This window comes from Roseobacter cerasinus, from assembly GCF_009811755.1.
GTDB lineage: Bacteria > Pseudomonadota > Alphaproteobacteria > Rhodobacterales > Rhodobacteraceae > Roseobacter > Roseobacter cerasinus.
On the sequence record NZ_BLIV01000012.1, the window covers coordinates 1 to 57020 of the forward strand.

General features: G+C 59.5%; 53 protein-coding genes, 2 tRNA genes and 4 pseudogenes (1 of these 59 running past the window's edge). 27 read left to right on the plus strand and 32 right to left on the minus strand.

The genetic code is table 11. From position 1 onward, the window contains the following. The first annotated feature begins 468 nt into the window (after positions 1-468). Positions 469-1473 (plus strand): type IV secretory system conjugative DNA transfer family protein, encoded by a 1005-nt coding sequence (locus So717_RS20885; RefSeq protein WP_159980976.1) that lies wholly within the window; start codon positions 469-471, stop codon positions 1471-1473. Positions 1474-1510: 37 nt separating this feature from the next. On the opposite strand, the gene So717_RS20890 is transcribed toward So717_RS20885, so the two are convergent. Then, positions 1511-1693 (minus strand): hypothetical protein, encoded by a 183-nt coding sequence (locus tag So717_RS20890; protein WP_159980978.1) that lies wholly within the window; start codon positions 1691-1693, stop codon positions 1511-1513. Between the two features lie 250 nt (positions 1694-1943). On the opposite strand from So717_RS20890, the gene So717_RS20895 reads away from it, so the two are divergent. From So717_RS20895 to So717_RS20910, 4 genes are all read left to right on the plus strand, one after another. Next, positions 1944-2306: a hypothetical protein gene (locus tag So717_RS20895; protein WP_159980980.1), complete on the plus strand. Its 363-nt coding sequence runs from the start codon at positions 1944-1946 to the stop codon at positions 2304-2306. Positions 2307-2836: 530 nt separating this feature from the next. After that, a complete protein-coding gene (locus So717_RS20900; protein ID WP_238841156.1) occupies positions 2837-3364 on the plus strand; it encodes a hypothetical protein in 528 nt (175 codons plus the stop codon). 82 nt (positions 3365-3446) lie between these two features. Next, positions 3447-3767, plus strand: coding sequence for a hypothetical protein (locus So717_RS20905; protein ID WP_159980984.1), 321 nt, complete (start codon positions 3447-3449; stop codon positions 3765-3767). A gap of 95 nt (positions 3768-3862) precedes the next feature. After that, positions 3863-5017 (plus strand): type IV secretory system conjugative DNA transfer family protein, encoded by a 1155-nt coding sequence (locus tag So717_RS20910; protein WP_202981927.1) that lies wholly within the window; start codon positions 3863-3865, stop codon positions 5015-5017. A 108-nt stretch (positions 5018-5125) separates the two neighbouring features. Here So717_RS20910 and So717_RS20915 read toward each other — a convergent pair whose 3' ends face one another. Continuing rightward, a complete protein-coding gene (locus So717_RS20915) occupies positions 5126-7207 on the minus strand; it encodes an AAA family ATPase (RefSeq protein ID WP_159980988.1) in 2082 nt (693 codons plus the stop codon). Between the two features lie 327 nt (positions 7208-7534). Further along, positions 7535-8278: a hypothetical protein gene (locus tag So717_RS20920; RefSeq protein ID WP_238841158.1), complete on the minus strand. Its 744-nt coding sequence runs from the start codon at positions 8276-8278 to the stop codon at positions 7535-7537. Between the two features lie 263 nt (positions 8279-8541). Here So717_RS20920 and So717_RS20925 point away from each other — a divergent pair, with 263 nt between their 5' ends. Beyond that, positions 8542-8847, plus strand: coding sequence for a hypothetical protein (locus So717_RS20925; protein WP_159980992.1), 306 nt, complete (start codon positions 8542-8544; stop codon positions 8845-8847). After that, positions 8835-9857 (plus strand): annotated as a pseudogene (locus So717_RS22460) (recombinase family protein); the annotation flags it as partial. The gene So717_RS20925 and the pseudogene So717_RS22460, both read left to right, overlap by 13 nt. Positions 9858-10363: 506 nt before the next feature. On the opposite strand, the gene So717_RS20935 reads toward So717_RS22460, so the two are convergent. Further along, a tRNA-Leu gene (locus So717_RS20935) sits at positions 10364-10449 on the minus strand. Between the two features lie 278 nt (positions 10450-10727). Next, positions 10728-11750 carry a LacI family DNA-binding transcriptional regulator gene (locus So717_RS20940; protein ID WP_159980994.1) on the minus strand — a complete coding sequence of 341 codons (1023 nt, stop codon included), beginning with the start codon at positions 11748-11750 and terminating at the stop codon, positions 10728-10730. Positions 11751-11834: 84 nt separating this feature from the next. Here So717_RS20940 and So717_RS20945 point away from each other — a divergent pair, with 84 nt between their 5' ends. The 5 genes from So717_RS20945 (at position 11835) to So717_RS20965 (ending at position 16509) form a co-directional block, all read left to right on the plus strand. Next, positions 11835-12812: a tripartite tricarboxylate transporter substrate binding protein gene (locus tag So717_RS20945; RefSeq protein ID WP_238841160.1), complete on the plus strand. Its 978-nt coding sequence runs from the start codon at positions 11835-11837 to the stop codon at positions 12810-12812. Between the two features lie 66 nt (positions 12813-12878). Then, entirely contained in the window at positions 12879-13337 is a 459-nt protein-coding gene (locus tag So717_RS20950) for a tripartite tricarboxylate transporter TctB family protein (protein WP_159980996.1), read from the plus strand. A 9-nt stretch (positions 13338-13346) separates the two neighbouring features. Further along, complete coding sequence (locus So717_RS20955) at positions 13347-14834, plus strand: tripartite tricarboxylate transporter permease (RefSeq protein ID WP_159980998.1); 1488 nt, start codon at positions 13347-13349, stop codon at positions 14832-14834. After that, on the plus strand, positions 14831-15658 hold the full coding sequence (locus So717_RS20960; RefSeq protein WP_159981000.1) for a sulfite exporter TauE/SafE family protein: 828 nt from the start codon (positions 14831-14833) through the stop codon (positions 15656-15658). The genes So717_RS20955 and So717_RS20960 overlap by 4 nt, the downstream gene beginning before the upstream one ends. Continuing rightward, positions 15655-16509: an alpha/beta fold hydrolase gene (locus So717_RS20965; protein ID WP_159981003.1), complete on the plus strand. Its 855-nt coding sequence runs from the start codon at positions 15655-15657 to the stop codon at positions 16507-16509. The genes So717_RS20960 and So717_RS20965 overlap by 4 nt, the downstream gene beginning before the upstream one ends. 69 nt (positions 16510-16578) lie before the next feature. On the opposite strand, the gene So717_RS20970 is transcribed toward So717_RS20965, so the two are convergent. Both So717_RS20970 and So717_RS20975 read right to left on the minus strand, forming a co-directional pair. Continuing rightward, the gene (locus So717_RS20970; RefSeq protein WP_159981004.1) at positions 16579-17064 is read right to left on the minus strand and encodes a copper chaperone PCu(A)C; all 486 of its coding nucleotides are present in this window, start codon (positions 17062-17064) and stop codon (positions 16579-16581) included. Between the two features lie 39 nt (positions 17065-17103). Beyond that, positions 17104-17463 (minus strand): hypothetical protein, encoded by a 360-nt coding sequence (locus So717_RS20975; protein ID WP_159981006.1) that lies wholly within the window; start codon positions 17461-17463, stop codon positions 17104-17106. Between the two features lie 131 nt (positions 17464-17594). Between So717_RS20975 and So717_RS20980 the strand changes: the two genes are divergently transcribed. Then, positions 17595-19049, plus strand: a complete 1455-nt coding sequence (locus So717_RS20980) for an aldehyde dehydrogenase family protein (RefSeq protein ID WP_159981008.1) — start codon at positions 17595-17597, stop codon at positions 19047-19049. A 6-nt stretch (positions 19050-19055) separates the two neighbouring features. Here the strand turns inward: So717_RS20980 and So717_RS20985 are convergent, their stop codons facing one another. The 7 genes from So717_RS20985 to So717_RS21015 all read right to left on the minus strand — a co-directional run bounded on the left by So717_RS20985 (position 19056) and on the right by So717_RS21015 (position 25501). Continuing rightward, positions 19056-19991 (minus strand): AEC family transporter, encoded by a 936-nt coding sequence (locus So717_RS20985; RefSeq protein WP_159981010.1) that lies wholly within the window; start codon positions 19989-19991, stop codon positions 19056-19058. A 66-nt stretch (positions 19992-20057) separates the two neighbouring features. After that, positions 20058-20858: an MBL fold metallo-hydrolase gene (locus tag So717_RS20990; RefSeq protein ID WP_159981012.1), complete on the minus strand. Its 801-nt coding sequence runs from the start codon at positions 20856-20858 to the stop codon at positions 20058-20060. Continuing rightward, positions 20858-21664, minus strand: a complete 807-nt coding sequence (locus So717_RS20995; RefSeq protein ID WP_159981014.1) for a TatD family hydrolase — start codon at positions 21662-21664, stop codon at positions 20858-20860. The genes So717_RS20990 and So717_RS20995 overlap by 1 nt, the downstream gene beginning before the upstream one ends. Before the next feature lie 30 nt (positions 21665-21694). Continuing rightward, entirely contained in the window at positions 21695-22801 is a 1107-nt protein-coding gene (locus So717_RS21000) for a DNA polymerase III subunit delta' (protein WP_159981016.1), read from the minus strand. Next, on the minus strand, positions 22798-23436 hold the full coding sequence (tmk, locus tag So717_RS21005) for a dTMP kinase (protein ID WP_159981018.1): 639 nt from the start codon (positions 23434-23436) through the stop codon (positions 22798-22800). Before tmk ends, So717_RS21000 begins: the two co-directional genes overlap by 4 nt. Further along, entirely contained in the window at positions 23433-24602 is a 1170-nt protein-coding gene (locus So717_RS21010; protein WP_159981020.1) for a D-alanyl-D-alanine carboxypeptidase family protein, read from the minus strand. The genes tmk and So717_RS21010 overlap by 4 nt, the downstream gene beginning before the upstream one ends. 20 nt (positions 24603-24622) lie before the next feature. Next, complete coding sequence (locus So717_RS21015; protein ID WP_159981022.1) at positions 24623-25501, minus strand: SPOR domain-containing protein; 879 nt, start codon at positions 25499-25501, stop codon at positions 24623-24625. Positions 25502-25694: 193 nt separating this feature from the next. Here So717_RS21015 and So717_RS21020 point away from each other — a divergent pair. The 4 genes from So717_RS21020 (at position 25695) to So717_RS21035 (ending at position 28933) form a co-directional block, all read left to right on the plus strand. Next, positions 25695-25784 (plus strand) — tRNA-Ser (locus tag So717_RS21020). A gap of 271 nt (positions 25785-26055) precedes the next feature. After that, entirely contained in the window at positions 26056-26466 is a 411-nt protein-coding gene (locus So717_RS21025) for a CreA family protein (protein ID WP_159981024.1), read from the plus strand. 130 nt (positions 26467-26596) lie between these two features. Next, positions 26597-27670, plus strand: coding sequence for an AI-2E family transporter (locus So717_RS21030; RefSeq protein WP_159981026.1), 1074 nt, complete (start codon positions 26597-26599; stop codon positions 27668-27670). Between the two features lie 255 nt (positions 27671-27925). Beyond that, a complete protein-coding gene (locus So717_RS21035) occupies positions 27926-28933 on the plus strand; it encodes an NAD(P)/FAD-dependent oxidoreductase (protein ID WP_159981028.1) in 1008 nt (335 codons plus the stop codon). Here So717_RS21035 and So717_RS21040 read toward each other — a convergent pair. Then, a complete protein-coding gene (locus So717_RS21040; RefSeq protein ID WP_159981030.1) occupies positions 28923-29678 on the minus strand; it encodes a sulfite exporter TauE/SafE family protein in 756 nt (251 codons plus the stop codon). The genes So717_RS21035 and So717_RS21040 overlap by 11 nt on opposite strands. Positions 29679-29968: 290 nt before the next feature. Here So717_RS21040 and So717_RS21045 point away from each other — a divergent pair, with 290 nt between their 5' ends. The 9 genes and pseudogenes from So717_RS21045 to So717_RS21085 form a co-directional block, all read left to right on the plus strand. Beyond that, positions 29969-31504 (plus strand): acyl--CoA ligase, encoded by a 1536-nt coding sequence (locus So717_RS21045; protein WP_159981032.1) that lies wholly within the window; start codon positions 29969-29971, stop codon positions 31502-31504. Further along, positions 31501-32478 (plus strand): 2-dehydropantoate 2-reductase, encoded by a 978-nt coding sequence (locus So717_RS21050; protein WP_159981034.1) that lies wholly within the window; start codon positions 31501-31503, stop codon positions 32476-32478. The genes So717_RS21045 and So717_RS21050 overlap by 4 nt, the downstream gene beginning before the upstream one ends. Positions 32479-32572: 94 nt before the next feature. Beyond that, a pseudogene (locus So717_RS21055) lies at positions 32573-33079 on the plus strand (ABC transporter ATP-binding protein); the annotation flags it as partial. A gap of 158 nt (positions 33080-33237) precedes the next feature. Then, a complete protein-coding gene (locus So717_RS21060; RefSeq protein WP_159981038.1) occupies positions 33238-35613 on the plus strand; it encodes an FtsX-like permease family protein in 2376 nt (791 codons plus the stop codon). After that, positions 35603-36685, plus strand: a complete 1083-nt coding sequence (locus So717_RS21065) for a lipocalin-like domain-containing protein (protein WP_174239081.1) — start codon at positions 35603-35605, stop codon at positions 36683-36685. Before So717_RS21060 ends, So717_RS21065 begins: the two co-directional genes overlap by 11 nt. 143 nt (positions 36686-36828) lie before the next feature. Further along, the gene (locus So717_RS21070; RefSeq protein ID WP_159981042.1) at positions 36829-37977 is read left to right on the plus strand and encodes an acyl-CoA dehydrogenase family protein; all 1149 of its coding nucleotides are present in this window, start codon (positions 36829-36831) and stop codon (positions 37975-37977) included. A 206-nt stretch (positions 37978-38183) separates the two neighbouring features. Next, positions 38184-39233, plus strand: coding sequence for a chemotaxis-specific protein-glutamate methyltransferase CheB (cheB, locus tag So717_RS21075; protein ID WP_159981044.1), 1050 nt, complete (start codon positions 38184-38186; stop codon positions 39231-39233). Between the two features lie 179 nt (positions 39234-39412). After that, complete coding sequence (locus So717_RS22465) at positions 39413-39757, plus strand: chemotaxis protein CheD (RefSeq protein WP_275113694.1); 345 nt, start codon at positions 39413-39415, stop codon at positions 39755-39757. 172 nt (positions 39758-39929) lie between these two features. After that, positions 39930-40109: pseudogene (locus tag So717_RS21085) on the plus strand (integrase core domain-containing protein); the annotation flags it as partial. Between the two features lie 28 nt (positions 40110-40137). Here So717_RS21085 and So717_RS22470 read toward each other — a convergent pair. The 17 genes and pseudogenes from So717_RS22470 to So717_RS21170 form a co-directional block, all read right to left on the minus strand. After that, positions 40138-40356: pseudogene (locus tag So717_RS22470) on the minus strand (integrase); the annotation flags it as partial. 270 nt (positions 40357-40626) lie between these two features. Continuing rightward, positions 40627-40893 (minus strand): cytochrome C oxidase subunit IV family protein, encoded by a 267-nt coding sequence (locus So717_RS22705; RefSeq protein ID WP_159981048.1) that lies wholly within the window; start codon positions 40891-40893, stop codon positions 40627-40629. Next, entirely contained in the window at positions 40890-41456 is a 567-nt protein-coding gene (locus So717_RS21100; RefSeq protein ID WP_159981050.1) for a cytochrome c oxidase subunit 3 family protein, read from the minus strand. Before So717_RS21100 ends, So717_RS22705 begins: the two co-directional genes overlap by 4 nt. Next, positions 41457-42146: a hypothetical protein gene (locus tag So717_RS21105; protein WP_159981053.1), complete on the minus strand. Its 690-nt coding sequence runs from the start codon at positions 42144-42146 to the stop codon at positions 41457-41459. It abuts the gene before it with no gap. 28 nt (positions 42147-42174) lie between these two features. After that, complete coding sequence (locus So717_RS21110) at positions 42175-43041, minus strand: crotonase/enoyl-CoA hydratase family protein (RefSeq protein WP_159981056.1); 867 nt, start codon at positions 43039-43041, stop codon at positions 42175-42177. A 153-nt stretch (positions 43042-43194) separates the two neighbouring features. Continuing rightward, entirely contained in the window at positions 43195-44007 is an 813-nt protein-coding gene (locus So717_RS21115; RefSeq protein WP_238841164.1) for an IclR family transcriptional regulator, read from the minus strand. A gap of 11 nt (positions 44008-44018) precedes the next feature. Continuing rightward, the gene (locus tag So717_RS21120) at positions 44019-45359 is read right to left on the minus strand and encodes a TRAP transporter large permease (protein ID WP_159981059.1); all 1341 of its coding nucleotides are present in this window, start codon (positions 45357-45359) and stop codon (positions 44019-44021) included. An 18-nt stretch (positions 45360-45377) separates the two neighbouring features. Beyond that, a complete protein-coding gene (locus So717_RS21125; RefSeq protein WP_159981062.1) occupies positions 45378-45887 on the minus strand; it encodes a TRAP transporter small permease in 510 nt (169 codons plus the stop codon). A 59-nt stretch (positions 45888-45946) separates the two neighbouring features. Next, complete coding sequence (locus So717_RS21130) at positions 45947-47005, minus strand: C4-dicarboxylate TRAP transporter substrate-binding protein (protein ID WP_159981064.1); 1059 nt, start codon at positions 47003-47005, stop codon at positions 45947-45949. A 126-nt stretch (positions 47006-47131) separates the two neighbouring features. Then, positions 47132-48640 (minus strand): class I adenylate-forming enzyme family protein, encoded by a 1509-nt coding sequence (locus So717_RS21135; protein WP_159981067.1) that lies wholly within the window; start codon positions 48638-48640, stop codon positions 47132-47134. Between the two features lie 22 nt (positions 48641-48662). Continuing rightward, on the minus strand, positions 48663-49688 hold the full coding sequence (locus So717_RS21140; RefSeq protein ID WP_159981069.1) for an NAD(P)H-dependent flavin oxidoreductase: 1026 nt from the start codon (positions 49686-49688) through the stop codon (positions 48663-48665). Next, entirely contained in the window at positions 49688-50482 is a 795-nt protein-coding gene (locus tag So717_RS21145; protein WP_159981072.1) for an oxepin-CoA hydrolase, alternative type, read from the minus strand. The genes So717_RS21140 and So717_RS21145 overlap by 1 nt, the downstream gene beginning before the upstream one ends. After that, positions 50479-50910, minus strand: a complete 432-nt coding sequence (locus tag So717_RS21150) for a PaaI family thioesterase (protein WP_159981075.1) — start codon at positions 50908-50910, stop codon at positions 50479-50481. Before So717_RS21150 ends, So717_RS21145 begins: the two co-directional genes overlap by 4 nt. Further along, positions 50907-52040: an acyl-CoA dehydrogenase family protein gene (locus So717_RS21155; RefSeq protein ID WP_159981078.1), complete on the minus strand. Its 1134-nt coding sequence runs from the start codon at positions 52038-52040 to the stop codon at positions 50907-50909. Before So717_RS21155 ends, So717_RS21150 begins: the two co-directional genes overlap by 4 nt. A gap of 12 nt (positions 52041-52052) precedes the next feature. Beyond that, positions 52053-53240, minus strand: coding sequence for an acyl-CoA dehydrogenase family protein (locus So717_RS21160; RefSeq protein ID WP_159981081.1), 1188 nt, complete (start codon positions 53238-53240; stop codon positions 52053-52055). 11 nt (positions 53241-53251) lie between these two features. Further along, the gene (locus tag So717_RS21165; protein ID WP_159981084.1) at positions 53252-54427 is read right to left on the minus strand and encodes an acetyl-CoA C-acyltransferase; all 1176 of its coding nucleotides are present in this window, start codon (positions 54425-54427) and stop codon (positions 53252-53254) included. Next, positions 54420-56537 carry a 3-hydroxyacyl-CoA dehydrogenase NAD-binding domain-containing protein gene (locus tag So717_RS21170; RefSeq protein WP_159981086.1) on the minus strand — a complete coding sequence of 706 codons (2118 nt, stop codon included), beginning with the start codon at positions 56535-56537 and terminating at the stop codon, positions 54420-54422. The genes So717_RS21165 and So717_RS21170 overlap by 8 nt, the downstream gene beginning before the upstream one ends. Before the next feature lie 182 nt (positions 56538-56719). Here So717_RS21170 and So717_RS21175 point away from each other — a divergent pair, with 182 nt between their 5' ends. Next, positions 56720-57020 carry the start of an aldehyde dehydrogenase family protein gene (locus So717_RS21175; protein ID WP_159981089.1) on the plus strand. It continues 1145 nt past the right edge of the window, so 301 of the gene's 1446 nt are visible here — the first part of the coding sequence; the start codon lies at positions 56720-56722; its stop codon lies beyond the right edge, outside the window.

A 57020-nucleotide genomic window follows, 5' to 3' on the forward strand; every position in this document is an offset into this window, starting at 1 on the left:
GATCACGGCGCGTGCGTAACCCCAACAAGGCCACGGCCCGCGTGCCGATCAACAGGCCGGATACATATGAGCGACTTCCGAGAACATGCGAAGAAATCAATTGCGAACAGTAGCCGGTACATACATTGGGCCGTGTCTTGCTCAACGTGTCCCTATCCACTGGTCCTCTGCCCAGGCTTCGACAGTCCGCAGGAATTCGGCGCGGATGGCGGGCTCCTGCTGGCGCTGAGTGTCATCTTCCAGCGCTGGAAGGACTGAAACCATGGCGCATTCATTCGAGAACGCGGCATATCCTTTCGGCTCGTCTCATCTCGCGGAGGAGGCTGAGCTGGAAGCGGCGGGCATGTTCGAGTGGACCCCCGGCTCGATCTATTGCGGTAAGGCCTATGGGCGCAGGCTCTGGGTGGACTTCGCGGGGGGCTATGTGCTCACCGCGGGCGCGCGCAGCGGTAAGCTGCGGGATATCAGATGCATATCTCCGGCATCGCGGAATGCGTCAGCGTCGAAGCTGAAATCCACGACGCCAAACAAGCCGACAGCCGCAGCTTCAATGACATCATTGGCGAGCTTCAGGCAGCACTTGGGGCGCTCTCAGATGATCTTTTGCGGGAATCCCTGTCGGGACCCTTCGACTTCGGGATGGAAGACCTCTGCGAGACGGATCAAGCCTACCAGCTTTACCTCATGTGCCCCGAGGCGATGGTCAAACCTTGGTCAGCTATCGTGAAAGCCATCCTTGCCAGCGCGAAGACGCTCAAAGGTCGCGCGCCTGATGCGCCACGCCAGACGTGGGTCATTGATGAGGCCGGCCGCCTGTTCGGCTATGAGCAGATCGTGCGCCTCTTCACAGACGGCGCCGGTATAGGCTGTAGGCCTCTGGTGATCTTCCAGGACTTTTTGCAGGCCAACCGGCTGACACAAGATGGCGCACAACTCATCGCCTCCAGTGCGGCGGTGCAAATCTTCTTCGGCGTGCGCGACCACGTAACCGCACAGCGTGTCAGCAATCTGCTCGGGTTCGAAACATTGGAATATGACGAGCCGCTGGTGCAATCGCGGGCGCAAACGCAGCGCACCAGCCTTCTGAGTTCACTCTTCAGCGGTGGAGATCCCCTCAAGATCGCCGTCAAGCTTGCCGGGATCGCCTATGAAATGCGGCATAAGGTCAAAGTCAAACGCGCCATCCGCACGCCTGACGAAGTGCGCTACGGCCCGGAGGATGCGCTCTATCTCTTCGCAGATGGTCTCTCAGGTGGCGTGATCGGCTCGCGCATGCCCTATTGGGATGATCCGATGATGACAGGTCGCTTCCTGCCGAACCCGTATCATCCACCATATGACAAGGTGCGTGTCACAACCCGCTGGGGCACGCGCTGGCGGCGGGTGGTCAAAGAACCCGTTCCGGAGGCGTTTGCCGATTATCCGCAGTATCGGAGCGGCAGCTGGACCTATGTGGAGGGCTGCAGCCAATGACGGAGCACGAACCGATCTTCACGACAATCTCCTATTCCTACCGAATGCGTGGAGAGCTGACCGCCTGACCGGCACGCACAGCGTCACCATCAAACGCAATGAACGTGAAGCACTCATCTGCCTGCACCGCGATCAAGAACAGCGCGACCGTCTGATCCTGGCGCAAATGACAGAGCGCAAAGACCTCCAAACCCGCGCCCGCACCATTCGTGACAGGCATAAAATCGAACGCCAGCACCTCGCCAAAACCATCGCAACATACCTCAAACGACCAAAGCCCAACATCTCCGGCCCCGATCAGGCATTGAGGCGGCGCAACCGCTCACCCGGATTGAACTTTGATCGGTGATGGATTGCTTCGGCGTTTTTTTGCCGGAAATCCGCTTCGGTTGCGCTATCGGGCAAAACGGCTTTGATGCCGCAATCACAACTGCATAGCGTGTGATGTACTGGTTTAGAGCGGTTAGTTCATGCGATTTTCAAGATCACAATTTGAGGCAATTGAAGAGCTTGAAGCGAAGCGGGCACTTGAAGATGGCCTGTACGCATTCGAGCGTGACCTTGTCGCTGAAGACCCTGTTTTGCATCAGCAGGTTACTGCTTACCGAATGTCTGGTGATTGGCGGATATGGCATCGGATCGTGACGCTGACGGATAAGGGCGTGTATCAGCGTGGCCTTTTTGCGCTTTGTTTGCAAAGCGGCATCGACATCACGACGGATCAGAACTTCGCCTATATTATGGAGAACCCTGCTTTGAGCGGTAACACCAAAGCCCGCCATGTCATATTGATGGCCATGGCCTTTCATCGGAGGTCAGAGACAACGGAATGAGCGGATATGCGATCATGGCCCCGGCGGCGGCCGGTGGCCCTCCCGGTTGGGTCGTTTGGGCGGTTGGCGGCACCATTATTACTGTTGGAACAGTGCTCTTGGGCAATGAAGTCTATCAAGCAACGCGCTCGGATGCAGAGACGGTCCCAGAAACACGGGCTGTTACGAGAACCGATACCTGCGTGTCTGGTAATTGCCCCAGGCCATATTCTGTGCGGGTTCATGCTCAAGGTCGAGACTGTGGGGGAACGACGAGGAGTACAATCGGCGCAGCACCCCTGGTCAATAACGGATCACCAATTGCAGTTGCTGCTGCGCTTGGTTTGTCGCAAACGACATGGGCAATGCTGAACCGTCGTCAACGTAACGTGCGCACACAAGCGAAAGCACGGCTGGAGAGCTGGATTGCAGCGCGTCCTCCGGCTGGCTATCTCGGCGAAAAGACATTTCCAGCATCTGATCCGAGTGGTGGAAAACGCTATGATGTTGACAGCTACGGCCCCTCCCCAAACTTTATCGCGTAGGTTTCGATGGCACCTCCAAGTTACACGCTTGCTGATATTCGCGCGCACTCTTCTTTTCCGTTTCGAAACTGGCGGACCGAAGATTTTGAATTTCTGATGCTCGAACTCTATTGGGCTGAACGTGTCCGATCAGTACTGGGCGAGGATATGGCGGGCTTTGAACCGCTTTACGATACAGAGCGTGACGGAAACCCAATTTTGAGTGTGACGCATGCCGGTTCTCTGCGCGGCCTTCGCGTGGTGGTGAATGAAAACGATGATGCAAAGCCGCTGTATCCTGAGGCCACCGGGCCGGATGCCTTTTATCCACTTTACGCGTTTTTGAATGACGGTCGCCTACCGGACGGCGAAACGCCCGTGAACGAGCTGGTTCTGCTGGTGTCGTTGGATGAGCGCATGTCAGAGCAGATTGATGCATTTATCCGATGGCACTGCATCGAAGAAAAATCCGTCGATGAAATGGAAGCACTTTTTCTGAGATATGAGACCGACTTTGGGCAGATCGATCCTGATACGGCGTTTCCCGACCAGTGACGCGTGGAGTGCGTTCGCTGTACGCTCTGGGGTATGCTCCTCGTTTTATGTGCCACAAGGTAGTACGGTTGCCAACCAACCCGTGAAGGCTTGGCTCGACAACTGCGATGGCAATTTGCGCGCGATTGTCGTTCTATTTGACGCCTCTCGTGAGATTGGGCTTTGGGTCGAACCGCGCGTACGGCGTCGTGGTATTGGCGGACTATTTTTTCAAAATATTGTTGCGCAGCAGAATGATGCGCCTCTGTTTGGATTTGTCGAGGATAGCAACTCCACTGGTAAGGCGATGAGCCTTATTTTGCAGCGATCTGGCTTCTCGCAATATGTATCAGGGCGGAATCATGTCGTTTGGCGCAGCCGGTCGCAAGAAACGACCGTGAGGTTTTCACCAACCATCCCATAAAACCACCCCCAATCACCCCCTGAACACCCGCGCGGGGTGTGGGTGTGATGGGCGATGACACGAGCACGTTGAACTCAATCAGAGGAGATGTGTTTGTGAAACGTGTTTCGAAGAAGAATGGGCGGGATGGGTCCCGCTGGATTTGGGGTGCCGGGATTGGCGCGGCGACGGTGGTCGCAATGACGGCAGGCGGTGCAGCGGCGCAGGGGTTGTTCGACTTCAATCCCTATCACTACGATTCCAACGGTCAGTATCGGGCCTGGATGACTGTTTCGCGGGTGACGCTGATGGCTGGCGCAACCGGCGTTGGCTTTGCCATAGGGTGGCTGTTCTCCCCAGCGGGGAAAGAATTGCGGGCCGTTTTGATGGCGCTGGCTTTGATCTTCGCCAGCCTGATTGCCGCGATCAATAGTGGGCCTGTCGGGTGGAGCGCAGCAGCGCTTCTGGCCGTGATCGGCTTTGCCTATGGCGTGGGCTATTACATCGGTCAGGCGTTGCGGGGTCTGGGCACAACGCCCACCACCTTTGGCTCGGCGCAATGGGCCAGCGTGCCGCATCTGGCCGAACAAAAGCTCCTGGGCCGCAATGGTATCCGGCTGGGCACCGTCTCCTATGAAGGGAACCATGTTCCGTTCTGCTATAGCGGCGACCGGCATCTTTTCACCTACGCACCCACGCGCACAGGCAAAGGGGTGTCGCATATCGTGCCGAACCTGCTCAGTCACAAAGGTTCGGTGCTGGTGATTGATGTGAAGGGCGAGAACTGCCTGATCACAGCCAAAGCCCGCCAAGACATGGGCCAGGAGGTCATGGCGATTGACCCGTGGGATATCGCCGCCACCCAGGCCGGAGTGACACCCGCGCGGTTCAACCCGCTGGATTGGGTGCATGTAAACGACCCGGATGCACCGGAGAATGCGATGCTGCTGGCCGATGCTTTGGTGCAAAAGCACGACAAGGGAGAACCCTTCTGGCAGGAGGAGGCCAAGGCGCTGATCCAGGGCCTGATCCTGCTGGTGGCCTTTGACGCCACCTATGAGGACAAGCGCAACCTGGGCACGGTACCCGATGCTTGGACAGCGGTTGGAACTGCCGATGCGTTTTTTGAAGATATCGACGCGCTCTTGTCCGGGACAGCCAACCGCCCAGAAGACTTTCAAACGCAAGCTGCAAAACAGTGGGCGGCGCTCAAGGCAACCAATGACAAGATCCTCAAACGGTTGGGATGGATCGGCGACCAAAAAGAGTGAACCATAATCCTATACCTCACCGAAGGTCGGTGTCCGCAGAAAGCGCAGACTGCAAAGTTGATCGAATAGCTTAGCCCTGTCGTTAGACCTGTCAAAGAGCACGATTTCTTAGCTATCAATTACCATTTGGAGCACCGTTTTCATATTATCAGGTTTGAACTGCTCTTCGCGCATACGGCTAACAATCAGGTTTCTCAGTGTTTCATAGCTGTAACCATACCTTCCAGCGAGACGTCTTATAATGTTTCGTCCCCGAAACTCCTTGAGCCAGCGACCATCTGCTAAGGAAGCGTTCAAGTCTCTTTGGATTCTCAGAAATTGTTCGTTAATTTTTTCCGACGTAAGCTCTTGTTCCACTGCTTCAGATATCTTTATAAATGATCTTTGGACAGCACTAGCCAAGCCGGTCGCAACTGGAATGGACGGAGAATAACCGTATGAAACGGATCCTAAAATCCGACTATTAATATAGCGCTCAAGCTTTATTCGTGCCAGCTCATCTACAGTCTCAGCCGCCGCTTCCTCCATATGTTCTTGTACTTCCGCCTCAGAAGCTATTGCTGTTCCCATCGAAAGCCCTCGGAGTGCCCCGAGAATAAATCTTGGATGCAGTAAGAAATTCTCAATGTGATATACATCCCAAGAATATCTGTTAGTCTCTGGCGCTATTTCAGCCCCATCAAAATCCCGGTCAACTATGGAGTAGAACCTTGCATCAATCCCACCACTTAAAGATGCTTGGTTCAATACTCGATGAGCGGCTTGAACGTTTGACTTACTACCACCAGAGATAAGGTTCACTTTCTCGGCTAGCTCTGGAAAAAGCTCAGTAATTATACGGGCATCGGTATCCGAATCTTCGCCCTCCAAAAGAAGTATTTTTGAACGTGGGCTGTAGGCTGCGAGGTCGCCGACCAAACTAATAATAGCTGTTTCGACCTCAGCCGATGCATCAACCACCTCCACCTGATTTCGGGTCGAATCCGAGCTTGTCGGAGGTTGCATGTGAAAAACATTGTATGACGGCTCCTGCACCGCTTCTCTAAGAATTGCATCCGAGTGAGTTACGAGCCATATTTGGTTACCAAGGGCTTCTCCTAAGTGTTTTTGGTAGAAGCGAGGTAGCCCACGTGCAAGTCTTGGGTTGAGATGTAGCTCCGGCTCATCCAACAGAATGATTGAGTTTTTAGGAGCACTATTTCTGAGTCTCAAGTAGCCAAGAAGAACCTCTTTTTCCCCCGAACTTAGCTCGTTTATATCGTGTGTCTTACCATTCTCAAGCTCAACCGGAAACTCCAACCCACCTTCCGGTGTGGGCAGGACACCTAAAAATTTTTTCCCCGGGAAAAAAATTGAAAATAACTCATCCAAAGTTGCTTGAAGAGTATTTTGCTCAGAAATTGGTATACCAGCCTTCTCCGTCAAAAGCTCTTTGATATATGATTGAGCCATCTCAGTCTTAATGCCTGTATACTTGCTCTGAGTGTTATAGAGCGAACTTTGCGCCGCTCTCTTCTGTGATGATTCTCGGATTTGAAGACTCAGGTTTTGGATATTTTCGCGTCCGTAAATGCGTGAAGGTGATTGATAATCAATAACTCCTAGCAGCCCAGGCTGGTAAAGTGAAAATACTAGTTCGAGCAATGGCTCACCCATCACTGCAGGTGTATCTCCCGGGGTCATCGTTAGCTTGGCGAGATGGAATTCTTTGTCTAAACAATTGATCAGATTTTTCGCTAGCTCGCGCGCTTGCTCCTCGACTATTCTTGAATCCGCCTGTTTTGTCCTTGGATCACGAATATGAGTATCACCACTTCTGGATCTTCCCCTAATTAAATCTGACCACTTTAGTTTTCGAAAGATCTCGAATGCATTTTCTCTCAGGTACCTATCTTCTGCTTTGCTAATCTGGAATTCAGCTGCGACTTTTAGCGGTTTGTTTGGGTCGTTGAATATACGTATTGCATCAGATTGCAATTTGTTGGTGTCAATCTGAAATTCGTTAAACCAACTCGAAAATTCGTTGACTTCATATTGGCCATAGGCAGATTTTAGAAAGCGAATTGCATCGAAAATACTGGACTTGCCGCAACCATTCGGGCCAGCAATGACCACTGCGTCTGATAGATCAACCAAGTGGGCGGAGTTGATTGCTCGGAAATTCTCTATTGTGATCGATCTAATACGCATAAAAGCAGCACCTGTTCATACTCATTTGTGGATTTTACGAGTGCACATTGTCGGAACATTTGTATAGCTTAGAAGCAGAGAAGCAAGACAAAGGCTCTCCCAATAGTATCGCAAAGGAGGCCCGAGTTCCGCTCAGCGTTGAGCTCGGTGCTATTTTAGTATCTAGACTGAGATCCTGACATCTTCTTTTCGATAGGTTGCTAGTTGTATTGTGCAAATCTTGCGACGTTTAGGTCTCCTCCCGGACATCGGATCTGGAGGTACACTACCCATCAAAAATCGATGTCCGTTTGGGATTTTCTGCGGCTGGTGTAAGACAGTGATCGTCTACAGCCTCACTTGCATCGTTACTTGCATGGCCGCCACTCGGTGGTCTCTGGCGTAGAACATGAGACCTGCTTGGTCTGGGGTTGGTTTTTGGCCGAAACACAGGACAAATGCAAAGCCATGCTGGCCCGTTTGATCGTGTTCCATGAGCGGGATAGGCGTACCATCTTTTGCGCAAGGGAGCCTTGTCTTACCGGTGCCAACGTGCGCGACAAGTGTGGATTCGGTCTCACCGATTCCCAACGGATGCCATTTCCCCTGATATTCTTCAAAAGCCACGACATAGGCTGGCTCTGGAGTGGTGAGTTCAAAGAGGTATTCCTGGCTCAACTGGAACACAGGAATGCCATTTTGGTGGGGTTTTCGGCTGGCTAGTCCGAAGCCACCCGTGGGAACAACGGCCAGCCCGCCTTTCACGCTATGGGTTTCAAGGAATACATCCCAAGCGGATCGGCGCGGATATTTGAACAGTCTTGGGGCTTGGCTCTGGGCAAAAGCAAAGTGGTTCTGCGCCAGCCACTCATGGATATTGCGCATTTTGCGGCGGTCATAGACGCCACGCTTGATGTTTGTGTAGGGATCAAGGCTTGGAGTCAGCGGTACGCTCTGAGCCTCTTCAAACAGATCATCGAACCGTCCGCCAAGTTGTTTGTGCAGTTTACGCAGGACTTGATAGAGCTTCCTCGTCGGTGCGTTGCGCTCCGCTGCTGATAGATTGAGCCAATCTAGTTCTGTCTTTGTCATGTTTCTGAGCGATACAAATGTATGGCTGAAGGGCAAGGGTCTTTGGGTGATTTCCACCCGCAATCACCCCCTAAACACCCGGCATAGCGTTGGTGTGGCATGCTACCTTTCCCGCAAGCCTAGGAAAATATTCACAAATCTTCCTTGCGCTGATGCGGAAGATGTGCGACTATGTTCTATATTTGTTCTTTTTGCGCGCCCGAATTCGGACAACGCCAATCGAACCACATTTTCCCAAAATCTATAGAAGAAAGGAGCGCCCCATGCCCGCGCCAACCAACAGCTGTGATGATTTGCCATCACGACCAACCTTAAGCATCGACTGGGACGTCTATGCCGTCATGCTCGAAGAGAGCGATATGCCCCTGGACCAACAAAAGGAGCTGATCGAACCCCTTTGGTCCATTGCCGTGATGTTTGTCGATCTTGGTTTTGACCTCGATCCCGTGAACCAAATCTGTGGAGAACCGGATGATCCGTTGTCCGACGATCCGCCTGATCTGCTATACTTGCTAGAACAAGACACCACCCATCAAGACAGACACGAGGAGGCCCCATGGACGGACTAGTAAACACCAAACCCACCAAGGCGGTGATCTATTGCCGTGTCAGTTCTAAAGCGCAGGAAGTCACCGGGCATGGGCTTGAGAGCCAGGAGACCCGGTGCCGTCAATATGCGCAGGCCAAGGGCTATGACGTTGCTGCGGTCTTTCCCGACACGATTACTGGCGAGGGAGATTTCATGAAGCGCCCTGGCATGGTTGCCTTGTTGTCGTTTCTCGATTCGCAGCCTGACGAGCGGTATGTCGTGATCTTCGATGACCTCAAGCGTTTTGCCCGTGATCGTGATTTCCACTTCCGCCTGCGTGATGCGTTTCGCCAACGCGATGCGTCGGTGGAATGTTTGAACTTCACCTTTGAAGATACACCCGAGGGGGAATTCATCGAAACGATCCTGGCTGCCCAAGGCCAGCTGGAGCGGAAACAGAACGGACGCCAAGTCGCGCAAAAGATGAAAGCGCGGATGCAAAATGGCTATTGGATACACAACGCGCCCATCGGCTATCGCTACCAAACCCAGAAAGGCCGGGGCAAAGTGCTGATCCCGAACCCGCCATTGGACAGCATCGTAAAGGAGGGGATTGAAGGGTTTGCCTCGGGCCGCTTTGCGACACAAGCGGAGGTTATGCGCTTCTTTGACAGCTTCCCTGAGTTTCCGCGCAACCGCCACGGGCAAGTCGTGCAACAGCGTGTCGCGGATGTTCTAACCCGACCAATTTATGCCGGGTACATCTGCTCGGAGCGCTACGGCTTGAACTGGCTGAAAGCGCAACATGAGCCACTGATATCGCTGGAGACCTACGACAAAGTGCAAAAGCGTCGTGAAGGCGCTGCCTATGCTCCAAGGCGATCCAATATTGGGGATGATTTCGCCTTACGCGGCATTGCGACTTGCGCGTGTTGTGACGCGCCCCTGCGCTCCTCCTGGAGCAAGGGCCTGACAAAATACTATGCCTATTACCTCTGCCAGACCAAAGGTTGCAAAGCCTACGGCAAGTCGATTCCACGCGACAAAATCGAAGGAGAGGTCGGCGAGATCGTGAAGGCGCTCACACCAACGCAAAGTCTAATCACGCTCACCACGCAGATGTTTAAAGACGCCTGGGCCATGCGCAGCGACCAAGCCAAGGCGAATATCGCTGCTGGTAAACGTCGTCTTGCATCCATTGAGCGGGAGATTGAGCAAGTCCTAGCCCGGATCATGGATACGAACAACGACACGGTCATCCGCGCCTATGAAGATAAGCTTGCGAAGCTGGAGCGGGAAAAGGTGAAACAGAGCGATATTCTGGTCAATCAGATGCCGGGCAAGGGTGCCTTCGACAAAAAACTAGAACTCGCGCTGCGATTCCTCGCAAACCCCTGGAAACTCTGGGAAACAGGTCATGTTCAGGCCCGCCGATTGGTGCTGAAACTGGCCTTTGGGGGTCCCATTGCCTACTGCCGAAACGAGGGCGCTAGAACTCCCAAAATATCCATACCATTCAAGATGTTAGGGGGTATTTCGAAAGGTGAATTCTTTTATGGTGCGGATGAGAAGACTCGAACTTCCACGGGTGTTACCCCACAGCGACCTCAACGCTGCGCGTCTACCATTCCGCCACATCCGCACGCTTAGGAAGGTCGCTTGTCTTTAGCCTGCCCGCCTGAGCTTGTGAAGAGCGATTTTGAGCAAAAGCACCTTACGCTCATCTTCCTGGCAATACGGCCCTGATGATTGCTGGGTAGGGTGGCGGTCCGATCCCCAGTAGTGCGCCAAAGCGAGCCGTCGCCTCTATGCGCCAGTCAATCAGTTTGGTCGCCTGGGCGGCGGTAGCGCTATGGCCGCCGTCGCACGCATGGGGAACCGCGCGGCCCACCCGGTTGAGTTGGTCCTTTGCCGGTACGCCTATGTCGTTCCCCCATCGAAGACCCGAAAACCCAGGTCAACCGTTTGCGGCCCTTCGGTGCGTGACCGAAGCAAAAGATCCGCGGCTTTTGCACCCATCTGGAACCTCGGCGTCTCGATGCTCGACAGGGGGATCGGCGTGGCCTTCCCGATATCAAGCCCGTTGAAACCCATCAGACCGAGTTCGCGCGGAACGTCGAGACCAGCGGACAGCGCGTAAAACAACCCACCAAGGGCAAGGTCATCATTTGCATAGAAAATGCAGTCGATCTCCGGATGCTCAGTCAGCAGTGCGATCGTCGCGGCCGCGCCAATGCGGGCGGAGGATCGGTCTTCAAGAATATGGGCCGCGACCAAGGGTGTGCCGTGGTGCTGTAGCTGCTGCTCAAAGGCGAGGCGGCGCGCAAGCGAGCGCTCGGGCCGCTCATTCCACGCGCCGATATAGCCAATGCGGCGATATCCCCTTGCGTGCAGGTGGTCGGCAGCAGCGATGGCCGCGTGGCTGTGTGACACGCCAACCATGGAGCCGATCGGATCGCCTTCGATGTCCATGATCTGCACCACCGGAACATCCATTTGGGCGATCATGCCGCGCACGGCCTCTCCGTGATGTACCCCTGTCAGGATGATGCCCTTGGGTGACCAGGACAGCAGTTCGCGGATAACGCGCACCTCGCGGTCAGGGTCGTATCCGCTCAGCCCCAGGACCGCGTTGAGCCCCTGTTCATCCAGCACGGACTCGATACCGTCTAGCACGGCGGGGAAGACGGCATTGCTCATGGAGGGTAAGACGACAGCCACCAGATTGCTGCTCTGGCTTTTGAGAGCACCGGCCAGGCGGTTCGGCGTGTAGCTGAGCGCATTTGCGGCATCGGTCACCTTGCGGCGCAGCGCATCTGAAATGTTGGGCGCGTTTCGCATCACCCGTGAGACGGAGATCTCCGACACACCGGCGCGGGTGGCCACATCCTTCAACGTTGCGCGGACAGGCCTGGCGGTTTTTGTGGAAGATCCTTCGCTCATACCCAAACTTTAGCCAGAAACACCATTGTTGACAACGTTAACAATTCAATTGACAGCGCTGTTTGTGCCATGACATCGTTACCAATGAGATTTCTTTGGGAGGAAGACATGAAGCTCAGCACTCTTACATCAGCCATGTTTGGCGCTGCATTTGCGGCATCTGCAGCCGTTGCCGACGGCTTTCCGGAGCGGCCGATCAACCTGATTGCGCCGTTCAACGCCGGCGGCGGGACGGACCTCTTGTTGCGCGGGTTGGCGCCGCATTTTGCGGAGGCCATCGGGTCAGACGTCTTTGTGTCCAATATGGCTGGAGGGTCGGGCACGGTTGCGGCCTCGGCTTTACAGGGGCAGCGCCCGGATGGATACCAGATGGCCTATATGTCAGTCACCGTGTCGACGATCCAGCCTCAGATCAAAAACGTGCCCTATGGCGTCGACAGCTGGACGCCGATCTGCTCGGTCGCGGCGTCGCCCACCATGTTGTTCGTGACCGCAGACAGCCCGTTCCAGTCGATGGAGGATGTGGTCAGCGCGGTGAAGGCGGAGCCGGGAAAATATGTCTATGGTTCGTCCGGCCCGGGCGCCATCACGCATCTGACGATGGTCTCGGCCTTTGCAGGGCTTGGCATCATCGATGACATGAAGCACCTGCCGTTCCAGGGGTCTGGTCCGGCGATCAAGGAGCTGACGGCGGGCAACATCCAGTTCTTTGGCGATACGGAAATTCTGATGAAGCGGGGCGACTTCCGCCCTCTGGTTGTGTTCAACAGCGAACGCGTTGAGGGCTTTCCCGATGTGCCAACCGCAACTGAGGTTGGTATCGCGGCGCCGCTGAACGAGCTTTATCTCTGGGGTGGTCTTTTTGCGCCTGCTGGGCTGGAGCCGGATGTGACGGCCAAGCTGGAAGCGGCCTGCGAAGGGGCTGTGGCCTCTGACGGCTTTCAGGAGTTTGCGGCCAATTCCGGCACGGTGATCAACTACCGTGGCGCTGAGGAATTCGACGCATTCTTCCGCGCGCAATACGAATCCAACGCAGCCCTGATCGAAGCGGCAGGCCTCTAACGCCTCCCGGCGGTGGCGCTGGCCCGGATGCCGGGCCGGCCCGCTGCCAATTTGAAAGATGACCTCATGACACGCATCGCCAATGAGCGGGTGGTCGTTCAGCTTGGGCTGCTGATCGTGGCGCTGGCCCTTTATGCCTCGACATTCGCTCAGAGCTTTTCGTCGAGCGATCTGGCGCAATCGCCGATGTTCTTCCCCCGGATCATCCTGGCCCTCTGGATCGGTCTGGCTGTGATCTCCCTCGTGCAGTCCGCCCGCGCCGATGACCAGGCGCAGCCGATTGCAAGCTGGTTGCGGATTGGTGTCGTTCTGGTGGCAACGCTTGTCTACGTGAACCTCATCGGGTCCGAGGGCTTTTTTCTGCCCTCTGTTGTCTTTGCGCTGATCTGTCTGTCTGCGTTCGGCATCCGGCATCCGCTGTTTGTCCCTGTCTTTGCCATCGCGGTGCCGGGGACACTGGTGCTGTTGTTCAATCACGCGCTTGGCATGCCACTGCCGACCTCGCGTTTCACATATCTGTTCTAGGTCGGGCCCATGCTGTCGTCGCTTCCTGATGCCATCGCCATTCTGCTGAGCTTCGAAGGGCTTGTCGTGCTGGTGCTGGGCACGGTTCTGGGGATCATCCTTGGGGCCATGCCGGGCATCGGGTCCACGGTTGCCGTGGCCATCGTTTTGCCCTTCACGCTGACCATGTCACAGGCCCCCGCGATTCTGCTGTTGTTGGCTGTATATGCCGGGTCTGTCTATGGCGGGTCCATCGCCGCGATCCTGATCAACACACCCGGCACGCCGCAATCGGCGGCAACTTGTCTGGATGGCTACCCGATGGCGCAGCGGGGCGAGGCGGGGCTGGCGCTTGGCTGGGCTACCGTGGCGTCTGTTGTCGGCGGTCTGATCTCAGCTGTTGTGCTGATCTTTGCAGCGCCGCAGCTTGCCTCCGTCGCACTGGAGTTCGGCCCGATTGAGACGTTTGCGCTGATACTGCTTGGGATGACCTGTATCGTTTCGGTCTCGACCGGCTCCGTTGTGAAAGGGTTGCTGGCCGGGATGATCGGCATCTTCCTGTCGACTGTGGGCGGTGACCCTATTCTGGGAGAGATGCGCTTTACCTTCGGCAATTGGCAGCTCTTTGCGGGGTTCAACCTGCTTGCGGTTGTCATCGGCGTCTTCGCCCTGTCGGAAGTGTTCATGCGCGCCAGCGTGCACATCAGCAAAGTGTCTGAGCTGGTGGCCTTCAACGGCATCGTGTTGCCCAGTCGGGCGATGTGGCGGGGGCGGCTGCGCAATCTGAGCAAGTCGGTGGTCATAGGAAACCTGATCGGCGTATTGCCGGGCACCGGTGCGGCGACCGCGGCCTTCATCTCCTACGCCGAGGGGCGGAGATCCTCGCCCAACCGCGCCGGTTTCGGCAAAGGCGAACCGGATGGGATTGTCTCTTCCGAGGCGGCGAACAACGCCGTCACCGGGGGCGCGCTGGTCCCGACCATGGCGTTGGGTATTCCGGGGGACGCGATCACCGCCGTGATGCTGGCCACGCTCACCCTGCATGGCATCACCCCGGGGCCCAAACTGGTCGAGGATAACCCGACCCTGATTGCGGCCATCTTCACGGGGTTCTTCATCATCAACCTGTTGTTGCTGCCACTGGGCATGCTGCTGTCGCGGGTGGCGGCCCCCATTCTGCGCGTGCGCGAGGCGTTCATGATGACCGCCATTGTGATCCTCTGTGCTGTGGGCATCTATTTCGTGCGCGGCAACCCGTTTGACCTGCTGGTGATGGGGGGCGCGGGCGTGGTTGGTTTTCTCCTGCGGCGGCAAGGGGTCCCCATGGCCCCGCTGGTGATCGGCATGGTGCTTGGTCCGACGCTGGAGCTCACATTGCGGCAGGGGTTGATCCTGACCGATGGCAACTTCCTTGCCTTTTTCACCGGTCACCCCATCGCCCTCGTGCTGGCGCTGGCGGCATGTGTCGCGCTGATGCTGCCGGTGTGGCGCGCGCTGCGGGCGCGGAGCACAGCGTGAGTGACCTCTCCCTGTGGGCTGTGATTTTGCCGCTCCTGCTGGCTGTCGGCGCGAGTGCCGGAACGCTTGCAGGGCTGCTGGGCGTTGGCGGCGGCATCGTGATCGTCCCGGCACTCTATTGGTTGACCGAAGCCGGGTTGCTGGATGTGGGCGAGAACGTCGCGCTGCATTTTGTGGTGGCGACCTCGCTGGCGACGATCATCCCTACGTCGATCTCATCAGCGCTTGCACATCACCGCAAGGGATCCATCGATCTGCCGCTGTTTCGCGCCTGGGCGCCATGGATGATTGCCGGCGCGCTGCTGGGCGGGTTGCTGGCCGCGCGCGTTGATGCGGCGTTGCTGGCGGCGATCTTTGGGGTGGTCGCGTTGATCGTCGTGGCCAACATGTTGGCCCCAAGGGCGGTGACCCTGGCGGACGCCCCGCCCAAGGGCGCGCTGCCCCGTGCTGCGGTCGCTGCGCCGATTGGGGTGTTTTCTGCCATGATGGGGATCGGTGGCGGCACGTTGTCGGTGCCCATACTGACGCTTCTGTCCGTCCCGGTGCACCGGGCGGTGGGCACCGCCGCGCTCTTCGGGCTGACAATCGCCGTGCCGGGCGTGGTCGGCTATGCAGCGGCAGGGCAGGGCATCGAAGGGCTGCTGCCCTATTCGCTGGGCTACATCAATCTGCCCGCAGCGATCATCATTTCACTCACCACGGTTCTGTTTGCGCCGCTTGGCGTGCGGCTCGCCCACCGGCTGAATGCGCAGCGGTTGCGGTTGGCCTTTGCTCTCTTTCTGGCGATCAGCGGTGCCAAGATGCTGGGCGAGGCCTTGCTGTGACCCTCGCAGAAACCGCAGTTCAGGAAGGGCCTCTGCGCACGGATCGGTTGACGGTGCATCATGTGCGGCGGCAGGCGGGTGGGCCTCAGTCTCCCAGGGTGCTGTTTCTCGGCGGGTCAAACTTCGATTTGCGCCTGAAGCGGACTTTCCTGGACGCGCCTTGGGTGCAGCACTGCGACATCGTCACCTATGAGCCGCGCGGCATCGGGCGGACTGAGCAGCCGGATGGCCCATGGACCATGGTCGACTATGCCGATGATGCGCTGGCCGTGCTGGATGCTGTCGGCTGGGCGACTGCGCATGTCGTGGCCGAGAGCTTTGGCGGCATGACCGCGCTGCATCTGGCCGCGCGGGCACAGCAGCGAGTGACACAGCTGATCATCTCTTCCGCCACGGCCGGCGGGCCGGAGCATGCCTCGTATGACATCGCTGAGTTTCTTGATCTGTCCCGACAGGATGCGGCCCGCGCAGCCCTGTGCCTGCAGGACAGTCGTCAGGAGGACCTTGCCAAGACCGACCCCGATGCCTTTGAACAGATACTAGCCGAGCGGGTTGCTTTTGAGACAGCCTTTGCCGTGCCGTCGATCGCATCGGGCGGCTATGGGCGTCTGCTGACCGCGCGGCGCGGCCATGATTGCACGACGGCCCTCGACGGGATCACAGCCCCCACGACCGTGATTGCGGGCCGCTTCGACAGGCAAGCCTCACCAGCGGCGCAGCGCGCTTTGGCAGAGCGTCTGCCCAATGCGGAACTTCATCTGATGGAGGCGGGCCACGGTATCCTCTTTAGCGCGCCCGAAGCTCTTGATGTAACAGCTCAGGCTCTGGGCGTGGCGCAAAGCGTGCGTTGACGGCAGGTCTGGTTGGCTCTTGTCACGGGTAGAACGTGCAGGGCCCGGTCACCGGACCCTGCGCGCGCCTCAGTTGGTTTTGCCGTGGTTGCCGTGATCATGCCCGACAGCGGTGCCGCGCTCTTCGACGCTGAATTCCACCTCAAGCTCGCCCGATTGCTCAAAGATGAGCGTCGCGGGGATCTTGTCACCCACATCGAACCCGTTGCCACCAAGGCCCATGAACATCACATGCAGCCCGCCGGGCTCCAGTGCCACCGTCTCACCGGCGGGAATGTCGATGGCCTCCACATGCATCATGCGGGCGATGCCGTCCTTTTCTTCAGTCGTGTGCAACTCGACCTTGGGGTAGTCCGCGCGCACCCCGATCAGGCGGTCGGCGGTCTCGCCCGTGTTGGTGATGGTCAGATAGCCGCCGCCTGACTTTGCGGTGGGCGCGGTGTTGAAGGCCATCGGGTGGTCGATAACCAGGGCACCGACCTTGTAGTCATGTGCGAGGGCGGCGGTGGACAGGGCCAAGAGCGCGGTGGCGGCCGCAAGTGTAAAACGTGTCATTCTGTGATCCTTTTGGAGTGTTTGAGCTGCGTGAAGGGATCACAAGGGCGGCGGTGCGCGGCTTGGCGGTGTCAGATGCGCGTGCCGTGGCGCGGGCGCGGCTTCGGAGGTGTCGTTCTGTTGGATAAGGCTATAAACCACCGGCGCCAGGGCCTGCGCCGTCGCATCTGGAGTCAGGGCGTTGGCGCTGATCCTGCAGGCCTCGCAGCCCGCGGTCAGGTGATGCGCGAGATTATCCTCGCCGCACAGCTCGGCCAGCGTGCCACCCATGCTGACATAGGCCAGCAAGTCGGGATCAGGCTGAGTTGTTCTATGCGCAAACGCTGATGCTGACATGGCGAGGCTCGCCAGCAGCAAAAGCGCAAGACCTGCGCGGGTGAGAGCTTGTCGAAGCATCATAGAAGTGTCTTAGGCCGTGCGGCAAGCGGGGTCCAGTGGTGGCAGATGGCTGCGGGCCTCTGTCGCGGATCGGGGTTGACGCGCTCCCTGCAGGATGCGCTGATCACGCAGGTGAGATCGGAGGGCAGAGGATGACTGTGAAACCCTTGGGGTTGGATGCGGGCCAGTGTTTGATCGCAGGGCGCTGGCAGGCGCCTGCCGGGCGCGAAACGTTGCCGCTGACCGATCCGTCGACGGGCGCCGTGCTTTGTCAGATTGCGCGGGGGCAGGATGAGGACATTAACGCCGCCGTGGCGGCGGCAGAGGCCGCGCGGGAGGGCGACTGGGGGCGGGCCACCGCAGCGGAGCGGGGCCGGGTGCTGGCCCGACTTGGACAGCTGGTTCTGGAGCAAGCTGACACTCTGGCCGAGTTGGAAGCGCGCGATGTCGGCAAGCCGCTGTCACAGGCACGAGCGGATGTGACGGCCCTGGCGCGCTACATGGAGTTCTACGCCGGGGCGGCGGATAAGGTGCATGGCAGCACGATACCGTATCTTGACGGCTATATGGTCTACACGCTGCGCGAGCCGCATGGGGTCACCGGCCATATCGTGCCCTGGAACTACCCCATGCAGATCATTGGTCGGTCCGTTGGCGCGGCACTGGCGATGGGAAACGCGTGCGTGCTGAAACCGGCTGAGGAGGCGTGCCTGACAGCGCTGGGCTTTGGAGAGCTGGCGCAGCGGGCCGGGCTGCCTGCCGGGGCGCTGAACGTGGTGCCGGGGCTGGGGGCAGAGGCGGGGGCTGCGCTTAGCGCGCATCCGGGTGTCGACCATGTCTCCTTCACCGGGTCGGTTGCCGTGGGCAAGCTGGTGCAGCAAGCGGCGGGGACGAATGTTGTGCCGGTGACACTGGAACTGGGCGGGAAATCACCGCAGCTGGTCTTTGACGATGCGGATATCGCCGAGGCGCTGCCCTTTTTGGTGAACGCAGGCATTCAGAATGCAGGTCAGACCTGCTCTGCCTCCTCGCGTATTCTGGTACAGCGCGGGGTTTACGATCAGGTGGTTGAAGCGATGGCCGAGCGCTATTGTGCCTTGCGCGTCGGTCCCGCGATGGACGATCTGGACGTGGGCCCTCTGATCTCGCAGCGCCAAAGGAGCCGGGTCGAGGCGTTTCTGGCACAGGGCGCGGATCTGGAGATCGCCGGGCAGGCCAAGCTGCCTTTCGGGCTGCCGGAAGGCGGAGCCTACGTCACGCCCACGCTGTTTGTGGGCGCCGCGCCGGATCATGTGCTGGCACAGGATGAGGTTTTTGGTCCGGTGCAGGTGGTTATCCCCTTTGAAGATGAGGAGGAGGCCCTGGCGATTGCCAATGGCACGGCTTATGGTCTAGTCGCCTCGGTCTGGACACGAGACGGCGCGCGGCAGATGCGGCTTGCCAAGGCGCTGCGCGCGGGTCAGGTGTTTCTGAACAACTACGGCGCAGGCGGTGGGGTAGAATTGCCCTTTGGCGGTACTGGGCTGTCCGGGCATGGGCGCGAGAAAGGGTTCGAGGCGCTTTATGGCTTTTCAACGCTGAAGACCGTCGCAGCCCGCCACGGGTGACGCACGTCAGGGTGTGCCAAGCGCCATCAGCCAGAGCCAGACGGTGATCACCGATGCTCCCGTGGCGATCAGCACCGAGGAGGCGGCCACTCGTTTGGCGCGCCCGTACATATTGGCGAAGATGTAGGAGTTCACACCCGGGGCCATGGCTGCTGTCAGCACGCCGGAGCGGAAAGCCTCTGGCGGCAGGCTTTGCAGGCTGCCAAAAAGCCAGACCAGCGCCGGGTGCAGCACCAGCGCAATGCCGCAGACCATCGCGATTGTGCGGCCATCGCCTTCGGGGCGGTATTGGAAAAGCACACCACCGAGCGCAAAGAGCGCTGCGGGCAGGGCTGCGCGGGCAATCAGCGACAGCGCATCATCGACCACCGACGGGACCGCGACGCCGGAGAGGTTGACCACGAAGCCAAGCGCGATGGCCAGCACCAGCGCGTTGCGGAACATCGCGCGGGCGATCCCGCGCAACATGACCAGCGGAGACTGACCCCGGTTCCGCACGATTTCCATCGCCGTGATGCCAAGCCCGTAGCAGAAGGGCGAGTGGATCGACACGATGGCAAAATTACCGGTGAGCGCATCCGGGCCGTAAGCGCGCTCCATGATGGGCAGCCCCAACAGGACCGAATTGGAAAAGAGGCAGCAGAACCCTATGGCGACGCAGTCTTCCCAGGCGCGATGGAACAAGATGCGCGCGCCGATCAGGCCCGCGGCAAAGCAGAGACCTGCGCCTGCATAGAAGCTGCCGAGCAAGGCGGGGTCGAAGGACGTGGTAAGATCAATCTTGGCGATGGCTTGGAACAGCAGGCAGGGGATCGCAAAATGCTGGGTGAAGCTCATGACGCCGTCGATGCCAGCTTCGGGGAAGAGCTTGCGCCAGACCGCGACATAGCCGAAGCCGATGACCAGGAAGACCGGCAGGATGACGTCGAGCAGTGTCTGCATGATCGGGCCTTTGCGCCTTTGGCGAGGGAGGGAGCCTCCGGCGGGGATATTTGTCGCCAAGAGAAGCTATGGCGCGGGGAAGGTGAGGGTGAGCCCGTCGTAAGCAGGCTCGATATGGTCGGGGGTTTCAGCGTTCACGGTGTCGTAATCGAGGTCGATGTGCATGTTGGTGAGCACTGCGCGCTTTGGCTGGACGCGGTCGATCCAGTCGAGGGTCTGGGTCAGGTGGCTGTGCGTCGGGTGCGGGGCGCGGCGGAGCGCATCCACGATCCAGCAGTCCAGGTCATCGAGAAGGGGCCAGGCCGCCTCCGGGATCTGCGCCACGTCGGGCAGATAAGCCAGGTCGCCGATACGGAAGCCAAGCGCGTCCATGCCGCCATGCGCCACGAGGAAGGGCTTGAAGGTGATCGGCCCGCCTGCGCCGTCGATGGTGACGTCGCCATCAATCAGGTGCATGTCGAGGATGGGCGGGTAGGTGGAGCCTTCGGGCTGCACGAAAGCATAGCCGAAGCGATCCAGAAGCGCCGCGCACGTCGGCGCATCAGCCCAGATGGGCAGGCGGGCGCGCATGTTGAAGGCGATCATGCGCAGATCATCGATGCCGTGCACATGGTCGGCGTGCGCGTGCGTGTAGATCACCGCGTCGAGCCGCCCGATATTGGCTGTCAGCAACTGGTTGCGCAAGTCCGGTGACGTGTCGATCAGCACCGTAGTCGTGCCCTCGGCGCTCTCGCGTTCGACTAGAAGCGAGCAGCGTTGGCGCCGGTTGCGGGGGTTCTTGGGGTCGCAGTCGCCCCAGTGGCCACCCAGACGTGGGACGCCGCCGGACGAGCCGCAGCCGAGGACCGTCGCCCGCAGTGTCGCCATCAGGCAGGCACCTTGTATTGCGCCGCCTTGGTGAACAGCCGGTCGAAATTTTCTTGCGTTTGTGCGGCGAAATGCGCGTAGGGGATGCCGAAGGTGTCTGCAGCGGCGCGGGCGGTGTAGCTGGCATAGCCCGGCTCATTGCGTTTGCCACGGAAGGGAGGCGGCGCGAGGTAGGGTGCGTCCGTCTCCACCAAAATCCGGTCGACGGGGGCGGCGGCAAAGATGTCGCGCAGCGCCTGCGATTTGGGAAAGGCGGTGATGCCGGACATCGAGAGGTAGAAGCCCAGGTCCAGAGCGGTTTGTGCCAGCTCTGCTGATGAGGAGAAGCAGTGCATCACACAGGAGAACGCGCCTTTTGCGTGTTCTTCGCTCAGGATGCGCGCCATATCCTCATCCGCATCGCGGGCATGGATGATCAGCGGCAGGGCGGTGGCGCGCGCGGCCTCTATGTGGATGCGCAGGGAGGTCTGCTGCACCTCGGCGCTGTCAGCGGTGTAGTGGTAGTCCAGACCTGTCTCACCGATGCCGACGCATTTGGGATGGCGCGCCACCGCAATGAGGTCATCGACGCTGACCATGGGTTCTTCGGCCACGCTCATCGGATGGGTGCCGGCGGCGAAAAACACCTGAGGGTGTGCCTCAGCGATCCTGCGGACTTGCGGCAGGTTGCGCAGTTTGGTGCAGATGGTGACCATGCGGGTCACCCCCATCTCGGCGGCGCGGGCCAGCACATCGGCATGTTTGCCATCGAAATCGGGGAAATCGAGGTGGCAATGGCTGTCAGTGATCTGGGGTGTGTCGGTCATGCCGGTCCGGTCGGTTTTTGCCGGGTGCGGTCAGGCCTCGGCGGTGTGGCTCATCTTGATGAGGGTATCTAGGACAAGGGCGGCAGGGTCAAGGTTCACCGCGCGCCCATGCTGCGCGCGCGCGCCGGTCTCTTGCGCGATGCGGGCCCAGGCACGGCCTGCGGCCTGATCGGGGGCAAGGCGGTGCAGGATGTCCGCTTCGCCCGGGGCTGCTGCGATGGCGGGCGGATGGCCGGTCGCGCCAGTGCGTGCGAGGCGACTGAGCGCGAGGTCGATCAGCTCAAAGAGCAGGTCGCGCTTGGTTTCGGCCCCGCGTACGGCGGCCGCTTCGGCCAGTTTGACCGCCGCGCCCCGGTCGAACCGGGGCAGGCTGCCGATCAGCGCGATCAGCTCTGCATAGGTTTTGACACCGCCCAGCAGCGACAGGCGCAGCGCAGCGCCGATGGAGCCGCCCGAGAGCTCTGCCAGAGCCTCTGCATCGTGGCCAACGTCGATATCGGCTTGGGTAAAGGCGCGGGCCATGTCGTCAGGTGTCAGAGTGCCGAGCCGCAGGGTGCGGCAGCGCGAGCGGATGGTCGGCAGCAAGCCGGAAGGCCGGTGGCTGATCAGCAGCAGAATGGCGCGGTCGGGCGGCTCCTCCAGCATCTTCAAAAGCGCATTGGCGGCCGAGGTGTTCATCTCATCCGCCGCATCCACGATCACGACCCGGCGCCCGCCGTCCGTGGCCGACAGTTGGAAGAACCCGGCAAGTGCCCGGATGTCATCCACGACGATCTGGTCACGCATTCGGTCTGTCGTCGGGTTGGGCGTGCGGGTGATGGCTTTCAGCCCCGGCTCCGCCCTTGCGGCGATGCGGCGGGCCACGGGGTGCTCGGGGTCGATCTGCAGCGTCTCTGGTGGTGGTGGCGCGCCAAACAGGCCGTCGTCCTGCGGCGGCGGTGTGGCCAGAAGAAAGCGCGCGATGCGCCAGGCGAGCGTGGCCTTGCCGACGCCGCGCGGACCCGTAAGCAGCCAGGCGTGATGCAACCGGCCTGTGTTGTGAGCCTCCAGAAACGCCTGTTCGGCATGGTCATGACCAAAGAGCCGGGCGGTGTCGCGCGGATGCGGCGCGCCTTCGATCTGGTCCGGTGCGGTCATGCCAGGGCCGCCTCTGTCAGGGCAGCGATATCATCGGCGACGCTGTCGATATCGCGCGCGCCGTCGACAATGCGGAAGCGGGATGCGAATTCCTCGGCAAGATCAAGAAAGCCCTGCCGCATCGCTTTTTGCAAATCCTCGCCAAAGGCCTCAAACCGTTCATCCTTGGTTTGCCGCGACAGCGCGCGCGACAGGCCCGTTGCCGGATCCATGTCGATCAGAATGGTCAAATCCGGTTCGCGGCCAATCATCAGCTCATGCAGGCTGTCGACAATACCGCGCAGGTTGCCCCGCGACAGGCCCTGATACATGCGGGTGCTGTCGGCAAAGCGGTCGCACAGCACGATCTTGCCCTCCGCCAGCGCTGGCAGGATCGTGCGCTCCAAATGGTCGCGCCGCGCGGCGGTGAAGAGCAGGATCTCGGTCTCAGCCGACCACCGATCTGGATCGCCCTGCAAAACCAGCGCGCGGATCTCTTCCGCTCCGGGGGAGCCGCCGGGTTCGCGAGTCAGGACCACGTCGTGCCCTTGCTGGGTCAGATGCGTCGCAAGCCGTTTGATCTGGGTCGATTTGCCGGATCCGTCGATGCCCTCAAAGCTGATGAAACGAGCGCCCGGGCGCGGGGCTGCGCTCACGCCTCCTCCTCGGGGCCTTCGACCAGTTTCTTGAACAGCACAAGCGCCGCCGTGCTGATCCGGCTGACAAAGCCGCCTTCGGCAATGTCGCGATCCGCCACCAGGGGCAGGCGTGTCTCGGGCAGCCCCTCAAGAGTGAAGACCAACTCCGCCAGCTGATCCCCCTTGGCGATGGGCGCGCTGAGCGGTCCGGTGTAGACGACCTCGCCCTCAATTTCGCGCGCGGCCAAAGCGGGCATAAGGACACTGATGTCTTGCGCTGCGACCAGCCCCACGGTTGGCTCACTGCCCATCCAGACACTGGCCTGCGCGAACTGCTCACCCTCCTCGGCCAGCGGGCGCATGGCGAACTGACGGAAGGCCCAGTTTACGATGGCCTGGCTCTCTTGCGCGCGGGTGCGCACTGAATCCAGCCCGCTGATGACGAAGATCACGCGCCGGTCGCCCTGTTTGGCGGAGCCGGTGAGGCCATATCCGGCCTCTTCGGTGTGGCCGGTTTTCAGACCGTCTGCGCCGATGCCCATGGTCAGCACCGGGTTGCGATTACGTTTGTTGCTGGGCACGCGGTTGTCGAACTCAAACTCCGTTTCGGCAAAAAGCGGATAGAATTCCGGGAAATCACTGATCAAACGATCAGCAAGCAGCGCCAGATCGCGCATCGACATCAGATGCCCGGCCTGCGGCCAGCCGCTGGAGTTCACGAAGGTTGAGTTGGTCATGCCAAGCTGCTGCGCGCGCTGGGTCATCAACCGGGCAAAGCCGTACTCGGTACCATCCGGCGAGAGCGCCTCGGCAATCACCACGCAGGCGTCATTTCCCGACAGCACGATGATGCCGCGGATGAGATCCTCGACCGACACCCGCTCTCCCGAGCGCAGGAACATGCTGGAGCCGCCAAAGGACTGCGCATGCTCGGAGACCAACAGCTCTTCGTTCAAGTCAAGTCCACCATCGGCCTTGCCACGGCGGACCGCTTCGAACGCCATGTAGAGCGTCATCAGCTTGGACATCGAAGCCGGTGGCAGCGGCTCGTCCGCGTTCTTGTTCAGCAGGACCGTGCCGGTGGTCTGATCGATCACAAAGGCCGAGGTCGCCTGCGTGTCAAAGGCCGTGGCCGTGGTGGTGGAGAGGATCAGGGCCAGAATGGCGGTCGCATGTCGGATCACGTATGTCGTCCTTTCCCGGTTCAGTTCGTCACGGCGTAGGCGTCGGAGAAGCCTTCGCGTTTGATCGTTTCCAACAGCTTACCGCGCTCCGACGTGCTGTTGGCGGGGCCAACGATGACCCGCCAGAAGGGTTTGCCGCCCAGCTGCTGTTGCTTGACGGTGGGGATCAGCCCCGCACCGCGCATCTGCTTGGCCGCCCGGTTGGCATTGGCTTCCTGACTGAATATGCCGATCTGGATGAAGGGTTTGTCAATGGTCGACTGCGGCAGCGTGGACTGCGGCAGGGGGGATACAGTTGGCGCCGCTGCCGCAGTGTCTGCAGGTGTCTCAGGAGCGTCCTCAATGGCCGCACCCGCTGCGGCGATCGGGTCAAGGCTGGTCTGTGTGATCTGAGCAGGTGCGTCGATGGCATCCTCAGCTGGGGCAACGGCCACGGCCTCCTTGCGCAGGGCAACCACATCCAGATCGGAGGGCGCGCCGGCCAGAACACCAAGAGCTTGTGCCGCATCAGAGGATATCTGCAGGCGGGGGCCGGGTATATCGCGCTCGCGTCGGAACAGAGCACCCACCACAAACTGTCCGTTGGCGGTGTTGCGAATGAGCACGCGCTCAGGCTCGGTCACATCGGGATGCGCCACCCAGACGCCGCCGAGAGAGGGACGCCCGTCCCAGAGGCCCGGCTCCCTGGCGGCAAAGACGTCAGGCGCTTCGACGTCCTGCTCGACAGCGTTACTCTGCGGCGCAGGGGCGGGTGCACTTTCTGCCTCGGTTTTGGGGGTGAAGATGTCTTGAAACTTGAACGTTCCGGCATCGTCGCAGCCTGACAGCAGGAGCAACAGGATGCCTCCCATGGCCAGTTTGGGCCCGGGATCAAACCGTGGTGTTGTGTTGCGGCGCATGATGCCTATCCTTGCCTGCTGGCCGGTTCTCCGGCGACGTTTCTGCCCCTTGTGCAGGGGTCTTGGCGCATACTCTACCTTGGCGCGCAGGCTCTGGGAAGGCTTGGGGCGGTAAATCGGCGGTGATCCGGCGCAGATTGGCCTGGTTTTTTCTATTTCAGAATCGTGGCAACCTCTCTAGGAGAGGCGCACCGGAGGAGTGGCAGAGTGGTCGAATGCACCGGTCTTGAAAACCGGCGTGCGTGAAAGCGTACCGTGGGTTCGAATCCCACCTCCTCCGCCATCACCCCTTCAGAGGCGCAAAATCCCCTAACATACTGAATGGTAACGTAGTTTTTGGGGTTCGAAGTCCCTCTTTTCGGCAGTAGTGCAAGCGCTCATCAAAGGTCAGTTTTAGCACGGCTCTGCGCAGGATTAGATCACCATTCTTCCATATTTTCCAGGGGCTTGAGAGGAATCTGCAAGCGAGTTCGAACATTTCCTCGAAGCTGCTTTGTGGTTGGCCACCATTCTGGAGTTCGTTTCAGGCCAGGCATTGGGGTACTGCGCATGGGATGACACTGGCCTCGCCCGTCCAGAAGGCAGCGCACGCTCTGGGCGCGTTCTGCTTTATGGCGCAGGCCGCGGCGGCGGAGCGGGTTGGCAATGTCGACGTGGACTGGTTTGGCCATCACATCGTCATCGAGGTGTTTTCAGATCCACTGGTCGAGGGCGCTACGTGCCACGTCTCCTATTTTGAGCTTGGTCTGATCGACCGCCTTGAGAACGGCGGTTGGTTTGAAGATCCGTCCAACTCCTCCATTACGTATCGCCAGACCGGCCCGATTTCTATCGGAGATATTGACCGATCAGACGAGGGCGAAGGTGTCTTTTCCGAGCGCCGGTGCATCATCTGGAAGTCATTGAATATCAAGCGCATCCTTGATGGGGCAAATCGGACCTTGATTTGCATCTGCCATGCATGAGAAGTGTAGAAAGGCTCTGCCAAAATGTCCATTTCAACCGTCCCGCTTAACCAAGACTGAGGCGTGGGGGCCACCGGACGGGGCGTGATCGCCCGCCAACCACGCCTCATATTCAAACGGATGCTGCAATATGCAAGACGACATACGCGCCCTCCGGCGCAGCACCGGGACGTTGGCGATCATCGCGGTCTTCGTCGTGGCCTATTTTGCGCGCGATCTCATCCTGCCCGTGATGTTGGGTTTCCTGCTCGCGCTCACCTTGAGCCCGATCAATCGCTTTCTACAACGCAGAGGGCTGCCAGCCGCTTTCGCGGCGACACTGCTGATCCTGTCGGCGACGGCGTGCATTGGCGGTGCGGTGTTCTTTGCAGGAGATACCGTGCGCGCCTGGTCCAACGACGCACCCAATATTGCGCGGGATCTCAAGTACAAGCTGAGCGGGGTGACTGAAACCATCGATGCGGTGAAAGACGCCTCGACCGAGGTGGAGAAGATGACTGCCGCGCCAGCCGAGGGGCCCCAACAGGTTGTTGTGCAGCAACCAGGCCTGTTGAATTCAGCGGTCACGGTTGCAGCCAGCAGCCTAACATCTCTGGCGGTGGCGCTGGTTCTGGCCCTGTTCCTGCTGGCCTCTGGCGATCTGTTCTACGTCAAGCTGGTGCAGACCTTCCGAACGCTGAGCGGGAAAAAGCAGGCGTTGGCCATGGTCTATGATATCGAGCGGCGCGTGTCCGGCTATCTGTTGACCATTACGTTGATCAACGCGGGCCTTGGGGTCGTGGTTGCAGCGGCGCTTTGGGCGGTTGGCCTTGAACACGCCTACATCTGGGGCGTTGCGGCGTTTTTGCTGAACTATCTGCCGATCATCGGCGGCGTGGTGGGCACCGTCTTCGTCGGAATTCATGCGATCACCTATTTCGACAGCGTGTCTTATGCGCTGATCGCTCCCATCGCGTATCAAGTGCTGACCACCGTTGAGGCGCAATTCGTCACCCCCTATCTGCTTGGGCGACGGCTTGAGTTGAACATCGTGGCGGTCTTTCTGACGGTTGTTCTGTGGGCCTGGCTCTGGGGCATCGCTGGGGCGCTGGTCGCCGTTCCGTTCCTGCTGGTGTTCAAGGTCGTCTGCGACAATGTCGACAGTCTGACCGTGATCAGCAACTTTCTCGGGGCGGCACAGGATCCACCAAAACAGCGAACATAGGCACCAGCCGCGTTTCAATGCGGCGAGACAGCCCGGTCGTCAAGCGCAGCGGTCGCGGTGCCCGGGCGAGACCGGCGACAGGTCAGTACTGCAGGTCTTGCAGTTTCCTTGTGCTGGCGACAGTGTCAGGCCTTCGGGGGATATTCGGTGCAGCTTTCACAGAATCCACTTGGTCAACTGTCTCCTGTGCATAGTGGTCGGGCAGAAGGAGCGCTCTATCTCTCTCGGGGCTGAGGGCGCGCGAAGGGTGAAGACATGGGCGAAAAGCAACGGATTGCGGTGATCGGAGCCGGTCTGACGGGTCTGACAGTGGCGCGAGCGCTTGCCGAAACTGCCTCGGTGGCTGTTATCGAAAAATCGCGCGGGTTGGGCGGGCGCATGGCAACCCGTCGCGCCGAGCCTTTCGCTTTTGATCACGGGACGCAGTATTTCTCTGCAAAAAGTCCGGCGTTTGAGACGTTTCTCGCACCGTATATCGCGGCGGGAACAGTGAAACCTTGGGCACCCAAATCGGTGATATTGCCACAAGATGCGGGGGACGCGCCCGTCTGGGCCAGCCCGCGATATGTTGCCGCTCCTAGCATGACCGCGCTGGCCAAGGCCTTGGCGTCGGATCTCGATGTCACACGTGGGTGGCAGGTGGAGACGCTGCATCGGGAGCAGGCCGGGTGGCTGCTGATCAATCGGGAGGGTCAGCAATTGGGTCCTTTCGATTGGGTGGTCAGCACGGCGCCGCTGCCCCAGACAGCCGCGCTCCTGCCAACGTCGTTTGCGGGGGGCAGCGCCTTTTCGCAGGCACGGATGCAGGGCTGCTACAGCCTCATGCTGGGCTTTGCCGATCCGCTGCCGCTGGCGTGGGAGGCGGCCTGGGTGCGCGAGGGGCCGCTGGCCTGGATTGCGGTGGACAGCTCCAAACCCGGGCGGGGCGGGCCACAGGCCATTGTCGCGCAAACCTCAAACGACTGGGCGGAGGCCAATCTGGAGCGCCCGCAAGAGGAGGTGAGGGATGAGTTGCGCGACGCCTTTGCAACCGCAACGGGGCAAGACCCAAGCGGTGCGGCTTACATCAGCCTGCACCGTTGGCGTTATGCGAATGTCCCCGTGCCAGCGGATGCGCCGTTTCTGATTGATCAAGAGAGCGGCTTGGCCGCTGCCGGAGATTGGTGCGGGGCAGGCAAGGTGGAGGCTGCTTTTGAAAGTGCCACGGCTCTGGCCGCCGCGTTGATGCCGTCACTGCAAGGGGCGCGCGTGCTTACCCCATGAGCGTGGTTCCACCGACATAGATCAACCGCAGCGCCAGCAGCGTCAGGATCGCGGTGAGAACCCGGCCAAAGACGGCCTCATTCAACCGCAGCAGGATCGACCGGCCCGCAATCGTGCCGAGCAGCCCGGCTCCGATCAACAGGGCAACAAACCCGAGCCAGCTGGAGAAGCCAAAGCCCAGCAGCCCAAAGGCGACGGTCTTGAGCAAATGCTGCGCGGTCATCATCGCAGCGTGCGTGCCTACGTGGCGCATCCGGTCCAGCGCCAGCGCTTTTACGAAGGCGGCGACAAATGGTCCGGTGCCACCCACAAACATGGTCAGCAGGCTGGAGAAGCCACCGGTCACTCCGGCAGAGCGTTCCATCAGGCGGGGCACCGGGAGGTAGAGCATCCAGAGAATGAAAAGCCCCACAATCCCCTGCAGCAGCCCCGCATCAATCTGCACCAGAACACTGCTGCCGATCGCAACGCCCGCCGTGCTGCCGATGAGGAAAGGCCAAAGGTATCGCCGGTCAATATGCTGCCGGAAGGCAAAGCTGCGCCCGGCGTTGGAGCCCAGCTGCACCAGCCCATGTACAGGAATGATCGCTGACGGTGGCAGCACCGAGGCGAGCACGGCCAGCATCAGGATGCCACCGCCGATGCCAAAGGCGGCCGTGATCATCGAGCTGAGGAAACTCAGCACAAGCAGCCCGACCGCCAGCGGCCAGTCCAGCCCGGCAAAGAGGATCTCGGCAATGCTCATATGGGAACGGTCGACCTGTCATTTGCATGAAGATCCAAGTCTAAGCCATTGCTCTTGTTTGGCAACGAGAATCGAGGAACGGCCGGATATATGGTGCTGATGGGTCGAATACCTCGACGCGCGCGCCCCTGTCAGCCTGCAGGACCTCCACGATATCCTTGCGCTCACTCATCCAGGCTGTGGTCGGGTTTGCAACCGGAGTTTGCCTCCCCTGTGCTGCACCGCTACATACAGACACATCTGACTCACACCCGAGGCGCCCGATGGCGCGGAAGACATAGGACACCATCATGCAGAATACTCTCGGCGCGCTTCTGGACCCACATGGCGATGACACGCTGGCCATAGGTGCCCCGGGCCGGGACTGGCTGAGCTATGGCGGGCTGAGATCCCTAAGTGCTGACGTGAGGCACGCTCTGCACGCCATGGGCATTGGTGCCGCTGACCGTGTGGCCATCGTGCTGCCAAACGGGCCGGAAATGGCGGCGGCCTTCGTCACAGTGGGGCAGGTTGCCACCACCGCGCCGCTGAACCCCGCCTACCGCGAGGAGGAATACAAGTTCTACCTTGAGGATCTGAAGGCCAAGGCGCTGTTGGTGGCCGAAGACGACGATGGTCCGGCCCTGGCCGCCGCCAATGCCATCGGCATGGCTGTGATCCGACTGTCGGTGCCGCAGGGCGCGCCTGCCGGCACCTTCACGCTCGCCTCTGATCTGAGCGGGTCGGGGGATCTGCCCCTGCCGACCTCCGAGGATGTGGCGCTTATCCTGCACACCTCCGGGACAACCTCGCGCCCTAAGATTGTGCCGCTCTTGCAATCGAATGTGGCGAGCTCGGCCCAGCATATCGGCACGTCGCTGGCCCTCACCCCGCAGGATCGCTGCATGAATGTGATGCCGCTCTTTCACATTCACGGGTTGATTGCGGCGGTGCTGGCGAGCCTGTCGTCGGGCGCATCGGTCTGGTGCGCGCCGGGCTTTGACGCGCTGAAGTTCTTTGGCTGGATGAAGGAAGCGCAGCCCACATGGTACACAGCCGTGCCGACCATGCATCAGGCGATCCTGACGCGCGCGGGCCGGAATGCGGATGTGATTGAGCAGACAGGGCTGCGCTTCCTGCGGTCCTCTTCGGCGTCACTGCCCGCGCAGGTCATGGTGCAGCTGCAGGACACCTTTGGCGCGCCGGTGATCGAAGCCTACGGCATGACCGAGGCCGCGCATCAGATGGCCTCGAACCCCTTGCCCCCGCGCGCGCAAAAGCCCGGGGCGGTGGGGATCGCTGCTGGTCCGCAGATGCGCGTCGCCCATGAAATCGAGGATCGTCTGACCGAAGGCACCGGCGAGGTTGTGATCTCCGGCCCGAATGTGACCCCCGGCTATGAGGCCAACGCCGAGGCCAACGCCAAGAGCTTTTTTGAAGCTGAGGGCGCGCGCTGGTTCCGCACCGGGGATCAGGGGGCGTTCGACGAAGAGGGCTATTTGCATCTGACCGGGCGCTTGAAAGAGATCATCAACCGGGGCGGCGAAAAGATCAGCCCGCTGGAGGTGGACGGGGTGCTGCTGGACCACCCGGATGTGGCGCAGGTGGTCACCTTCGCGCTGCCGCATCCCAAGCTGGGTGAGGAGGTGGCTGCGGCCATCGTGCTCAAAGAGGGCGCTGAGACCAGCGATCAGGACATTCGCAAGTTTGCCGCGGAGCGGATGGCCGATTTCAAAGTGCCACGCCGCGTCGTGATCATGGACGAGATCCCAAAGGGAGCCACGGGCAAGATGCAGCGGATTGGTCTGGCTGAGAAACTGGGACTTGTCGAAGAGTCCGCATCATGAAGATCTGCATTTTTGGCGCGGGCGCCATTGGCGGCTATATGGGTGCAAAGCTTGCTCAGGCGGGCGCGGACGTCAGCCTCGTGGCGCGGGGCCCGCATCTGGCGGCGATGAAAGAGAACGGCCTGACTCTGATCGAAGAAGGGGCTGATCCGGTGACCATGCCGGTGACCGTCTCTGATGATCCTAGTGAGCTTGGTCCGCAGGACTATGTGATTGTCACTCTCAAGGCCCATTCGGTGCCGCCGGTGGTGGACAAGATGCAGCCGCTGCTCGGCGATGACACGACCATAGTCAGCGGCGTGAATGGTGTGCCTTGGTGGTATTTCCACAAGATCGGGACAGATCTGGAGGGCACGCGGCTCACAACCGTTGATCCCGGCAATGCGCAATGGGAGGGGTTTGGCCCCGACCGTGTGCTGGGCTGTGTGGTCTACCCGGCGGCGGAGGTCTCCGAGCCGGGGGTGATCAAACATGTGGAAGGCAATCGTTTCAGCCTAGGCGAACCCGATGGCTCCAAATCAGAGCGGGCGGTGGCGCTGTCCAAGGCTCTGATGGCCGCCGGATTGAAAGCACCGGTAAGGCCCCGGTTGCGCGATGAGATTTGGGTGAAGCTCTGGGGCAACCTGTCGTTCAATCCCATTTCGGCGCTGACCCATGCGACGCTCGATGTGCTTTGCACTGATCCGGGCACGCGGGCGGTGGCGCGCGGCATGATGGTCGAGGCGCAGGAGATTGCGGAAAAGCTGGGGGTGAAATTCCCGATTGATGTGGAACGGCGCATTGACGGGGGGGGCGCCGTTGGTGCGCATCGCACCTCGATGCTACAGGATCTTGACGCGGGCCGCCCCATGGAAATCGATGCGCTCGTGGCCTCCGTGCAGGAGCTGGGCCGGGTCACAGAGACACCCACCCCGACGATCGACACGGTTCTGTCGCTGGTGCAGCTGCGCGCGCGCAGTGCAGGCCTTTACTAACGCGACCTTGTGCCTTTTGGTCGCAGCGCCCGCGCGGCCTTGAGGCTGGCAGGCAACGAACCATGTTGTAGACAAAGGGGAAAACGGGCGCGTCATGGTTCTGGACATCTGCAATCTGGTCAAGCGGTACGATCCGGCGGCAGAGCCTGTGTTGCGCGACGTGTCCTTCGCCATGGCGCCGGGAGAGACCTTGGCACTGGAAGGCGAATCCGGCAGCGGCAAGAGCACGCTCTTGCATCTTGTGGCGGGGCTGGACCGGGCAAGCGGCGGCCAGATCACAGTGGATGGCACCGACATCACCGCTCTGGCAGATGGCGCTCTTGCACAGATGCGGCGCAGCACCGTGGGGCTGATCTTTCAGCAATTCAACCTGATCCCCAGTCTGACGGTCGAGAAAAACATCGCCTTTCAGGCCCGGCTGGCGGGCCGGTTTGACCCGGATTGGGCCGCGCATCTGGCTGAGACGATTGGCTTGGCGGACCACTTGCAGAGCTACCCCGAAACGCTCTCCGGCGGACAGCAGCAGCGCGTGGCCATCGCGCGCGCACTTGCCGCCAAACCGCGTTTGCTGTTGGCGGATGAGCCAACGGGTAACCTTGATGAAGCCACTGCGGATACGGTTCTGCAGCTGATGCTGGACAGCGCGGCAGAGACGGGAACAGCGTTGCTCATGGTCACGCATTCGCCCCGGCAGGCGGCGCGCATGCAGCGCCGGTTGCACCTCTCGCATGGGGTGGTGCAACCGCTGGAGAGCGCTGCGTGATCCGCCTGGGTCTTGCCGCGCTGCTGTCGCACTGGCGACGCAACCCCTGGCAGTTGGCCACTCTGATTGCGGGGCTGGCGCTGGCCACAGCGCTCTGGTCCGGTGTGCAGGCGATCAACGCAGAGGCCCGCGCGAGCTATGACCGCGCCGCTGATGTGGTCACGGGCAGCGGGCTGGAGCAGATCACCCGCGTCGACGGGCAGGCCTTGAGCACAGTTGAATATGTTGCATTACGTCGCCTCGGCTGGCAGGTCAGCCCGGTGTTGGAGGGCACGCTGCCCGGCACCGATTTGCGGCTTCTGGGCATTGATCCTCTCACGCTGCCGCAACCGGCGTCGAGCGATGGCGCGCCACAAAGCCCGCTGGACGCTGGCGCGCAGGAAGCTGGAGAGGCGGCGGTCTTTCTGCACCCTGACGACGTGGGTCTTTTCGATGGGCTGGATGTCACGTTGCGGCCCCAACCCGAACGGGCGCGGGGCACTGCGCTGACCGATATTGCTGTGGCGCACCGCCTTCTTGACGCGCCGGGGCAGATCACCCGGCTGTTGCTTGACCCAGCGCGGCCCGTCGGGCTCCCACCACTTCCGCCGGAATACCTGCGCAGTCCGCCTGCACAGGGCAATGATGTGGCGCGGCTGACCGAGAGCTTTCACCTCAACCTGACCGCCTTCGGCCTGTTGTCCTTTGCGGTGGGCATCTTCATTGCCTATGGCGCGGTTGGTCTCGCGTTTGAGCAGCGCCGCCCGGTCTTTCGCACTCTGCGGGCGTTGGGGGTGCCGCTGCGGCAGCTGATGGTGTTGCTGGCGGCCGAGCTGGGGGTCTTTGCGCTGCTCGCAGGCGCGTTTGGGGTCGCACTGGGGTATGTCATTGCGGCGGCGTTGCTGCCCGACGTTGCGGCGACCCTGCGCGGGCTCTACGGGGCGGAGATCACGGGTGGTTTGCAGCTGCGCCCGGTCTGGTGGCTCTCCGGTCTTGGCATGGCGCTGGCGGGCACGGGGCTGGCCGGGGCTGCGGCACTTATCAAGCTGGCGAAGCTGCCGCTGTTGTCCTTCAACCACCCGCGCGCCATGAGTATGCATGCCACGGCAGCAGCGCGCTGGCTGGCGCTGGCAGCGTTGGGTCTCTTCGCGGCGGGCCTTACGCTGGCGGTGCTGGGGCAGGGGCTCTTTGCCGGGTTTGGCCTGCTGGGGTGTCTGCTGATTGGTGCGGCCTTCCTGTTGCCCGCGGCCCTCTCTGCGGGGCTGACCCTTGCAGGACGCTGGCATCGTGGTCCGCTGGCGGAGTGGTTCTGGGCGGACAGCCGCCAGCAGCTGCCTGGCCTCTCCATGGCACTGATGGCGTTGCTGCTGGCGATGGCTGCGAATATTGGCGTCTCGACGATGGTGTCGAGCTTTCGGTTGACCTTCACCGGCTATCTCGACCAGCGGTTGGCCTCCGAGCTTTACCTGCGCGCCGAGACGCCCGCGCAGGCCGCCGAGATGATGGCGTTTCTAGAGACCGAGCAGGTCACCGTCCTGCCGATCGTCTGGCAGGATCTGCGCATCGCCGGTCTGCCAGCGGAGATCTATGGCATCCGCGATCACGTCACCTATCGCGAGAACTGGCCGCTGCTGGAGGCGGTGCCGGAGGTTTGGGACAGATTGGCCGCAGGTGAGGGCGCTCTGATCAACGAGCAGCTGGCACGGCGGAACGGGCTTTGGCCGGGGGACAGGCTGCAGACAGGGGACCTCATTCTTGGGGTCTATGGCGACTATGGCAATGCGGCCGGGCAGATCGTGATTTCGCGATCTGCCTTCACTGCGCGCTATCCCGATGTGACCCTCCTGCGGTTTGGCCTGCGCACGGAGACGCCCGACGCTTTGGCCGCAAGGATTGAGGCGCGCTTTGATCTGGCCCCCGATGCGCTGATCAATCAGGCGGATCTCAAGGCGTTTTCGCTGTCGGTGTTCGAGCGGACTTTCGCGGTGACGGCGGCACTCAACGCGCTGACACTCTCTGTGGCTGGGCTGGCGCTGCTCATTGGTCTTTTGACGCTGGCCAGCCTGCGCCTGCCGCAACTGGCGCCTGTCTGGGCGCTGGGTCTCACGCGGCGGCATCTGGCGGGGCTTGAGCTGCTGCGGGCGTTGTGCCTGGCCGCGATGACCGCCGCCCTGGCGCTGCCGCTTGGGTTGGCGCTGGCCTGGGTGCTGCTGGCGGTGGTGAATGTGGAGGCTTTTGGGTGGCGGCTGCCGATGTATCTGTTTCCTCTGGACTACGCGCGCTTGGGTGCGCTGACTTTGCTTGCAGCGACGGTGGCGGCGGCCTGGCCCGCACTGCGGCTGGCGCGGACGCCACCGGACCGTCTGTTGAGGGTGTTCAGCAATGAGCGCTAGGGCGGCTTCTGTGATGCGGCGCATCTGTGCCACCTGGCTGATCCTCACGGTCTGTGCGCTGGTCGTCGCGGTCAAACAGGTGTCCTCGCAGAGCTTTGCCGGTTTGGGCAGCGACGCAGACGGGTTTGCCATGCCCGAGCGCGGCTATGTCTTCGACTTTCCGGCAGATCATGGCGCGCATCCGGCGTTTCGGATCGAGTGGTGGTATCTGACCGCGACGCTCACGGGCGCGGACGGGCGCGACTACGGGCTGCAATGGACCCTTTTTCGCAGTGCGCTGGCCCCGGAGGAAAGCTCAGGCTGGGACAGCCCGCAGCTCTGGCTGGGACACGCCGCCGTGACCACGCCAGAGGCGCACTACGTGGCCGAACGCCGGGCGCGGGGGGGCATTGGACAGGCCGGGGTGATCGCCGACCCGTTCGAGGCTTGGATTGACGACTGGCAGATGGCGGGTGCCCATCTGCAGCAGATGCGGCTGACGGCACGCGGCGCGGACTTCGCCTATGACATGCAACTGCAAGCACAAGGCCCGCTCGTCTTTCACGGGCAGGACGGATACTCGCAAAAATCCGCCTCGGGGCGGGCGAGCTATTACTATTCACAGCCCTTCTTTGAGATTTCAGGCACCCTGACGCTGCCAGAGGGAGAGGTCGCCGTGACCGGCCAGGCCTGGCTGGATCGGGAGTGGGCGTCGCAACCGCTGGGCGCGTCGCAGGTCAGCTGGGACTGGTTTTCCATGACATTCGACGAAGGCACCCGGCTGATGGGGTTCACCCTGCGTGACAGTGCGGGGCCGGATTTCACCGCCGCCACCTGGATCACACCGGACGGGCAGACCACGCCCTTCCCCGATGGCGCCTTTACCGCTGAGCCACTGGTGCAAAGCGACGTGGCCGGGCGGCAGATCCCCACCAGCTGGCGGGTGCTGCTGCCGCAGAAGGGGGTGGATGTGACGGTTGAGGCGCTGAACCCGCAGGCCTGGATGGACACGTCGATCCCCTATTGGGAAGGTCCGGTGCGTCTGAGCGGCACCCATCGTGGGCGCGGGTATCTGGAGATGACGGGGTATTGACGCGAGGCGGCTTCGAAACGCTGCGCGCTTCAATCGCCCCGATGCTGCGGAGCGGGTCTGAGGCAACGGGCCGCTGGCGCTTTCAATTCAATTGATGCTATCCCAAACCCCAAGACCCCGGGGGACGGCAGGAGAGTTCAGGCATGGATTTCGCACAGACCGAGGAACAGACCGCAATCTTTGACATGGCGCATGCCTTCGGTCAGGAGCATATCGCGCCCTTCGCGCTCGATTGGGAAGAGCAGGGGACCATCCCCAAGGATCTTTGGCCAAAAGTGGCGGAGCTGGGGCTGGGCGGCATCTACGTCTCAGAAGAGCACGGCGGCTCAGGCCTGTCGCGGCTCGACGCGACGCTGGTGTTTGAGGCCCTGTCGATGGCCTGCCCGGCGGTGGCCTCCTTTCTGTCTATCCACAACATGTGTGGTGGCATGATCGAAAAATTCGGCTCGGATGAAAGCCGGGAGAAATGGCTGCCCGCGCTCTGCCGGATGGAGACCATTTTCTCCTACTGCCTGACAGAACCGGGCTCCGGCTCGGATGCGGTGGCGCTGCGCACCCGGGCGGACCGCACCAACGAAGGCTACCGCCTGAACGGCACCAAGGCGTTCATCTCCGGCGGCAGCTATTCGGACGCTTATCTGACCATGGTGCGCACAGGCGACGCAGGGCCGCGGGGCATTTCAGCCGTCATCATCGAGACCGGCACTGACGGCTTGTCTTTCGGCGGGTTGGAGAAAAAGATGGGGTGGCGCGCGCAGCCCACCGCGCAGGTGCAGTTTGATGACTGTGTGATTCCGGCTGCAAATCTTCTGGGTGAGGAGGGGCGCGGGTTTTCCTACGCGATGGCCGGGCTTGATGGCGGGCGGCTCAATATTGCGGCCTCGGCTTTGGGCGGGGCGCAGGCGACCCTCGATGCCGCATTGGCCTACGCAGCCGAGCGCAAGGCCTTTGGCCAATCCATCGACCGGTTCCAGTCGCTGCAGTTCAAACTGGCCGATATGGAGGTGAAGCTGCAGGCCGCACGGGTGTTCCTGCGCCAGGCGGCCTGGAAGCTCGATACCGCGGCGGCGGATGCCACAAAACACTGTGCCATGGCCAAGGTTTTTGTGACCGATGTGGCCTTCGACGTGGCCAATGAAGCCCTGCAGATCCACGGCGGCTATGGGTATCTGGCCGACTACGGGATCGAAAAGATTGTGCGCGACCTGCGCGTGCATCAGATCCTGGAAGGGACCAACGAAATCATGCGGCTGATCGTCTCGCGCCAGATGATTGCCGACCGCGCGGCCTAAACCGCATTTTTGATCTGTCATACCGCGTCTTTATTAAGCGACGCTTCATAACTCTTTGCCATACCGGTCATCACGGCGGCGGGCTTTCAGGTCTGCTGTCTGCAAGACAAGGCACGAGGTTTGCAGTGACAGGACTGTCTACGGCGGCGATACGACCAAATTCTGGGGCATCGAAACGGGTTCTCATCGTCGACGACTCACGGGCCATGCGACACTGGTTGCGCGCGGTGATGTCGTCTGATCCTCGGTTGGAGGTCGTTGGCGAGGCCGCCACAGCCGTCGAAGCTCGCGACTTTCTCAAGGCGCATCAGGCAGACGTGTTGACACTCGATATTGAGATGCCGGGGATGAGCGGGTTGGAATTTCTCACGCGTTTGATGCGCGCTCGGCCGATGCCCGTGGTGATGATGTCGAGCCTGACGGCCGCTGGCAGCGATGCGGCCATCCAGGCGCTGTCCCGCGGGGCGATTGACTGCATGGTCAAGCCCACGTCGACCTACGGGGAAGAGCTCACACAGGATATTTGTGAGCGTGTCTATCATGCGGCCTGTACGCGGCCGTCTCAGTTGCAAATGCGGTTGCAATCCGGGGCCGCGCCTGCGGCGCCGTCCGCAACCGCTCCATCGCCGGCGCCTGCCGCGCCTGCGGCGCGACACAACTACCGGCGCGGGGCGCTTTTACTCATAGGGGCATCGACAGGTGGGGTGGCCGCGCTCGAAACCGTCTTGCCGACCCTCGACCCATATGGCCCGCCCGTGATGATTGTTCAGCATATGCCGGGGAACTTCCTGACAAGTTTCGCCGAAAGGCTTGATCGACAGTTATCTCAAAACGTCTATCTGGCCAGTGAAAACAGACCATTGGAAAATGGCGACGTTGTCCTAGCGCCTGGCAACGACCGTCATACGGAGCTGCGCTATCGTGGCGGCCAATGGTACTGCGTCTTTGTGCCCAATGATCCGCCTGCCTTGCACTGCCCGTCCGTGGACGTGATGTTCAAATCGGCAACGACCGGGGCCAAACATATCTCCGCCGCGCTGCTGACCGGGCTTGGCCGGGACGGAGCGGAGGGCCTGTTGGAGCTCGCGCAGGCCGGCGCAAAAACCTTTGGTCAGAGTGAGGATACCTGTGTGGTCTATGGGATGCCCAAGGCCGCGATGGCGTTGGGCGCGGTCCAGAAAGAGGCGTCTGTGGAAGACATTGGTCCCGCGTTGCGCGCCAGTCGGCAGTTATCTGCTGCGGGACAGGATGGGTAGTCGATATGAGCGGGACGCGTGTGCATATAACCCAGGGAGAACAGGCCGTTGGGTCGGATCCCGATATGGTGATCACCACATTGCTGGGATCATGCGTTTCCTGTTGCCTATGGGATCCGGAGGCGGGGGTGGGCGGCATGAACCACATGCTTTTGACCAGTTCCTCGGCCAATGATGGCATGTCCCAGATGCTTGGGGTCAACGCGATGGAGTTGCTGATCAACGAGATCCTCAAGAAGGGAGGGTCGCGGGGTCGGCTTCATGCAAAAGCCTTTGGCGGCGCACGCATGGTCGCGGGCTTAAGCGATATCGGCCAGAAGAACAGTGACTTCATTCTGGAATTTCTTGAGCAGGAGGGTATCACCTGCGAGAGTCATTCTCTTGGAGGGCAAACCGCACGGCATCTGATGTTTTGGCCCGCGTCGGGGCGCGTCATGCAGAAGATGCGCACCGATGCGCCGCAAGAAACGGTCGAACAGGTCAGCGCGTCGAAAACAACTGGCAACGATCTGGAATTGTTCTGAGGCACTGCAGACCAGTCCCAGGCTGATGATCCGGCGGACCCGAATATGGCTGGGACACTTTGACAGTCCAAAATGTGCCCAGTGTATCCTGACACGGCCTATCGACGCTGGGTATGTCTGCTTGGAACTATATGATCTCAATTGGCGTGAGGTCCAACACGAGCCATTGGTAATGCGCGAGGAATGCCTGAACGAACACCTGTTCCCGTCTTTGCGCCATGCCTGCCGCATGATCGCGGCATGGCGCCCCGACTACAATCACCACCGCCCACACTCGAGCCTCGACGGGCTCACCCCGTGGGAGTATCACCAAAGGTCAAGAGAGGACCAAACCCTGAACAGAGCTAACTGAAAAACGCGGACTCTCGGGGGAGCAGGTTAAGGTCAGAAACAGTCAATTTGACCAGATCACAGCCACGCAGCTTGCTGTCGATCGCGACATTGAACAAAGCCAGATCGCGTAGATAGCCCGCTAGTTCGAGCCGTGCCCGGATTGCCCAGACCTGCTTGGCCAGCAAAGGCCGTTTTTGACCGATGATCCGCCCTTTGTTCCAGGCTCTGCGTTTCGGGGTGGTTGCGGGAAGTTGGACTCTTGGCATGATTTGCCCTCCGATCCACCCTCCAAACCCAATCACCGGCACCGTGCTGGCATTGGGATTTTATCATCCCTGGAACCGGCAGTTATAAAAAACCGACCGGCAGCGGCGGCGGTGCAAGTGCACTCGGCCGCTGTGAGCCATTACCGACCAACAGTGCACTCGCAGAATGACGCACGCACAGGAAAACCGTTTTAGCAATTGCTAAGGGAAGCAGCACTTGAACAATGCCGAAACGCGGCATCTTTTGTAGTGTAGGTTTAACAAGATTTCCTAGATTGACGTCAACAGCAGAGTCCCCAGCACGGAGAATGTCAGGACGATCCAAGCGGCGAGTACGGCGCGCCAGACATTGGGCGCATGGCGCAACTCCATGAAGTGATCAATGACTAGATGAGCCTTAGCAAATGCGATTCCAAGGACGATCAATCCCGAAAGCCGTGACGACCCAAACGACTGCCCGCTCATGATTGTTGAAAGAACTGTCGCAACGCATAGGCCGAGCCAGACAAGGGTCAATGGATCCCTGAGATATTTCATGTGCGGATCAGGTAAAGCAGCGGGAACAATACAACCCAAAGAAGGTCGACGAGGTGCCAGTAGATCGCGCTGCTTTCCAGCAACCTTGGATCGGATGCAATACGCTGCGTGGTCACAAACAGAGCGGCCAGCCCGATCAGCACATGCACCAAATGGATGCCGGTGAGCATGAAGAAGAACATGAAGAACTCACCAGAGCCAAGGCCGATATCGGCGGAGGCTTTCTGCGCGTATTCAATGATCTTTATCGTGCAGAATAAGGCGCCAAGCCCAATGGCCATATTGATTTGAGTGTGCATCGTTTTGGGTGCGCCTTGCCGCGCGGACCGCAATGCTTTGGCGACAAAGAGGGAACTTGTTAGCAAAACAAGCGTGTTTATGGTTCCCAAAGCCAGGTTCAGTGTTTGCTGTGCGGCTTCATAGTCCGCCGGTGCTTGTGCGCGGTAGAACAGATACGTTGCAAACAATAGAGAGAACATCAGCAGGTCTCCTAACACGAAGACCCACATGCCCTCATCACCCGGTAGGCGCTTTGGCTGCGCTTTGATGTCGGCGGCGGGCATTTAGTCCCCCGAGGGCCTAGTCGCCGCCCGGCTGACAAGCCAGGCCATAGTGAACACCCAGCCAATGAATGCGACAATCGGCACCCAGAAGACGAGGAGCCCGTGCCATGCAAATGGACCCGTCTTAAAAAATGTCGTCACAGCACCGGGTAGGAACAAGATGCCAACCCAGAAGTTAAGATACGCCGCCCAGCGAGGAAAAAGCGGCTCATCCCGTTTGTCCGATAGGATGGCCAAAGCAATCACAAAGGCCTGCAGCGTCAGCGGCATCACGGGCATCACTACGATCAACCAGCCGATGTCATTGAGCATGGCAACCAGCTCGGCCGAACGCTCTGCTCTGAAAGCGGCAATTGTCCACGCAAAAGACATGAGCAGGAAGACGATATTGCCAGCAAAACCGAGAAGCAGTTGGCCGTAGCTCAGGGTTCTAGCCTGCTCACCACCAATACGACGAATTTGTACCGAGATCGCTGCGACCCATAGGAACATAAGTGTGCAAGACTGCATTATGGCCGTGGCGCCCGCACGGATTGCTGTGCGATTGTCCTCAAATTTTTCCGCGGCGGCCTCTGCACCCATGAATGCAGGAATGGGGGGTAAGAACCCCATCAGCAAAAACGAGCCGCAAAGAATGACGATGAAGACCGATCCGGCCCAGGCAAAAAGTGAGCACATTTTTGGGTTCATTGTCGTGTTCCCTTTCTTCGCCGTTGCCTCAATCCGTTCTTGGGATGGGCTTGGACGCACCTTCAGCTATTGGCGCGCCGCTGTCGCGTTCACTTACCGCCTGCTTCATCCCTACTTCTTGCGCACGTTCTCGGAACCAGATCCCCTCGGGTGTATGGCGTGACACGCCATCAAAGAACGTGGCCAGCATCTGTGTATGTTTGAGCCCCATGTTTTCATAGGCTTGGTTGACCACCATTTTCGTCATCATCAACTGGTTTTTTGGCACGGCTACGATCTCGTGAAGCAACTGATCCACGCGCGCTCCCAGTTGCGCCTCCGCCACGGCGTCGAGCGCCAGCCCATCGGCGAGCGCTTCTGTTCCGGTCATCAGCTTGCCGGTCATCATCATGTGCTTCGCCTTCTGCAGGCCCAGGCGATAGACCCACATGGACGGTGTCGGCACGCCCCAGACGCGCGCGGGCGGATATCCAATTCGCGCATCATCCGCCATGATGAGGAAGTCGCAACACAGGGCGATGTCGGACCCGCCGGCAACGGCTGCGCCGTGTACCTTTGCAATTGTTGGCGTGTTGGAGCGCCAAAGCGACATGAAGTCATCGGTGTTCTTCCACATAAACCGAAAATCGATCGTTGGATCCCAAGGCATTTCCTGGTTTCCGGTGATTTCGCCTTCGCGTTCAGCGTAGTGTTTGAGGTCGTAACCGCCGCAAAACCCTTTGCCTGCCCCCTCAACAACAATCGCATGAACACCGCTGTCATTATCGAGCGTTTCGACAGCGTGCCGGATTTCGCCGGGCATTGCGCCAACAATCGCATTCAAGCGCTCTGGCCGGTTGAGAGTAATTGTTGCTGCGCGCCCCTTCACCGCGACGCTGATCGTTTTGTACTCCATCGCTCCCTCCTTTCGGCTCGTTCATTTCTATTAATCTGCCGAATTTCTGACGCTTGAAAGAGCATCAAATTCGGCAGCCAACTGTCTCTTTTTGGGATCTGACCGGGGCGACCCAGTTCATGTGTTTGGGTCTTGGCCACTTCGCAGTCGGTACTAGCCGGAAAGGCGCTGAAGATCCCCGACAGCGTTGACCAGTGCAGGGCCGACTTCGGTGGCCATTTTCGCTTCTGTCAGCTTGGCTGCCTCGCCGCTGCAGAAGAATGACACTGGTTCGGCGAATTCCGTGGTCCGGAAAGGTGTCGCAACCGCGTTGATCGATTTCGAGTAACGGCTGTCGTCCGCAACAATCGCATAGCCTGTGGCAAGCATATTGTCTTTCGCCTCTGCGGCGAGCTTTCGCATGGCACGGGCTTTGGTCGCTTCGACGCTGTTGGTCACACGCGCCAATTCGTCGTCATTCAATGAGCCGAGATAGGCAGCGCCAGTAGACGAGCCGAGCACTGGGATACGGTACCCTACATCGATCCAAATCGTTGGCGACTCGGAGGGACGCCAGGTTTTCACCATCAACATCTCGCCCTGATCATAGATTGAAACGCCAATGAGGTTCTCAGTGGTCTCTGCCAATTGACGCATAATGGGCGCGGCGGTCTCAACAAACCTAAACGAGGCTGACGCGATATTGCCAAGAGCAAAAGCAGCGGGACCAAGGTGATACTTCTCGTGGTGCCGCCCATGTGTCAGATACCGTTCTTGACACAGTGTGAACGTGAGGCGCGATACGGTTGACCGTGGTATCCCGGTCCGTTCCGAGATTTCCAGATTGCCTAGTCCGTTATCAGAAGGTCTGAATGCGCGTAGAATGCTCAGGCCGCGGGCCAAAGTGTTCGCAAATTTTTTCTCTGGCTTTTGGTCCAAGATGAGTTCGTCCTGAGGATTTTGAGAAGCTAATTCGCTCCCTATCATGTCTTGCCTCCTTATTGCACGGCTTGCGACAACACCAAAGAAATCGCAGGGAAGGCAACGATCAGAAATAGAACGACAATATCTGCGCATAGGAAGCGCCAAATACCCGCGAACACCGTGCCAATCGGTGCGGCTTTGCCCACGACGTTGGACAGAACAAAGACGTTCAAGCCAACGGGCGGCGTAATCAGACCGATCTCAAGCAGCTTGACCACAACCACTCCGAACCAGATCAGGTTCAAACCGTAAGCTTCCACAAGCGGTACCAGCAACGGCAGTGTCAGCACCATGATACCTATGGGATCAAGGAACATGCCCAGCACGAGATAGACCAGGCAGATACAGAACAGCAGGACCGGAAGGCTGGGGTTTGCGTTACTGACCATTTGCACAAGCTCGGGCGCAACACCGGTCAGAGCCGTGGCTGCGACAAATATCTTGGCACCCGCCGCGACAAAGAAGATGGCGGTTGTTTGCACGCAAGTCTCACGAATGGCTTCCCAAAAGCCTTTCAGGTCCAGCGTGCGCTTGGCAAATCCGATGATGGTGGTGACCACTACGCTAACGGCGGCTGCGGACGTGGCAGTGAAGAAGCCGCCATAGATGCCGACGAAGACGATCAGAAAGATCAGCGCAGCCGGCCAGGCATCGCGCATCGCATCCAGCTTTTCTCCCCAGGATGAGGCCGGTTCACGACCCGGTGCCACGGACGGGTTCAGCACGATCCATACGTAAATGACCAGCAGGAAACCGATAAGTGTGAGTATCCCCGGCAAGACACCCGCAATGAAAAGCTTGTTCACCGAAGTTTCGGTAAAGATCGCGTAGATGATGAACAACACAGACGGCGGGATCAGTGAGCCCAGCGTGCCGCCAGCCGCGACGCTTGCCGTTGCCAGGCGCGGGTCATAACCCAGCCTGAGCATTTCCGGCGTGCAGATTTTGCCCATTGTGGATGCACAGGCGATGCTAGACCCGGTAATTGCAGAAAACCCGCCGCAACCGACAACCGACGCCGCCGCAATCCCGCCGCGCAGGTTTTGCATCCAAACGCGTGCGGCATTGTAAACAGCGGTCGTTATTCCGGCTCTATAAGCGACGTTGCCGAGCGCGATAAACAGCGGGATCATCGAAAGATCAAATGAGTGGATAAGATCGAACGCATTGGTGAACACCAATTGCGAAGTCGCGGCCCATGCGCGATCTGGCATGAATGTGCCACTGCGGAATGCGAAGATGGCAAAAGCCGTCGCGGTCGCAACTCCAATCAAAGCAAATGCGATTGGGATGCGAATAGCGAGCAACAAGAGCGTCGTTGCAAAGGCAATCAACCCAATGGTGATCGGATCCATAGCGTCTGTCCCGTCGAGTTAAGCGTTGGGGTCGGTGTCGGGTTGAGGAAGATCAGTGCCTTTGAGCGCCGTCGCGAAGTCCATGAAAATCAATGTTCCGAGGCGAAGCCAGCACAGAACAATGCCGATCAGAAAGCCCAGTCGTCCGGGCCATTGCGGGAGATTGAGGTCGCCGTAAAAACTGCTTCCGACGTTTAGCTGGTAGATCAGGTCTTGACAGGCAGACCAGATGAGCGGTGCCAAGGCGACAAAGGCAAACAACGTGCCGAACGCGGCAAACCAGTTCACGATGGTCTGCGGAAACATGTTGGTTACAAACTCGACAGCAATATGGGATCGATTGGCTGTGGCAGCAGCGAGCGGCAGAACGATTGCCAGAACCATCAGCTCGCGCACCATGACAATCATGTCCGGGACATAGGAGCCAAAGAAATTCACCGCCAGGACATCTACGAAGATCAGGATCGCAAGTACGATGACTGAAACCGTAGCGACCTCAAGAAAGGCCCGTTCCATCAGTCTGAGCATTTCGCCCCCCGCTATTGATTGGAATCGAGCGCGGGGGTGACCCGCGCTCGACGACCTTGCTAGTTGGAACGGTTCCAAGGATATCCCTTGGCGTCGTACTCTGCGGCATATTCCTCGACCGCTGCGGTGAAGACTTCGATCAGTTGGTCGGGGTCAAGGCCGACGCTGGCTGCGTTTTCTTTCCAGGCTTCGACGAAAGGCTCAGAGGCGGAATTGAGGCGCGCAACTTCATCTGCGGTGACGCTGATGACACTGATGTCTGCGTTCGCCTGCATGCCGTCGATAGCGGCTGAGTTCGCGTTTGTCACATTCTCGGCAAAGACATCGGACATTTCAGTGCCAGCCTGGGTCAACACTTCTCTTTGCGCGTCTGTCAAAGCGTCATAGGTCTGCTTGTTCATGAACACGCCGTAGCCGCCGATTTGGCCCCAATTCATGACGGTGTAGCTGCTGATTTGCTCACCCCATTTCAGCGCATCGACCACGTAGTCATAGCCTTGCGTGCAATCCAGCAAGCCGGTGTCCAGGCCCTGGTAGGCCTCATAGACGCTCATGGACACCATGGTTGCGCCAAGTTCGCCGAACACTTTGCCGTATACGCCCGCGCCGCGGACCTTGAGCCCTTCGACATCCTCAATGGTGTTCACCTCGACCCCTTTGCAGGCCAAGTTCACGCTCGAGGCTGTCATAGTGCCAATGTAAACGAGATTTTGCTTTGCAAGATGCTCTGTCACCTCAGGAACCGTTCGCATCAGGCGGTCCGTTGCGCGCATGGACACCCAGCTGTTGGCACCGCCGATGGGCAGGTCGGCGAGCGAGTAGGCCGCCATTTCCTTTTGGAAGTACGCGGAGATGATTGTGCCGCCGTCAGACACGCCACGGCTGACCGATGGGACGGAGGCTGGTGCTTTGAAGAGTGCGCCACCGTATTGAATGTCGAATTTCAAGTCGCCGCCGGACAGCTCTTCGACCCGATCCGCAAACCAGTTCAGCGTCGCAGGCGCTGGTCCTCGTGCTGGCCCCGGGTGGCCGTAAAAGATGGTCGTTTCTGCTGCTGCGGCTGTTGCCAGACCCACAGAAAGTCCAGCGCCTGTAATCAGGCCTAGAAGCGTATTCATGTCGTTCCTCCCAAACGATAAATTCTACTTAGTGGAATTACATTCTACTTAATGAAATGTCAACGCAAGCTTTTGGCAGTGTTGATCGTGCTCACCACGTGCCGATTCTCGGCCTCGGCAAATGTGTCAGCCGGTCTCTGCCAGCTCCTTGTGAAAGGTCTCGATCAGCTTATGTTTCAGGATCTTACCAGTGGCCGCCGCCGGAAGCGTCTCTGTCAAAATGATAATAGAAGGACGCTTGTAGGCGGTGAGAACGCTTGCAGCATGTGCCTTGAGATCGTCAGGTGTCACCTTCGCGCCTTTGACAACCTGAACGAAGGCAAGAACCTCCTCGTTCGCACCTTCGACCTTGCGTCCGACCACAGCGGATTGAACGACGTCAGGGTGGTCGTTCAGCGCGGCCTCAACCTCAATCGGAAAAATGTTGAAGCCCGAACGAATGATCATTTCCTTGCTGCGACCTGCAATATGCAGCCGGCCCGCATCATCGAAACGTCCCAAGTCGCCAGTATGAAACCAGCCTTCGTCATTGAACGCCGCATTCGTGAGATCAGGAAGCTTGTAGTATCCCTTCATCACATTGCCGCCGCGCACGAGAATCTCGCCCACGCCATCGGTGTTTTCACTATTGGCAAGATGAACCTCGACCCCCGGAAACGGGACGCCGACGCTGACGTCTGGGTCGCCAATGTCGGATCGCGTCATGCATATCCCGGCTGTTGTTTCCGTCATGCCGTAGCCGTTTTGCAGCGGTAGTCCAAAGAACGCTTCAGCCTCCCGCTTCCAGGTCGGATCAAGGGGCGCCGCACCCGAAGAGACGTAGCGCAGCTTGCTTCCTTCGATACGAGTAACCCCCCGGTCACGCGCATACTTCATAAGATGCGCATGCATCTGTGGCACAGCCGGGAGCACGGTCACTCCCATGTCGAGTGCCTGATAGAGAGCTTCGGCAGAGAATTTGCACTCCAATTTCAAAGTGCCGCCAGCAAAAAGCGTGGCGCACATGGTCGAGACAAGGCCGAAGACATGGGACATCGGCAAAGCGAGATACACCGTATCCGCTGGCCCAATGCCGCGAGTATGTGAGGAGACCTTGCTGGTGAAGAGCACGTTGGCATGGCTCATCATCACGCCTTTTGGCGCGCCGGTCGTGCCGGTCGTATACATCAAGACGGCAACCTGCTCGGCGGTTGGATCGACTGGCTCGGGCGCACTTTCATACGGTGCTGCAACCGCCACCTCGCCAAAGGCCGCCTGAATGGTCTTTGCGCCAAGCTCTTTCGCTGTTTTGACGGCCTGCTCGGACACGTCTGTCGTACACACAACGGCACGAGGGCGAGCATGGTCCAATACCCGCTGGATTTCGGGGAGCGTCATGCGCGCGTTTGCGGGAATTGCCCAGGCATCCAAGGAACTGGCGGCGTGGAAGAAGGCAATCGTTGAGAGGGAGTTTTCGGCCAGAATCATGATCCGATCACCACCTTGCACACCGTGGTCGCGCAAAACACTGGTGGCTTGATCGACGGCGTCGGCCAACTCCGCATAGCTGATGGTACGACCATCATGCGTGATGATCGCGGCGGCGGAGCCATGTTCGCCCTGCCAACGGTCCAGAATCTGATGAATGCGATTCATGAGAGATTACCCTTTGTTCCGGCTAAGTCTGCGCATGCAATTGCCGTGAGATGTTTGACAAACGGGCCAGCGACTTTTCTGCTTCAGCCTCCAACTGACGCACGATATCCGCAAGGGGCTGAACCCTGTCCACAAATCCCAATGCATGACCGGCAGAGAGGATCCCTTTGGTCACATCACCCGTCTCATAGGCTTTGCGGCCAATCTGGCCAGACACGTAAGGAAGCAGTGCTTCGATGCCGATGTTGGGGTCATTGGCCTCAAGCTCAGCAACGATTTTGGTTGTTTCGTTGGTCAGCGACCGGACGGTGTTGCGGACCGAATGCAGGGTGAGCGACGTGTCATTTTCGGTGGCGTCGATCAGAGCTTGCTTGAAGTTTGGATGCGCCTTGATCTCTTCTGCAACGAGAAACCGGGTGCCAATCACGACGCCCGCCGCACCCATGGCGAGCGCACCGACGATTTGCGACCCGCTCCCGATGCCGCCACCAATCAGGTAAGGAATTGTGAGGCGCCGCTCTGCCAGGGCCGAATTTACCAGACTTCCGATCATATCGAGGCCCGGATGACCACCACATTCCGCACCCACGATAGAAACCATATCGACGCCGACGGATTGTGCCTTTACTGCGAAACGGACGCTGGGCACCTTGTGCAACGTGGTGATCCCAGCATCTTTCAAGATCGGCATAAACGCTTCGGGGTTCCGGCCTGAGGTTTCGACAAACTTGACCCCTTCTTCAGCAATCAGTCGGAAGACGCTTTCGGTTTGTTCGCCGGGCACAAGTTTGGGCAACATGGAGACGTTGACCCCAAAGGGGGCACCGTTGCACAGGTCACGGCATTTTCGAATTTCGGCACGAAGATCGTCCGGATCGGGAAAGGTCGCGGCGGTAATGAACGACACAATGCCTGCCTGGGCAGCGGCAGAAACGTAATGCGCATCGGACAGCCACATCAGACCGCCCGCCACGATAGGTAGCCGCGTACCATAGGTTTCGGTCACCGCGGTATGAAAGAGCGGATCGAGTTTATTCTGTATGTTCATCACTTGATCTCCAACTCTCTGAAATTGGGTCGGCGCTTGCTCAGAAACGCGTTGATCCCTTCCTGACCTTCCGGCGCGACAAGTGCGCGCGCGATTGCATCGCGCTCATGGTCCAGTTGTTGGTCATCGGTTAGTTCAAACGCGTCAGTCAGAAGCGCCTTAATGTCGCCAATTGTCTGGATCGGACCGGCGACAAGACGATCCGCCAGCGCTAGGGCCTCGGTCATGGCCTCACCTTGTTCACAGGCGACGTTAACGGCACCCAAACTGTACAGGCGCTCGGTCGAAATGGGTGTCGCAAGCAAACACATCTCATTCACCAGCGCACGCGGTAATGCTTGCAGCAATGCGCTGGTGACGCCGCCATCCGGGGTAAGGCCCGCTTTCACATAGGCCAGGGTGAACTGGGCCTCTTTTGATGCAACCAGAAAATCACACGCAAGCGCCAGCGAGACCCCAGCACCCGCAGCGCCGCCCTCGACCGCGGCGATCAATGGCTTGCGGCAGCCCCTTATGGCACGGATCAGGTTCTGAAGTTCGTCGATCTTGTTTTGACGACCTTCGAATGACAGCGCGCTGCGTTCTTTCAACATGTTGAGGTTGCCACCCGAACAGAAGAAGTTTCCTTCCCCTGTCAAAACCACCGCCCCGATCCTATGCTCTTTGTTGGCCGCCTCAACGGCTGCCCCCAGCTTCCGATAGAACTCTTCCGACAGGGGGTTCCGCTGTGCCGCGTTACGATTGGTGACAATCAGCCGGTCACCAAGATCTTCTACTGTGACTTCGGCTGTCATTGTGTTGGCCTCTCGTCCGGAGTGGGCCGACTGGCTGGTTTGAAGACACCTTGTGCCGTCGCAAGCACGCGGCCATTTTCATCCGTCAGTTGCATGTCGAGAAAGTGCAGCTTGCGCCCACCGCCTCGCCGCTTTGCGCTTGCCGTCACGCGGCCTGAAATCGCCGGAGCCATGAACTGCACGTTCAATGAGATCGTCAGACAGGGGACAGACCCGTCCCCATCGGTCGCCAAACCGGCGGTGAACCCGCCCGCGCAATCAAGCAATGTGGTGATAATCCCGCCATGCACTACGCCGTTGCGGTTGATGTGATCGTCACGAATGTCCAGGAAACAGCGCGCCGATCCCCCTTTGTCCGAGATGTCCACGACAAAGCCCAAGAGTCGCTGGATCGGGCTTTCACCAACTATGATGTCCGGTCCTGTCATGCAGACTTCCCAAGCGCGATAAAGCGTTCAAGGTGGTGGTCTGCATCGCCTAATACATGGTCGATCAGGATCAGACGGCGCGCGAAATGGGACAGCGCATATTCCTCGGTCATGCCGATGCCGCCGTGCATTTGGACGCATTCTTCCGAGATCCGACGCCCGGTCCGGCCGATCAGGTTCTTTGCGGCACTCACCATCCGTTCGCGCGTCAGGCGGTCGCCTTCGAGATGATCCGCTGCGTTGATGACTGCTGACCGCGCCTGTTCAACGTCAATCAAGATTTCGACCATGCGGTGCTGTAGCGCCTGAAACTTTCCGATAGGACGGCCGAACTGCTGACGGGTCTTTAGATACTCGACAGTGAGGTCTTTGGCTTGCTCCATAGCGCCGAGCGCTTCGGCGCAGATGGCCGTGATTGCAGAGGCCGCGCGGAATTCGATTGCATCGAAGGCGCAACCGAGTGGGCCGAGCAGGGCGGAGGACGGGACTTCGACACCGTCCAACGCGATTTCCGCTGCATTTCCGCCATCCAATTTTGCGTAGGGCTTTCGCGATAAGCCTTTTGCGTTCACCGGGACCACAAACAAGGAGATTCCGTTGGCATCGCGCACCTCTCCTGAGGTGCGAGCGCTGACCACGATGGTGTCTGCCGCAGCACCATTGCCCACGACAGACTTTGCGCCGGTGAGGGTAAATCCAGCGGCGGTTTGTGCGGCGTGAGTTTCCACGTGGGATAAGTCATACCGGCTTCCGGGCTCACCATGCGCAAAGGCGATTTGCTTTTCGCCAGCGATCACGGGCGCAAGCAGCTCTTTTTGCGCCTCATCTCCCAGATCAGCGATCAGGCCGCCAGCGTATAGCGTGTCCAGCAACGGTTCGACGGTGCCGGCTCGGCCGAGCTCTTCGAAGACGGTAGAGATATCGAAACCTGCGCCACCAAATCCGCCAACCTCTTCGCTAAAGAGCGCGCCGATGATACCAAGCTCGGCCAGCCCTGCCCAGATTTCAGCGGAGAACCCGGATTGTGTTTCAGCGAGCTTTGAGCGCATGTCGTTTGCGTAATTTTCGGCCAGGAAACGGCGCAACATATCCGAAAGCATGCGGCGATCTTCGGTATCTCCGAACTGCATCTGACTGCTCCCCTACAGACCGAGAACGGATTTGCTGATGATCGAACGCTGGACCTCAGTGGACCCACCAAAGATCGTCAGTTTCCGGTTGTTGAAATACTTCACACTGGCCGATGCGGCGTAGTCTGGCCCGATCTGTTCGTTGTTATTGCCTTCCGCGAGAGCGTCGAGGCTTTTCGGCACTGCATAGGGCCCAACAGCGCGGCGGGTCAGGTCGTCGATCTCCTGCCGAATTTCGGTACCTTTGATCTTGAGCATCGAGCTCTCGACACCGGGGGCTTGTCCTGACGCGACCTTGGCGATGGTCCGCAAGTTGGTGGTGGCCATTGCCATCAGATCAATCTCGACCTCGGCCATTCGCGCCGCGAACCTTGGGTTGTCAGCAAGTGGCTGGCCGTTCAGTTGTTCCTTTTGCGCAATGGCCTTGAGGGCGATCAGGTTCGCGTTGGAGAACCCTACGCCTGCGATGTTGGTCCGCTCATGGGTGAGCAGGTACTTCGCATAGGTCCAGCCCTCGTTTTCTTCCCCGATCAGATTCTCGACCGGCACGCGGACATTGTCGAACCAGACCTCATTGACCTCGCAATCCCCGTCCAAAAGTTCGATTGGACGCACCTCAACGCCGGGGGTGGTCATGTCGATGAGCAGAAAGGAGATGCCTTCTTGCTTCTTGGCATTCGGGTCGGTGCGCACGAGGCAGAAGATCCAGTTCGCGTGCTGCGCGAGCGTGGTCCATGTTTTCTGGCCGTTTACGACGTAGTGATCGCCATCGCGCACGGCTTTGGTCTTTAACGAGGCAAGGTCAGAGCCCGCACCCGGTTCGGAATAGCCCTGACACCACCAATGCTCGCCATTCAGAATGCGCGGAAGAAAATAGGCTTTCTGCGTGTCATTGCCGAATTTCTGAAGGATAGGCCCCATCATGGCCAGACCAAAGGGCACCACGCGGGGGGCATTGGCCAAACAGGCTTCAATCTCGTAGATTTGGCGCTGCATTCCGTCCCAACCGGTCCCGCCATATTCGACGGGCCAGTTTACAGCCAGCCAGCCCTTGTCGTTCAGAATGGCGTGCCATTCTTCATGGTCGGCCTTGGTCATTGGAAGACCCAAGCGGATCTTTTCTTTCAAGTTTTCTGAGAGGGCATTGGCGAGAAAGGCTTTCACCTCGGTGCGAAATGCATCGTAGTCGACGGAACTCATCAGCTTCTCCCCTAGTAGATCTCAAAAAGGCCGGCGGCGCCCATGCCGCCACCTATGCACATCGTAACAACGCCAAGTTTGGCGCCACGGCGGCGACCTTCCAGCATCAGGTGGCCTGTCATACGTGCGCCTGTCATGCCAAAAGGATGGCCGATCGAGATTGACCCGCCATTTACGTTGCAAATCTCATTATCGATCCCAAGTTGGTCACGACAGTAAAGCGCTTGGCTGGCAAAAGCCTCGTTTAGTTCCCAGAGATCGATATCGTCGATTGTCTTCCCTTGACGCTCAAGCAAGCGGGGAACAGCGAAAACGGGACCAATCCCCATCTCATCCGGCGCACATCCAGCAACGGCAAAACCGCGGAATGCTCCTAAGGGCTCCAAACCCTCGCGTTCGGCGACTTTAGCGTCCATCAATATAAGCGCTGCGGACCCATCCGAGAGCTGAGACGCATTGCCCGCAGTGACGAACTGATCTTCGCCACGTACAGGGGTGAGGCTCTGCAGCCCATCCAGTGTCGTACCCGGACGATTGCACTCATCCGCACTGATGGTGACGTCCTGCAAGGTGACCTCTCCGGTCTGTTTGTCTTTGACCGGCTTGCAGCCGTCCATCGTCAGTATTTCATCCTTGAAACGACCTGCCTCCTGTGCAGCGGCAGTGCGGTGCTGACTTTGTAGGGCGTATGCATCCTGTGCCGTGCGGCTGACGCCATAGCGCTTTGCAACAATATCCGCCGTCTCGATCATTGGCAGGTAAAGATCGGGGCGGTGTTCGGTCATCCATTCATCGGGGCACTCAGTGGGCGAGGGAACGCAGCGTGAGATAGATTCAACGCCACCCGCAATCACCGCCGGAGCGCCGCTCATAGCGATGTATTGCGCACCCATGGCGATGGCTTGCAGACCAGAGGCACAGAAGCGGTTTACCGTCGTTCCTGCGACGGTGTCTGGCAGTCCGGCCCGGATCGCTGCCTGGCGTGCAATATTGCGTCCAGTTGCGTTTTCCGGATAGCCGCAGCCAAAGAAGCAATCCTCAATCAGTTCAGGATCAATACCCGACCTATCAACCGCGGCTTCGACGGCTGCACCAGCCAAGGTTACACCATGCATGTTGTGAAACGACCCGCGATGAGATTTGGCGAGCGGCGTGCGCGCCGTAGATACGATGACAACTTCAGGCATGACTTGTGCCCTTTTCTAATGTGTTGAGATCAGCAAATTTACCGCCTTCGTCTGCGAGCTCTTGCAGCAACGGCGCCGGGGTCCAGAAATAGGCATCCTCCGTGGCGTAGGACTCGACGCGTTCGAGCATCACCTTCACGCCGATCTGGTCTGCATAGTGCAACGGGCCTCCCAAATGTCGCGGAAAACCGTAGCCATTCAGCAGGACAACATCGACGTCCAATGGGCGCAAGGCGATACCTTCGCCAACGACCTTCGCCGCTTCGTTCACCATAGCAGCCATATACCGATTGACGATCTCTTCGTCGGCAAAGGCGCGAGGCGTTATGCCTCGTTCGGCCCGGTCCGCGTCGATCAACGGCAACACTTCGGGGTTTGGTGTCCCGCGCGGCGTGTCTGTCCCGTGCAGATAAAACCCTCGTCCAGTCTTTGCCCCAAACCAGCCCTGCTCGCACATGGCATCAGCAAACTTGGCAATCCGTTCACGGGGATCGCGGGTTGGGGCAAGGCGCTGGCGTGTCGCCCAACCGATATCCAAACCTGCCAGGTCACTGACGGCGAATGGTCCCATCGCGAAGCCGGCGGCGACAAGCGCACGGTCAATCTGATAGGGATCAGCCCCATCCAGCACCATATGATCGGCATGGGTGCGATAGGTGTTGAGGATGCGGTTGCCAATAAAACCGTCGCAGACGCCCGCACGCACCGGGATTTTCCTTAGTGTCTTGGCCAGTGCAAAGCCCGTTGCAACAACATCGGGTGCGGTTTTGTCGGCAACAACGACTTCAAGCAGCTTCATTATATGCGCTGGTGAGAAGAAATGCAGGCCCAGCACATCACCGGGTCGGGATGTGAATTGCGCAATCTCGTTCACATCCAAATAGGAGGTATTGGACGCAAGAATTGCACCGGGTCGGCAGTGTTGGTCCAACTGTTCAAAGACTTCTTTCTTGACCTCCATACTTTCGAACACGGCCTCAACAACCAGATCAGCTTGGCCCAGGGCGCTGTAATCGGTCGAATATGCAAATTGCTTTTCAAGCATGGCATCTCTTTTGTCGGCCGTGAGCTTACCGCGTGTGACGCTGCCACCAAGGATACGTTCGAGGCCGATGCGGGCGCGTGACACCCCATCTTCGTCGCGCTCGATAAGCGTGACATGTAATCCGTTCAGCAAAGCGCTAACAGCGATGCCACACCCCATGGTGCCGCCACCAACAACACCGATCTTCGCAATTTTCCTGGGGGTGATCCCCTCAATCTCAGGTAGTTTTGCGACCTGGCGCTCGCTCAGGAAAGCGTGGATCAGCCCCTCCCTTTGCGGTGAGTTCATCAATTCGATAAAAATGTCGCGCTCTTGTTTCAGGCCGTCTTCGATTGGCAATGTTGCGCTCGCGAGCACAGCGTCGAGGCAGCGTAACGGGGCAATCTGACCACGCGCGGACTTGCTCAGCTTGTGGCGGAAGCGCTCGGCAACGGCACTGTCAAGTTTCGGCGCAGGCAGCCCGCCCGTTGGCCTGATAGAACCGCCTGTGGCGGCCAACTCTTTTGCGAATTTTAGTCCAGCCGCCTTAGGATCGCCCTCGTCGCTGATGGTATCCACAATGCCTAATGCCAACGCCTTTCCCGAACCGATCGGTGCCCCGGAAGTCGCAATGTCCAGAGCGGCCTCTATGCCCGCCAAACGCGGCAATCGCTGCGTGCCGCCAGCGCCGGGAATGATGCCTAGCTTGACCTCGGGCAAGCCAATCTGCGCGTTTGGCAAGGCGATGCGATAGTGCGCGCCAAGGGCCAACTCGAGGCCACCCCCGAAGGCGGTTCCATGGATTACAGCAACAACGGGCTTTGCGCAGTTTTCAATGCGCGACACCACATCAGGAAGAATTGGGGCTTCGGGCGGCTTGCCAAATTCGCGGATGTCAGCGCCCGCAACGAAGGTTCGACCCGCACCGATAAGGACAGCCACTTTGGCTAAGGTGTCGGCCTCAAACGCTTCAATCTGCTCGACCAAGCCCTTGCGCACCGCAAAGGATGCCGCATTCACGGGCGGGTTATCAATGCAGATAACGGCAATCCCGTCTCTTGTTTCACTGCTGACCACCTGCGTCACAGCGCTCTCCCCCGGACCTGAACCGCATTCCTGACTGCATAAAGAGACAAAAGAAAAATTTCAATATGCAAAATGTAATTCTACATATCAGAATTTTATTGAAGGATCAGTGGTCTTTTGCTACTTCACCGCAAAGCGAAAGGTCGGCCCGCAAGGGTTCGGCAGGGAGGGGGCGTCACTTTATGATTGATGCGCGGAAGTTTTTCATCGGTGGCAAATGGGTTGACCCGATCAACGGGACTGATCGGCATGTTATCGACTCAGCGACTGAAGATCCAATTGCGACCATTTCTTTGGGCGGATCAGCTGATGCCGATGCCGCCGTTGCGGCAGCGAAGTCCGCTTTCCCAAGCTGGAGCGTGTCAACACGCGAAGAACGCTTGGGTCTTCTCGAAGAGATCCTGGCAATCTACCGGCGGCGTCGGTCAGAGCTTGCGGATGCAGTGACCAACGAAATGGGCGCTCCAACTGATCTGAGCAATG

Excerpts from the sequence above, each read along its gene's own strand:
- So717_RS20925 (WP_159980992.1), top strand. The coding sequence starts at position 8,542 with ATGCCCGCGCCAACCAACAGCTGTGATGATTTGCCATCACGACCAACC.
- So717_RS21135 (WP_159981067.1), bottom strand. The coding sequence starts at position 48,640 with ATGAATCGCATTCATCAGATTCTGGACCGTTGGCAGGGCGAACATGGC.
- So717_RS21065 (WP_174239081.1), top strand. The coding sequence starts at position 35,603 with ATGAGCGCTAGGGCGGCTTCTGTGATGCGGCGCATCTGTGCCACCTGG.
- So717_RS21015 (WP_159981022.1), bottom strand. The coding sequence starts at position 25,501 with ATGCGCCGCAACACAACACCACGGTTTGATCCCGGGCCCAAACTGGCC.
- So717_RS21150 (WP_159981075.1), bottom strand. The coding sequence starts at position 50,910 with ATGACAGGACCGGACATCATAGTTGGTGAAAGCCCGATCCAGCGACTC.
- So717_RS21045 (WP_159981032.1), top strand. The coding sequence starts at position 29,969 with ATGCAGAATACTCTCGGCGCGCTTCTGGACCCACATGGCGATGACACG.
- So717_RS21125 (WP_159981062.1), bottom strand. The coding sequence starts at position 45,887 with ATGCTCAGACTGATGGAACGGGCCTTTCTTGAGGTCGCTACGGTTTCA.
- So717_RS21050 (WP_159981034.1), top strand. The coding sequence starts at position 31,501 with ATGAAGATCTGCATTTTTGGCGCGGGCGCCATTGGCGGCTATATGGGT.
- So717_RS20915 (WP_159980988.1), bottom strand. The coding sequence starts at position 7,207 with ATGCGTATTAGATCGATCACAATAGAGAATTTCCGAGCAATCAACTCC.
- So717_RS20995 (WP_159981014.1), bottom strand. The coding sequence starts at position 21,664 with ATGACCGACACACCCCAGATCACTGACAGCCATTGCCACCTCGATTTC.
- So717_RS20980 (WP_159981008.1), top strand. The coding sequence starts at position 17,595 with ATGACTGTGAAACCCTTGGGGTTGGATGCGGGCCAGTGTTTGATCGCA.
- cheB (WP_159981044.1), top strand. The coding sequence starts at position 38,184 with ATGCGACACTGGTTGCGCGCGGTGATGTCGTCTGATCCTCGGTTGGAG.
- So717_RS20895 (WP_159980980.1), top strand. The coding sequence starts at position 1,944 with ATGCGATTTTCAAGATCACAATTTGAGGCAATTGAAGAGCTTGAAGCG.
- So717_RS21070 (WP_159981042.1), top strand. The coding sequence starts at position 36,829 with ATGGATTTCGCACAGACCGAGGAACAGACCGCAATCTTTGACATGGCG.
- So717_RS22705 (WP_159981048.1), bottom strand. The coding sequence starts at position 40,893 with ATGAAATATCTCAGGGATCCATTGACCCTTGTCTGGCTCGGCCTATGC.
- So717_RS21145 (WP_159981072.1), bottom strand. The coding sequence starts at position 50,482 with ATGACAGCCGAAGTCACAGTAGAAGATCTTGGTGACCGGCTGATTGTC.
- So717_RS20920 (WP_238841158.1), bottom strand. The coding sequence starts at position 8,278 with ATGACAAAGACAGAACTAGATTGGCTCAATCTATCAGCAGCGGAGCGC.
- So717_RS21110 (WP_159981056.1), bottom strand. The coding sequence starts at position 43,041 with ATGGAGTACAAAACGATCAGCGTCGCGGTGAAGGGGCGCGCAGCAACA.
- So717_RS21105 (WP_159981053.1), bottom strand. The coding sequence starts at position 42,146 with ATGAACCCAAAAATGTGCTCACTTTTTGCCTGGGCCGGATCGGTCTTC.
- So717_RS22465 (WP_275113694.1), top strand. The coding sequence starts at position 39,413 with ATGTCCCAGATGCTTGGGGTCAACGCGATGGAGTTGCTGATCAACGAG.
- So717_RS20890 (WP_159980978.1), bottom strand. The coding sequence starts at position 1,693 with ATGCCTGTCACGAATGGTGCGGGCGCGGGTTTGGAGGTCTTTGCGCTC.
- So717_RS21120 (WP_159981059.1), bottom strand. The coding sequence starts at position 45,359 with ATGGATCCGATCACCATTGGGTTGATTGCCTTTGCAACGACGCTCTTG.
- So717_RS21000 (WP_159981016.1), bottom strand. The coding sequence starts at position 22,801 with ATGACCGCACCGGACCAGATCGAAGGCGCGCCGCATCCGCGCGACACC.
- So717_RS21155 (WP_159981078.1), bottom strand. The coding sequence starts at position 52,040 with ATGCAGTTCGGAGATACCGAAGATCGCCGCATGCTTTCGGATATGTTG.
- So717_RS21040 (WP_159981030.1), bottom strand. The coding sequence starts at position 29,678 with ATGAGCATTGCCGAGATCCTCTTTGCCGGGCTGGACTGGCCGCTGGCG.
- So717_RS20950 (WP_159980996.1), top strand. The coding sequence starts at position 12,879 with ATGACACGCATCGCCAATGAGCGGGTGGTCGTTCAGCTTGGGCTGCTG.
- So717_RS21100 (WP_159981050.1), bottom strand. The coding sequence starts at position 41,456 with ATGCCCGCCGCCGACATCAAAGCGCAGCCAAAGCGCCTACCGGGTGAT.
- So717_RS20900 (WP_238841156.1), top strand. The coding sequence starts at position 2,837 with ATGGCACCTCCAAGTTACACGCTTGCTGATATTCGCGCGCACTCTTCT.
- So717_RS20990 (WP_159981012.1), bottom strand. The coding sequence starts at position 20,858 with ATGGCGACACTGCGGGCGACGGTCCTCGGCTGCGGCTCGTCCGGCGGC.
- So717_RS21115 (WP_238841164.1), bottom strand. The coding sequence starts at position 44,007 with ATGATAGGGAGCGAATTAGCTTCTCAAAATCCTCAGGACGAACTCATC.
- So717_RS20970 (WP_159981004.1), bottom strand. The coding sequence starts at position 17,064 with ATGACACGTTTTACACTTGCGGCCGCCACCGCGCTCTTGGCCCTGTCC.
- So717_RS21165 (WP_159981084.1), bottom strand. The coding sequence starts at position 54,427 with ATGCCTGAAGTTGTCATCGTATCTACGGCGCGCACGCCGCTCGCCAAA.
- So717_RS21035 (WP_159981028.1), top strand. The coding sequence starts at position 27,926 with ATGGGCGAAAAGCAACGGATTGCGGTGATCGGAGCCGGTCTGACGGGT.
- So717_RS21030 (WP_159981026.1), top strand. The coding sequence starts at position 26,597 with ATGCAAGACGACATACGCGCCCTCCGGCGCAGCACCGGGACGTTGGCG.
- So717_RS20985 (WP_159981010.1), bottom strand. The coding sequence starts at position 19,991 with ATGCAGACACTGCTCGACGTCATCCTGCCGGTCTTCCTGGTCATCGGC.
- So717_RS21160 (WP_159981081.1), bottom strand. The coding sequence starts at position 53,240 with ATGAGTTCCGTCGACTACGATGCATTTCGCACCGAGGTGAAAGCCTTT.
- So717_RS21130 (WP_159981064.1), bottom strand. The coding sequence starts at position 47,005 with ATGAATACGCTTCTAGGCCTGATTACAGGCGCTGGACTTTCTGTGGGT.
- So717_RS20885 (WP_159980976.1), top strand. The coding sequence starts at position 469 with ATGCATATCTCCGGCATCGCGGAATGCGTCAGCGTCGAAGCTGAAATC.
- So717_RS20945 (WP_238841160.1), top strand. The coding sequence starts at position 11,835 with ATGAGATTTCTTTGGGAGGAAGACATGAAGCTCAGCACTCTTACATCA.
- So717_RS21025 (WP_159981024.1), top strand. The coding sequence starts at position 26,056 with ATGACACTGGCCTCGCCCGTCCAGAAGGCAGCGCACGCTCTGGGCGCG.
- So717_RS21140 (WP_159981069.1), bottom strand. The coding sequence starts at position 49,688 with ATGAACATACAGAATAAACTCGATCCGCTCTTTCATACCGCGGTGACC.
- So717_RS20955 (WP_159980998.1), top strand. The coding sequence starts at position 13,347 with ATGCTGTCGTCGCTTCCTGATGCCATCGCCATTCTGCTGAGCTTCGAA.
- So717_RS20975 (WP_159981006.1), bottom strand. The coding sequence starts at position 17,463 with ATGATGCTTCGACAAGCTCTCACCCGCGCAGGTCTTGCGCTTTTGCTG.
- So717_RS20940 (WP_159980994.1), bottom strand. The coding sequence starts at position 11,750 with ATGAGCGAAGGATCTTCCACAAAAACCGCCAGGCCTGTCCGCGCAACG.